Raw genomic sequence first — 56658 nt, forward strand, 5'->3', positions numbered from 1 at the left:
CACGGACGCCGTGATCAGGGCGCGCACGGACAGCCCCCGGCTCGGCGGGGGCGGTGTGGTCCCGGGAGGCTGAGGGTCAGTCGTCGTCATGGCGACTCGGCGCTTGCTGCGTCAGAAGGACGGGATCCAGTCGAAGGTGTCGGGGTTGGGGCCGGAGCGGCCGGACTCGCCCTTGTCGAGAGCCGCGAGGGCGGCGACCTGGTCGTCGGTCAGCTCGAAGTCGAAGATCGCCAGGTTCTCCTCGAGCCGCTCGCGGCGTACGGACTTGGGGAAGACGATGTCGCCGCGGTCGATCTGCCAGCGGAGCAGGACCTGGGCGGGCGACTTGCCGTGGGCGGAGGCGATCTCGGCGACCACCGGGTCGGTGAGCTCACCGCCGCCCTGTCCGAGCGGGGACCACGACTCGACCTTCGCGCCGTGGGCCAGGGTGGCGGCACGAGCGGCCTCGTTGGCGAAGTAGGGGTGGACCTCGATCTGGTTGACCGCGGGGGCCACGCCCGTCTCGGCGACGATCTTGTCGAGGTGGTCGGGCTGGAAGTTGGAGACGCCGACGGAGGTGGTCAGACCCGCCTCGCGGAGGCCGACGAGGGCCTCCCAGGTCTTCGCGTACGTCCCGTCGTACTGCGTCGGCAGCGGCCAGTGGATCAGGAACAGGTCGACGCGGTCCAGGCCGAGCAGCTCGAGCGACCTCTCCAGCGATGCCTTGGCCTTGGCCGGGTCGTGCTGGGAGTTGTTGAGCTTGGTGGTGACGTAGAGGTCCTCGCGGGCGAGGCCGGCGCTCTTCAGCGCGGCGCCGACTCCGGCCTCGTTCTGGTACATCTGCGCGGTGTCGATGTGGCGGTAGCCGACCTCGAGAGCCTGGCTCACCACCTGCTCGGTCTCGTCCTGGGGGACCTGCCAGACGCCGAGACCGAACTGCGGGATCGAAGTGCCGTCATTGAGCTTGATCGTGGGAACCGTCATACCCACATACAACCAAGCGTCCAATGGCCTATTCCATCCTCGGCTCCGCCTCAGCCGATCGTCACGGTCACCACGTTGGAGTAGGTGCCGGTGTCGATGTCCTTCATCCGGAACTTGTGCTTCCCGACCCGGCCGGACTGGATCGGGGTGGAGAACTGCTCGCCGGTGACCGGTACGTCCGGGATCCCGAAATCCTCCCAGCCCTGACCGTCGTTGCGCTCCAGGCGGAGGATCGCGCCCTCACCGCCGGGGTAGATCCCGGTGAGATCGATCCGCTCCATCGGCTCCGCCGCGACGGTGCCGGCCTGGAGGGTGATCTCCTTCGCCGGCTTCTCCACGACCGACTTGGAGGGCGACGGGCTCGTGGAGGCCGTGCCCGCCTGCTTCTCCGGAGCGCTCGTGGGCGACGCGTTGAGCGTGATCGCCGGACCGCTCGCGGTCTTGGTCGGCTTCGGCGACGGCGCGTAGAGCGAGGCGCCGGCGTCCGGGTCGGTGGCCTGGTCGTCGGCGGAACCGCCGCCACCGAGCCCCAGGATGTTGGCACCGACAAACATCGCGATCCCGACGATCAGCCCCACCCCCACCGCGACCGCCACGAGCGCCGTGACTCCGGCTGCGATCGGGTGCTGCCCGCCCTGCTTCACATCTGCTCCTCGACCCGCCTGTGGTGATGGTGACAATTCAGCCACACGTTGCTATCGGGCACCACAAGTTCAGCTGATCAGCTGCTGTCGGCGCGCAATAGCGGCCGCCTCCGTGCGGCTCCCGGCGCCCAGCTTGCCGAGGATGTTGGAGACGTGCACGGAAACCGTCTTCGTGGAGATGAACAGCTGCTTGCCGATCTCGCCGTTGCTGCGTCCCGCGGCCACCAGTGTCAGGATCTCGCTCTCCCGCGGCGTCAGCGACGTCGACGTCGCCTGCTGCTGCTTGACCGCCGTCGCGCCGAGCGATCTCAGCTCGTCGAGCAACGGCTGCAGCCCGAGCCGCTTCGCGGTCGTCCGGGCCTTGTCGGCGGTCACCCGCGATCCGGCCACGTCACCCGTGGCCCGCTGGATGGTGGCGTACGTCGTCCGGACCGCGGCCAGACCTGGAACATCGCCGTAGGCCTCCACCTGCTGCTCGGCGCGCTCCCATGCCGCCAGCAGCGACTCCTGGGGCGGGGCTTCGATGCCGGCCAGCCAGTGGACGCGGAGCACCTCCGCCTCCAGCCGGGCGGTCCAGGAGCGGCCCTCCGGGCCCCACTCTCCAGGCTCGTACTGCGCGACCACCTGCTCGCCGTCGCTGTGCAGCCCGTCGACAGCCTCCACCAACGCGGGCCAGCGCGCCGCCGGCAGAGAGGGCAGCATCTGCGCGATCCCTGAGGCGGCCACGACCGCCAACCGCACCCGGCCGCCGAACCACTCGGTCCAGAACTGGGAGAGGGTCTCGACCGCGTCCGCGTAGACCTTGAGCACTCCCTCGGGATCGCCGGCACGGGCCCGCGCGGTCATCTCCACGACCGAGCCGTAGAGGGCGATCAGGCCCTCCTGCGTCCAGAACGGTCGCAACGCGTTGGCGGCCTCACCGACCGATGCCCCCTGCGCCTGCTCCATCATCATCCGGAGCATGTCGAGGAGCGCGACCGGGATCGGCGGTGCGTCGGGCAGGTTGCCGCCGGTCAGCGTGAGCGCCTCGTCCCACTCCCCCAGGACCATCTGGATCCGGACGATGTCGGAGCGGGCCCCGGCAACGTAGGGCGACCACTGCAGCGACTCCCCGCCGGCCTCGTCGATCACCGCCCTGAACCACCTCAGCGCCTCAGGGTAGTCGCCGGCCTCGTCATAAGAGCGGCCGAGCGTGTAGAGCCCCCGGCTGACGGCGTACGTCGATCCGACCTGCCGCGCCTGGTCGATCGTCTCGCGCAGCACCTGCCGGAAGCCCTCGACCTTGTCGCCACCACCGCGGCCGGTGCGGACCTTGAGCATCGACAGGCTGGTGGCCATGTCGGAGGCGAGCTTGGAGAGGCTGTGCCGCTCGGCGATCTCGATGCCCTCCAGCCCGACGGCCTCGGCCTCCTCGCTGCGACGGTAGGTCACCAGGGTGCGGGTGCGCACGGCCAGGACGGAGCACCGCACCTTCGGCTCGGCGTCGGCCGGGAGCGCGACCATCGCGTCGTGGGAGTAGGTGAGCGGGTCGCCGTTCTCCATGAGGAGGGCCGCCTCGGCTCGGGTCGCGAGCAGCAGCGCCCGGCCCACCGACGGACCGGCCGAAATGGCGTCAAGCCGCTCGGCCAGGATCGCGTCGGCGCGCGATGGCAGCCCGGCGAGGATGAGGGTATCGGCGGCGCGCTCGTAGACCCGGTCCAGGTTGACCGCGGCCGCCTTGGTGACCTTCGGGTCGGCGGCCAGGCCCAATGCCTTCTCGTAGTGATGGGCCGCCTCGCCCACACCACTGACGCTGCGGGCCTCCTCGGCCGCGGCGATGCGTGCTCGCAGCGCGGTCGCCAGGTCGCCGGCGTGCTTGGCGTGCAGCGCGAGCTCCGCGGCGGCCCCCAGGCCGGGCGTCTCCTTCAGCACCTCGGCGAACCGGGCGTGCAGACGCACCCGCTCGCCGGGCAGCAGGTCGTCGTAGACCGCCTCGGCGAGCAGCGCGTGGCGGAACGTGTAGCGGGAGCCGGTCGGCTCGAGCACCTTCTGCTCGACCGCGGTGCGCAGCGCGTCGTCGAGCTCGTCGGTCTTCATCTCGGTCACCGCGGCGAGCAGCTCGTGGGTGACCCGTCGGCCCGCGATGCTCGCCGTGCGGACCACGTTCCGGGCCGAGCCGTCGAGCCGGTCCAGACGCACCAGCAGCAGGTCGGCGAGGTCAACCGGGAGGTCCTCGTCGCAGCCGGCCTGGACCAGCTCCTCGACGAAGAACGCGTTGCCCTCGGCGCGACGTACGACTCGCTCGGCGTCGACCTTGCCGGGGGCCAGCTCGTGGACCAGCAGTCGCACCGAGTCGTCGGAGAGCGGCTCGAGGACGATCCGCTCGACGTCGGGCAGGCGGCCCCACTCGCCGACCTGGCGGCGCAGCGGGTGGCGGCGGTGGATGTCGTCGGCGCGGTAGGACGCGACCATCGCGACGGGGCCGACGTAGGGCCGGGTGAAGAGGTAGGTCAGCAGGTCGCGGGTGGACTGGTCGGCCCAGTGGGTGTCCTCGACCACGACCAGCAGCGGCGCCTTCTCGGCGGCCGCCTCGAAGAGGGTGTGGACGGCGTCGAAGAGCTGCCCGCGGTCGGTGCCGGTCGGAGCGGCTCCCTGGTTGGCGCCCATCACGCGGCGTACGGGCCTCAGCCTGGCCAGTGCCGGGTAGTCGGCCGCCACCCGCTCGACGACGTCGGGCAGGTCCGCGACGATGCGGTCGAGGATCTCCGAGAACGGCATGTACGCCACGGCGCTCTCGCCGAAGTCGACGCAGTGTCCCGCGTGCACCTGCCAGCCGTCGGAGACGGCACTGTCGCGCAGCGCGGTGAGCAGGCGCGTCTTCCCGACGCCGGCGTCGCCGGCGAGGAGCACGTGCTGGCGCCGGGCCTCGGTGGTCGAGGCGACTCCGAGCAGCCCGGTGAGGGTCCGCAACTCAGGGTCGCGGCCTACGAATGACCGAGCACTTTGCGCCATGTCCCCTATCATCGCGCCTCCGGGCCCGGGATTCTCCCGCATTACCGACCTCCGAGGACTCAGTTGTGTATCGAGTCCATCCGGCGCGGACGGCGGCGCTTCACCTGGCGGGCGAGCCGGTCGGCCGCGGTCGCGCGGCGAATGGTCTGCTGGCGGTAGGCCAGCTCGGCGTCGTAGCTGATCTGGTTGGTGTAAGTCATGCATCAAGCCTCTGCCCCTGAGGTAGCACCACGCATGAGGCGGCTGCCTTAGGCGTACGTCAGGGGTGCCTCATTCGGCCGTGATGAGCGTCACTCCACCAGCCCCTGGCGGCGTCCGATGGCCGCGGCCTCGGTGCGCCCGGAGGCGCCGAGCTTGGCCAGGATGTTGGAGACGTGGACGGAGACGGTCTTGGTCGAGATGAACAGCTGCTTGCCGATCTCGCCGTTGCTGCGCCCGGCCGCGACCAGAGCGAGGATCTCGCTCTCCCGGGCGGTCAGCTGGCCGGAGGGACCGGCTGTCGACCGCTGCGGCGTGGTGCCGAGGGTGAGCAGGTGGTCGAGAAGCGGTCGAGCGCCGAGCCGCTTCGCCGCGTCCCTGGCCTGATCAGCCAGTACACGAGCGCCGGCGGTGTCGCCGCCGGCCCGCAGGATCTCGGCGAGCCGGACCCGCGACCAGGCGAGCTCGTGGACGTGCGGATAGGCCTCGAAGGCGGCCACGGTCTCGCGCCACGCCTCGACGAGCTCGGCCTGTTCGGGTACAGAGACGCCGGCCAGCCAGTGGGCGCGGAGCCCCTCGGCCCGCAGCCGCGCCGACCACGCCTGCCCCTCCAGCCCCCACGGTTGCTCCGTCTCGACGGGTCGCGTGCCCGCCTCGAGGATGCGGTCCACCTGCGCCATCACCTGCGGGCGCGCCCCGACGGGGAGGTCCGGGACGGCGGAGCCGATCGCACCTACGGCGATCGCCGAGAGCCGGGCGTGGGCGCCGAACCACTTTCCCCAGCCGGTGGTGAGAGCCGCGACACCGGCGTCGTAGCCCTCGATCGCCCCGTCGATGTCGCCACGAGCCGCGGCGGCCCTGATCTCCACCGGCGCCGACTCGCTGGCGGTCGCCACCTCCTGCTTCCACGACGGCCGCAGGCGCCGTGCCTCGGCGCCGACGTCGGCGCCGCGGGCCTGCTCGATCATCAGCCGCTTGGACTCCAGCCACGGCCACAGCGCCGGCGGGATGCCGTACGCGTCGGTCAGCGCGAGCGCCTCGTCCCATCGGCCGGTGATGTGGAGATGGTCGAGCCAGGCGATCCGGGCGTCGAAGGCGTACGGCGCCCAGGGGACGCCCCGCTCCACGCTGAGCTCGAAGGCGCTGCGGTAGCTCTCGCCGGCCTCGTCGAGACGGTCGGCCGCGTCGAGGGCGAAAGCCAGCTGGAGCCGGGCGCGAAACTCCGGGTGCAGCGCGCCGACCTTGGCGGCCCGCGCTACAGCCGTACGCAGCGGCTCGATCCAGAGCTGAGGCGGCCGCCCCCACGACCCGGCCAGCGTCGCCGCGACCTCCGCGGCGAGGCCCGTCCGGCCGAGCTCCTCGGCCAGCGCCAGCGCCTCCCGGCCGGCCTTCTCGGCGTCGTCGTAGCGGCGGTAGATCATCAGCGACCGGGCGTATGCGGCGAGTAGTCGCGCGCGCACCAACGGTGGGGCGTCCTCGGGCAGCTCGGCCACCGCCTTCTCCGCGAGCGCCCCCACCCGGACATCGTTGACGTAGGCGAAGCTGGTCTCGATCTCGACCGTCATCAGCTGCGCACGCCACAGACCGGGCGCGTCGGCCGGGAGCGATTCTCGCTGTTCACGGGCCAGTTTCCCGGCCCGGTCGGCGTGCCCGGCGGCCACCATCGCGTCGCTGGCCTTGACCACCAGGTCGACGAGGCGCTGGGTGTCACGCTCGGAGTCGGCACGACCGGCCAGCTGGGCGATCGCCTGCTGATAGTGCTGGGAGGCCTCGTCGGGACCACCGGCGGCAGCCGCCTCGTCCCCGGCGGCGATACCGGCGGTGAGCGCGGTCTCGTGGTCGCCGGCGAGACGGGCGTGGCGCGCGAGGCCGGCCGCGCTGCCAGTCGTGATGTCGCGGCTCAGCGCCTCGACGTACCGCTGATGGAGCCGGACCCGCTCGCCCGGCAGCAGGTCGTCATAGACCGCCTCGCCGAGCAGCGCGTGCCGAAAGACGTAGTAGCCGTCATCGCGCGGCACCAGGATCGCGCGCTCGATCGCCTGCCTCAGCCCGGCGTCGAGGGTGGCGCGGTTCAGACCGGCGACGGCCTCGAGGAGCTCGTCGCTGACGTCGCGCCCGGCGGCGCTGGCGGTGTCGACCACCTCACGCGCGGTCGCGTCGAGCTGGTCCAGCCGGATCAGGAGCAGGTCGGCGAGGTCCCAGGGCAGCTCGTCGGCGCCGGCGGCCTGCACCAGCTCCTCGACGAAGAAGGCGTTGCCGTCGGCGCGACGTACGACGCTCTCGACGTCGACCCCGTCGGCGAGCTCACCGGCGAGCTCGCCGACCAGGACGCGTACGTCATCGTCCGAGAGCCTGCCGAGGTGGAACCGCTCGACCGAGGGCAGCCGGGTCCACTCGGCGAGCTGGCGGCGCAGCGGGTGGCGGCGGTGGAGGTCGTCGGCGCGGTAGGAAGCGAGGATCGTGACCGGGCCGTCGAACGGCCGGGTGAAGAGGAAGGTCAGCAGGTCACGGGTGGACTGGTCGGCCCAGTGGGTGTCCTCGACCACGACCAGCAGCGGCGCCTTCTCGGCCGCGCGCTCCAGGAGTGCGTGGATCGCGGCGAAGAGGTTGCCCCGGTCGAGCGCCTCCTGGACGGCGGTGTCAGCCCCGCCGAGCGCACGGGCCACGGGCGCCATCCGCAGGAGCGCCGGATGTACGTCGGCGACCTGGGCGACCACGTCGGGCAGCGCGGTGGTGATGTTGTCGAGGATCTCGGTGAAGGGCAGGTAGGCCTCGGCGCTGTCACCGAAGTCGAGGCAGTGGCCGACCAGCACCTGCCGACCGTCGGCAGCGGCACGGCCGCGGAGCTCGCGCAGGATCCGGGTCTTCCCGACACCGGCGTCGCCCGCGAGGAGGACGTGCCTGCGCCCGCCCGGCTGCATGGCGCCGTCCAATCCAGCCAGCCCCGCCAGCATCTCCAGGTCGGCGTCACGCCCGACCAGCCTCTCGGCACTCTGCGCCATGGACGCAATCATCGCGCCTCCCGACAACACCGGGTCGGCCCAGGGGTCGAAGCTGCGTGCTCCGGACATGAAGCAACGCCGAGCGGGATCTCTCCTGCTCGGCGTTGATGGTCCCGCGCCCGCATCTCAGCGGGTGCGGTTGCGTCGCGCCTGACGAGCCTCGCTCGCCCGCTGGCGCTTGGCCAGGTCCTTCTGGATCTGCTGGCGGCGGTACTTGACCTCTGCTTCGTAACCTACGGTGCTGTACATCTCGATCTCCTGCTGAGTTGTCCTGCTGCGGTGTCCTGCTGACATCGAGAACACTCCTCCGCTGAGGTAGGCACCCGAATCGGTCGCGCGCCCTACTTACCGACCCGGGCGCCTTACTTTCGGACCTAGGGCAGGCGCTCCACGCCTTAGACGGGACACTGGGCCTATGGAGTTCTCCGAGGTCGTACGTCGCCGCAAGATGGTCCGCAGCTACACCAGCGATCCGGTGGACCCGGCGGTGATCGACAAGATCCTGCACAACGCCACCCGGGCGCCGTCGGCGGGCTTCTCCCAGGGCTGGGCGTTCCTCGTGCTCGACACCCCCGAGGACGTACGCGGCTACTGGGAGGCCACCGCCGACGTGAACGACCCCGACAAGTGGCTGACCGGGATGATGACGGCGCCGGTGATCGTGATCCCGTGCTCCTCCAAGGCGGCCTACCTCGACCGGTACGCGCAGCCCGACAAGGGCTGGACCGACCGCGACGAGGCCCACTGGCCGATGCCGTTCTGGCACATGGACACCGCGATGGCGACCATGCTGATCCTGCAGACCGTGGTCGACGAGGGCCTAGGCGCCCTCTACTTCGGAATCCCGCCGGAGGCCGACGCCGCGGTCCGCAAGGCGTTCGACATCCCCGACGCCTTCGACCCGATCGGTGCCGTCACCATCGGCCACCCCGCGTCCGGCGGCGCCAAGGGCTCCCCCACCCGCCGCAAGCGCACCCCTCTCGAGGACGTCGTCCACCGCGGCCGCTGGTGAGGGGCGCCGTCGCGGCCCCTCATCGGATTGACAGGCAATTCAGATCGAACTCACAGGTTCTCGCCGGACCGTCCTGCCACGATTGACTCCATTGGCGAGCACCGACCGATTCACGGGCGCATTCTCCGGCCGACGCCACCGAAACTCCGACTTTCGAGCGAGGAAATGCCCCGATGGAAATCGTCAAGAAAATGGCAGTGTGGGCGGGCATCGTGTTCACCGGGCTGTGCGGAATCGTGCTGCTCGGTGGTGGCAAGATCACGTCCGGAACCATGCTGGTCACGCTGACCTTCGTCATGCTCCTACCGTTCTGGCGACGTACGGTTCCCCTGTGGGCTCGAGCGGGATTGATCTGCGTCTTGTTCGGCGTGGTGATCTGGAACATATCCACCACCGATCTTCCGGCACCTTCGAACGACATGGAAGTCGCCTGCACCGCCGATCAGCGCGTCTCGACTCCGTCGACCGGGTTCAAGTTCTTGGATCAGGTGACGTACATCTTCAACAGCTTCACGTCACAGGCGGAGTCTTCCTAGGGCTTCAGGGCGCACCGGTGCGTAGCGCAGGTCGACCTCCAGGTGCGGGTCGTCGCCGATGAGGTTGTGCAGCCGGATCGGCTCGGCGCCGCGGTTGTCGTAGAGGCGGATGCCGTCGCCCAAGAGAACCGGCGCGATGTGCAGGTCGATCTGGTCGATCAGGCCGCGCTCGAGGAGCTGGCGGCCGATGTCGGCGGAGTGGACCTCGACGTTCTTCCCCTCGGCCGCCTCGATCGCGATCCGCAGCGCCTCGCCGACGTCGCAGCTGAGGAAGGTGACGTGCTCCTGCGGCCGGGCGTCCTCGGGGTGGTGGGTGAGGATGAAGACCGGACCCCGCCAGTCCCCGTACGGCATCGCGTCGGGGTAGGCATCGTGACCATTGCGGCCGCCCAGGACGGCGCCGAGCTGCGAGGAGTACGCCTCCTCGACCCCGGGCTGTCCGGTGACGTCGCTCAGCCAGGCCAGCCCTGGCTCACGGCCGTCGACGAAGCCGTCGAGCGACATCGAGAAGTGCCACAGCACCTTGCCGCTCATCACGAGACCTGCGTCCGGTCGAAGGTGATGTGGGTGACGCCGCTCGGGGTCGTGGTCGAGGCCACCTCGTAGCCGTCCTCCAGCGCCTCCAACCCGTCCCACAGCCGTACGCCACGGCCCAGGATGATCGGGACGACGGCGACGTGCAGGTGGTCGACGAGACCGGCCGCCAGGAAGTCGCGGAGCGAGGACGGGCCGCCGCCGATGCGTACGTCCTGGCCGGCGGCCGCGTCCTTCGCCTCCGCCAGCACCTCCTCGATGGGCGCGTTGCGGAAGTGGAACGTGGTGCCGCCCTTCATCTCGATCGACTCGCGGGGCTGATGGGTGAGCACGTAGGTGGGCGTGTGGAACGGCGGTTCCTCGCCCCACCAGCCGGTCCACTCGGCGTCGTCCTGCCATCCCGGAGGGCCGAACTTGCCGGCGCCCATGATCTCGGCGCCGATGCCCTCCCAGGATCGAGCGGCGAAGGCGTCGTCGGGATCGGCGGCCGGGTCGACCTCCATCCGCTCCCGGTGTCCGGTCGCGCTCTGGAAGGTCCTGGTCGGGAAGAACCACTCCATCAGCCGCATGCCGGCGTGGCCGAAGGGCGCCTCCAGGCTCTGGCCCTCGCCGGTGGCGAAGCCGTCCAGCGAGATGCCGATGGTGTGAGCACGTACGAGTGACATGTGGATCTCCCTCGATTCAGAGTGATTGCACTTTGCAATCACTGCGACCGAGAGTAGACTCAGCGATTGCAGATTGCAACCACTATTTCCGAGTGCAGGAGACGCCGAGTGAGCGAGCCCAGATCGGGGTGCCCGATCAACGCAGCCGTGGAGGTCTTCGGAGACCCCTGGTCGGTGATCGTGCTGCGCGACGTGATGTTCGGGAACCGTCGCTACTTCCGCGAGCTGCTCAGCAGCTCCGAGGAGGGCATCGCCTCCAACATCCTCAGCAGCCGGCTGAAGAAGCTCGTTGAGGGCGGCCTGCTCACCAAGGAGGAGGCCGGTCGCGGCCAGAAGGCCGCCTACGCGCTGACCGAGGCAGGCATCCAGACGCTGCCGATCATGGTCGCCCTCGGCAACTGGGGGCTCGCCCATCGCGACGGCACCCGGCAGCTCAGGGTCCGCGCGGAGCTGCTCCGCGATGCCGGCCCCGAGATGGTGGAGTCATTCATGGACGAGCTGCGCGAGCTCCACCTGGGCACACCGCGCCCCGACCCGGACGCTCAACGGGCGAGCGAGCAGCTCGCCGCGGCGTACGAAGCGGCTATGGCGGAGTGAGCCGGAGCCTCACTTCTCCTTGGCGTGGAGCTTCAGCTTCGAGATCTGGTTCTTCAGCTCGTCGAGGAAGAGCGACCTGATGCTCTCGGTGTCGAGTGCGCCGTTGACCCCACGCAGCTTGCCCTCCCCGAGCCTGACGCAGACGGCCGACCAGGCGGCGCCGATGGCGCCGGTGAAGCCCGCGGCGACGGTGGCGTTGATCGCGCCGCCGCCGACGGTGCCGAACCCGGGGATCATCTTGAGCAGGTTGCCGGCCACGGTGCGTCCGGCCTGGGTGGCGGCCGCGGTGGCCGCGATCGAGGCCATCGCGGCCCTGTCGACCTCGATGCCGTAGATCGCCGAGATGCGCGCCATCATCCCGAGCTGGATCGGCACCAGGATGACGGCGTCGGAGAACGGGATCGGGGTGGCTCCGGCCGCCCCGGCCGCGGTCGCGGCGCCCGCGATCACGGTGTTCGCCTGCTCCTGCTTCCGCTTGAGATCCACCCTCTGCGCCGCCGTGAGGGCCTCCTCGACCCCTGCAGGCGCGCATCGAAAGGTGGCATCGACGAGCTCCTGCAGCCCGTGGACCTGGTGGCCGGCGAAGTCGTCGGCCTTGGCGTTGGTCAGGTAGACCCGGGCGCCGTGCACAGGCAGCCCGCGCGCGTCGATCTGCTGGGCGAACTCGACCGCGTCCGGGTGGTAGGCACCGGTCGGCGAGGTCGGCACCTGGGTCATCACCAGCACCACCGGCAGCCCCAGGTCGGCGAGCTTCTGGATGAACGCGGCCTCGGTGTCCTCGAAGCGGCGGTCGGCGAAACGCACGGCGTACCAGGCGACGTGGACCTGCTCGGACTGCGGCTTGCGGCGCCGCTCCTGGATCAACCTGGCGAGGTCCTTGATCACTCGGTCGCCCTCGACGCCGATCTCCAGGCCCTGGGTGTCGAGCAGCCCGAAGAAGCCGCTGGTGTGCAGGTAGAGCGTGGACTCCTTCGTCACCGGCTCGCCGATCCCGGTCTTCGCCACCTCGGCGCCGAAGACGGCGTTGACCAGCGTCGACTTGCCGACCCCGGTCTTGCCGAAGACGGCGAGGTTGAACCGGCCGATCTCCTTGGCGGACTCGGAGTACCTCTTGTGGAACTCGTCCTTGAACCAGCCGTCGGATGCGAAGTTGTTCACGACGACCAGGATGCCAGCCGGCACCGAAGTTTCCGGGGTGTCGGACTGTTGAATTGTCATGGCCGGGCCCTCGGAGGAGGAATAGCGTGCCGGGCATGAGCCCTCGGTCCCGCCTCGCGTACGTTGCCGCCCTCGCCGCCGCAGTCGTCCTGGTCGCGCCCACGACTCCGGTCCACGCGGCCGAGCCTGAGACCCAGCCCACCGATATCACCCTCACCCGGTGGAACAGCCTCGAAGACTTCGCGAAGGGCAGGTCGAGCAACCTGCGCCCGGACCGGCACGGCACCCTCCGGATCGGCGGCGGCAGCGAGACGACGGCCTATACCGACCCCTTCGGCGACGGCACGGCCGAGACCTACGAGTACGGCACCTGGACCTCGCCCGTGGTCAGGACCGGATACGCGATCGATGAGTCGGTCACCTCGTGGGACGTCGACACCCCGACCGGCACCTGGGCCGAGATCCGGTTCCGCGGCCGGAAGGCGGACGGCACCTGGACGAAGTGGTTCGTGATGGGTCGCTGGACGGCCGGCGACGACTTCGCGGCCGGCGACATCCACCGCACCTCGGTCGAGGGACAGAGCGACACCGACGCGGCGCTCTACACCGACACGTACGTCGCCCGGACCGGCAAGGAGCCCGAGGCGTTCCAGACCAGCGTGACCCTGCTGCGCCCCGAGGGCGCGACCGTCTCCCCCAGCCTGCGAACGGTCTCGACGCTGACCAACGAATACCTGCCCGACTCCGCCTACCCCGGGACGAGCACGCCGACCCTCGACGACGCGGTCGACCTCAAGGTGCCGCCGTTCAGCCAGAACATCCACCGCGGTGAATACCCGGAGTTCGGTGGCGGCGGCCAGGTCTGGTGCTCGCCGACCTCGACCACGATGGTGCAGTACCACTGGGGTCACGAGGTCCCGGCGAGCGAGCTGGAGGACATCGACGCCCCCAACGGCGACCCGCAGGTCGACTACGCGGCGATCAACACCTGGGACTACGCCTACGAGGGCGCCGGCAACTGGCCGTTCAACACCGCCTACGCCGGCCGCTGGGGCCTGGACGGGTTCGTGACCCGACTGCGATCGCTGGCCGAGGCCGAGACCCTGGTCGCGGCTGGCTTCCCGCTGGTCATCTCCGCCAACTGGGAGCGCGAGGAGATGCCGGAGGCCGGCTACGGCACCGACGGCCACCTGCTGGTCATCGGCGGCTTCACCGCCGAGGGCGATCCGATCGTCTACGACCCCAACTACCCCTCCAACGACGAGGTGCGCAACGTCTACACCCGGGAGAACTTCGAGCGGGTCTGGCAGACCTCGACCGACGGGGTCACCTACGTCATCCACCCGCGCGACGTGAGGCTGCCCGGAAGCGCCACAAACTGGTGACGGAGTCGCCATCAGGGTGACCTGGGCCACCGTGGTCGGGCTAGGTTGCGGCCATGACACTCGATGCCGTTGCCGCTCTTCAGGCCGCACTTCGAGCCCCGACCGTCAACGACGGCTCCGGCGCGGAGGCGAAGGCGTTCGAGCAGCTCCACGAGGCGCTGCGCGAGCACTTCCCGCTGCTGCATTCGACCCTCGACCTCACCCCGGTCGGCGGGCACGGGCTCCTCTTCCGCTGGCCCGGCGCCTCGGCTGCGAAGCCGGTCGTCCTGATGGCCCACCAGGACGTCGTCCCGATCGCAGGCGTTTGGACCCATGACCCGTTCGGCGGCGAGATCGTCGACGGAGTGATCCACGGGCGCGGCACGCTCGACGACAAGGGCCAGCTCGTGGCGATCTGCGCCGCGGTCGAGGGGCTCCTCGCAGACGGGTTCGAGCCGGCGTACGACGTGTGGTTGTCGTTCGGCTCCGACGAGGAGACGACCGGCGCGGCCGCGAGGGCGGCCGTCCAGGAGCTCCGGAACCAGGCCGTCGAGCCGTGGTTCGTGCTCGACGAGGGCGGCGCGGTCGCGTTCGACGCCTTCCCGGGCGTCGCGGCGCCGATCGGGGTCGTCGGCGTCGCAGAGAAGGGCACCACCGACGTACGCCTCCGGGTGACCGGCGACGGCGGCCACTCCTCCACCCCACGCCAGAACGGCCCGACCGCGCGCCTGGCCCGCGCGATCACCCGGCTCGACCGCATGTCGATGCCGGTTCGGTTGCCGGCGCCGACGGTCGAGATGTTCGAGCAGATCGCGCCGTACGCAGCCAAGCCCCTGCGCCCCGTGCTGGCCAACGCCGGCCGGCTGGCGCCGGCACTGGCCCGGCTGCTGACCCGGCTGGGGCCCGAGCCCGCCGCGCTGGTGCGCACCACCGTCGCGATCACGACGCTCGAGGGCAGCCCAGCGGCCAACGTCATCGCCTCGGCCGCCTCGGCCGGGGTCAACCTGCGCATCATGGTCGGTGAGACGGTCGCTGAGGTCGTCGAGCGGCTGCGTGCCGCGATCGGCGACAAGCAGGTCGAGATCGAGGTCGTCCGGGCCGGCGAGCCGTCGCCAGTCTCGCCTCGCGACGAGGCGTTCTCGCTGGTCACCGACACCATCGCGGAGATCTTCCCGGAGGCCGTACCGGCTCCCTACACGGTCATGGCCGCGACCGACTCACGCTTCTTCTACGAGATCAGCGACCGGGTCTACCGGTTCGCGCCGTTCCGGATGACCGCCGCCCAGCGGGCCACCATCCACGCCGCCGACGAGAACATCAGGGTCGATGACTACCTCGATGGGATCCGCTTCTACCGAAGGTTGATCGAGTCATTGTGACCACTGAACATCAGCGCACCGGCCTCGAGAAGGCCGCTCGCGGAATCTGGGTGATCGTCGGCTTCCTGGTGGCCGTCGAGTTCGCCAGCGGCATCCTGCAGGGCTACTACACCCCGATCTTCTCCGATCTCGCCGACCATCTCGGCGTCTCCGACGCCGACCTCAACTGGCTCGAGGCCGGGCAGCTGATCGTCTCCGCGCTGTGCGTGCCACCGCTCGCCCGGCTCGGCGACCAGATCGGCCACAAGAAGGTGCTCCTGCTGGCGACCGGGATCACCGCGCTCGCCACCTGGTGGACCGTGGTCGCTCCCGACTTCGGCTCATTCCTCGTCGCCTGGTCGATCCAGGGCGCCTACGTCATCTGGCTGCCGCTCGAGGTCGCCATCGTCCACAAGCGCACCGGGGGCGACACCGCCCTGACCCGGCGGGCCGCCGGTGTCCTGGTCGGTGCGCTCCAGCTCTCGGTGATCATCGGCGCGGTCGCCGCCGGCGCCCTCGTCGGCATCCTCCCGATGTGGGCGATCCTCTCCTTCCCGGCCGTCGCCGTGACCGCTGTCTTCGTCGTCATCGCCGTCGGCATCGAGCCTGACTCCGGCACGAGTGGCGGCACCTTCGACTGGCTCGGGCTGACCGTGCTGACCCTCGTGCTCGGCCTGGTCATGGCCGGTCTCGTCGGCGTACGCGTCCTCGGGGCCGGGTCCGTGCTCGCCTGGGCACTCGTGGTGCTGGGGCTGCTCACGCTGGTCCCGTTCTGGCGCATCGAGACCGCGCTGGACGACGCCGGCCGGAGCGAGCCGCTGATCGACGTACGTCTGCTGGTCTCGCGCGGGCAGTGGCCGATCCAGCTCACCGCGTTCCTGTTCGGGATGTCGGTGCTGGGAGCGCAGATTCCGCTGTCGACCTTCGCGCGCACCGATCCCGCCGAGGCCGGCTTCGGGCTGGGCGCCGACGCGGCGTTCGTGTCGCTGCTGATCGCGGAGTACGTCATCGCGATGGCGATCTCCGCCTTCACCCTGCCGTTGTGGGCGCGGTTCCTCGGGCCGGTGCGGGCCCAGGCGGTCGCCTGCTTCCTGGTGGCCGCGGGCTACCTGATGTGGCTGCCGTTCCACGACTCCACCGCGCAGGGGCTGGTCAACATGGCCGTTGTCGGCCTCGGCTCGGGTGCCCTGGTGGCCTCGCTGCCCGCGGCGGCCGCCGCGGCCGCGCCGGCCTCCCGCACCGCGTTCGCGACCGGCATGACCAACGCCACCAAGACCGTCGGCGGCGCGATCGCCTCCGCGGTCTTCGCGATCGCGCTCGCCGCGGACGGATCGATCTCAGGCGAGGCGCACGCGCCGCTGTCGGGCTACCTCACGGTGTGGGCGGTGTGCGGCGTCACCGCCCTGATCGCCGGGCTGCTGCTCCTACTGCCCCGCCGCACAACCAGCGCTGGGTAAACTTTCCGCGCTGGAGGTGACCACATGCCCACGAGCGAAGACCGGCCCGAGGAGCGCCCGGAGACACAGGCGCCCCATCTCGACGATGCCGCGGGCAAGACCGCTGCCGCCGCCCGGATACAGAACCAGACCAAGTGGGTCGACCTCCAGGTGCAGCAGTCGATCCAGCGCGGTGAGTTCGACAACCTGCCCGGCGCCGGCAAGCCGATCAAGGACCTCGACCGCGACCACGATCCCGACTGGTGGGTCAAGCAGCTCGTCGAGCGCGAGCAGATCGTGGTGCTCCCCCGGTCCGTCCAGCTCCGCAAGGACGACGCCGAGCTCGACGGCCTCCTCGACACCCAGACCACCGAGGACGGCGCCCGCAGGATCGTCGAAGAGTTCAACGAGCGCGTCATCGCCGCCCGCTACGGCGCACCCGAGGGCCCGCCGCTGATCACCATGCCCCGCGACGTCGACGCCACCCTGGACGCCTGGCGCGAGCGCCGCGCCGCGCGGGTGGCAGCCGCCAAAGACGTACGCCGGCAGCAACCCCGAAAGCGGCCTTGGTGGCGCCGCCGCTGAGATCAGACCCCGAGAGGTCGATTTCTGACGGCGAATGGACCACTCGACGTCAGAAATCGACGCTTCGACGTCAGGTTTTGACCTCTCGGCGGTGCGAGAACCGCTGCCGGTAGCGCGCCGGGGTCACGCCGACCTCCGAGGTGAACCCCGCCCGGAAGGTCACCGGCGAGTAGTAGCCGGACTCGTGGCTGATCCGCTCGATCGGCAGGTCGGTGGTCTCGAGGAGCGTCTTGGCGACCGCGATGCGCTCGGCGGTGACCCAGCGCATCGGAGTGGTGGCGAGGTCGCGCTCGAAGCGCCGGGCGAGGGTGCGCGGGGAGACCGCGGCAGCGGCCGCCAGACGCTCGAGAGTGATGTCCTCGTGCAGGTTGGCCCGGAGCCAGCTGCGCAGTTCGTCGAGCCAGTGGGCCTGTTCGGTGAGCGGGTCGGCCGCGACGTACTGTGCCTGGTCGCCGTCGCGGTGCGAGGCGATGACCAGGTTGCGGGCGATGGTGTTGGCGGCATGCTGGCCGTGGTCGGTGCGGATCAGGTGGAGGCACAGGTCCAGCCCGGCGGCCGAGCCCGCGCTCGTCAGCACGCCGTCGTCGACGTAGATCGCCCGCGGGTCGAGGTCGACCCCTGGATACGTACGCCGGAACACCTCCGCCCATCGCCAGTGGGTCGTGGCGCGGCGCCCGTCAAGCAGCCCGGCTTCGGCCAGGGCGAAGGCACCGGTGCACAGCGAGACCATCCGGGCGCCGCCCGCGGCAGCCCGGCGGAGCTCCCGGACGAGGGTCGGACTGATCGGCTCGCCCGGCCGGATCGCCGGCACCAGCACCGTTCCGAACTCAGCCAGCGCGGCCATCGGCTGCTGTGGCGTCAGCCGAGGCCCGCCGTGGACGCGCACCCCACGCAGGTCGCCGCACAGCACCACGTCGTAGAGCGGGCTGGCGTCGTGGTCCCAGTCGTAGCCGAGCGCCTCGAGCGGCATCCCGATCTCGAAGAGGGTCATCCCGTCGACGATCGGGATGGCGATGGACGGCTTTTCAGGCATGGCAAGAATCTATCACTCTTAGTCAATCCTGCCACTCCCCCAGAGGGCTCCGCGAGAGCACTCTGGAGTCATGACCAACTACAAGAAGAACCCCAGCAAGGTCCGCAGCACCGTCCGCTCCGTCCTCGCCGGCTTCGACGCCGGCGCCCGGATCCGTCACGGCGCCCAGGTTCCGAAGGACCATCCCTCTCGCCGTCGGTCGTGATCGTTACAAGCCGAGACGCCTACCGGCCGGTAACTCCCGGCCGTTAGGGTGACCGGCATGAGTCACAAGAGCCCCAAGGACTTCTTCGCACCGTTGGCGGTGGGCGCTCCCGCACCCCTGCGGGAGATCCCGGCGCGGCCGAGTCGCGCGATCCACTTCTTCGACCCGTCGAACCCGAAGATGGCGGCCAAGGTGCCCGCCATGGTCGGCACCGTCGACGTACTCCTCGGCAACCTGGAGGACGCCGTCAAGGCCGACAACAAGGTCGCCGCGCGCGAGGGTCTGGTGAAGATCGCCTCCGAGACAGACTTCGGGCCCACGCAGCTGTGGACCCGGATCAACTCGCTCGACTCCCCGTGGGTGCTCGACGACCTGGTCACCCTGGTCACCGAGATCGGCGACAAGCTCGACGTCGTGATGGTGCCGAAGGTGCAGGGTCCCGAGGACATCCACTACGTGGACCGGCTGCTCGCGCAGCTCGAGGCCAAGGGCGGCGTACAGAAGCCGATCCTCATCCACGCCATCCTCGAGACCGCGCGCGGCGTGGCCAACGTCGAGGAGATCGCGCTCGCCTCCCCGCGCATGCAGGGCATCAGCCTCGGCCCGGCCGACCTCGCGGCCGACCGTAAGATGAAGACCACCCGCGTCGGCGGCGGCCACCCGGGCTACCTGGTCCGCCAGGACCCGGTAGACGGCGACATCCACGGCAACCGCACGGTCTTCCAGCAGGATCTGTGGCACTACACGATCGCGAAGATGGTCGACGCCTGCGCCGCGGCGGGGATCTACCCCTACTACGGCCCGTTCGGCGACATCACCGACGTGGTCGCGGCCGAGGACCAGTTCCGCAACGCCTTCCTGCTCGGCTGCGTCGGCACCTGGAGCCTGCACCCGAAGCAGATCGAGATCGCCAACCGCGTCTTCTCCCCCAGCGTCGAGGACATCAAGCACGCGCGCCGCGTGGTCGCCGCCATGGGCGACGGCACCGGCGCGGTCATGCTCGACGGCAAGATGGAGGACGACGCTTCGCTGAAGCAGTGCCTGGTGCTCGTCGACCTCGCCGAGGAACTGGCCGCCATCGACCCGAAGCTCAAGGAGCTCTACGACGCGATCGAGATCGAGGACTGAGATGACCGACACGACCTTCCGCCCCCTGCGCTCGGTTCTCTACATGCCGAGCTCCAACACGCGCGCCCTCGAGAAGGCGAAGACGATCACCGCCGACGCGCTGATCCTCGACCTCGAGGATGCCGTCGCCCCCGACGCCAAGCCGGAGGCGCGCGAGAACGCGGCCGCGGCCGTGACATCGGGCGAGTACGGCAACAAGTACCTCACCATCCGCATCAACGGCGCCGACACCGAGTGGCACGCCGACGACCTGGCCGCCGCCGCCAAGGCAGGACCCGACGCGATCGTGGTCCCCAAGGTCAACAGCGCCCAGCAGGTGCACGACCTCGTCGCGGCCTTCGAGAAGGCCGGCGTCCCGGAGCAGACCAAGCTCTGGGCGATGATCGAGAGCCCGTACGCCATCCTCCACGCCGAGGAGGTCGCCTCTGCCTCCGAGCGGCTGACGGTGCTGGTCATGGGCACGAACGACCTGGTCAAGGAGCTGTACGTCGACCACGTCCCCGCCCGCGCCAACCTGGTCACCAGCCTCCAGCTGGCCGTGCTCGCCGCGCGCGCGAGCGGCAAGGTCATCCTCGACGGTGTCTACAACAACGTGAAGGACGCCGAGGGCTACGCGGCCGAGGTCGAGCAGGGCCGGATCTTCGGGTTCGACGGCAAGACCCTGATCCACCCGGCCCAGGTCGAGGGCGCCAACGCAGGCTTCGCGCCGAGCGAGCAGGCGGTGTCCGACGCCAAGGGTCTCATCGAGACCTGGGAGGCGAGCGACGGTGGCGTCGTGACCTACAACGGCAAGATGGTGGAGAACCTCCACGTCGAGTCCGCGCGGCGCACGCTGAGCATCGCCGAGGCCATCGCAGCGTTGTAATCAACAGGAAGATATACCCCCGGGCGTATCTTTCTCGTTACCTCCCGCGTGCATTTCGCCTTGTCAGTAACTTTTTTCTGAGAAGAAGGTGACAAGTAGTCGAGATTCTGGTTCCGTTACGTGCTGCGCGACACTACCGACACTCGCTACGCGCTCAGGAGACAGCGTCAGATGACTGAAGCGAATCGTCGGCCCGCGACGGGGGACCACTCGAACGTCCCACCCACGCCGGCTCGACACAACGTTCCACAGATGCGCACCAAGAACGAGACCACGGCCGACCCCCTCGAGATCGCCAACCGCGCTCTCGAGGGGTTGTCACCGGCGACCGAGTCGTGGTTCGACAGCCCCCGGGCGACACCCGAGCCGGCGCGACCTCGCCACACGCCGTACACGCCCCAGGCTCAGGCCCAGCCGCAGCCCGGCACGGCGCTCGTCCCGCGACGCCCCGACAGCGGCTACTACCAGCCGTCCCGGCCGGTCTACCAGCGCCCGCTGCCTTCGCACGCGCAGCTGCCGCAGTACGCCTACCAGCCGAGCCCCTACACGGCCCACCAGATGCACCCGGCAGGGCCCGTGACCTTCGCCAACCCGGCGATGCCGTCGTACGCCGCCGCTCAGGTGCCGACCCGGAACGGTTCGATCGTGGACCACGGCCCGGCCCCGAAGAGCCGCGCCCGCAACAAGAAGGCCGTACTGCTGCCGCTCGCGGCGATGGCGATCGCCTCGGCCGGCATCGGCGCCTTCGCCCAGGCCAACGTCGGCCCCGGCGTCGAGACCCAGCAGGTCAAGGCCCACGCCGGCCAGTACGACGCCGTGCCCGTGGTCGACACAGCCGCCCAGAAGGTCATCGACGCCCCCGGCGTGATCGCGCCGGAGACGACATCTCCCTTCTCCCCCGCGGCCGCCGGCACCACCTCCGGCGGCAAGCACTCCAGCGGCGACTACGACGCGCCCTCCACCGCCGAGGGCTACGGGGGCGCTCACTCCTCCAGCGGGACGGTCTCCACCCCGCAGGAGGGGGACACCTTGTCGGACAAGGATCCGGCGCCCGCTCCCGAACCGGCTCCCGAGCCGGCCCCGGAGCCCGCTCCGCAACCCCAGCCCGAACCCGAGCCCGAGCCGACCCCCGCGCCGACCCAGCCGTCGCTGGGCGAGAACGTGGTGGCCCCGGTGCTCGACACGGTGACGGGCGTCATCGACGGTCTCACCGGAATTCAGCTCGACCTGACGCCGTAGTCATCGAATGACCCAGAACGGGGTCGTGACCTCATCCGAGGTCACGGCCCCGTTTGCGTATGCCCGGGTGGGTTACCCATGGCAAGAGCGGGCCATCTAGAAATAGGACCTCCGTCCCGATAACTTCCGTGGTTTTCCCTCGTTTGAGCGATGTGCCACCCCTTAACTCGGGAGTGCGCCAGGTTCCCCCGGATCTGGCAGGTGGCACGGCCCCGTTGCGGGGATCTTGGGGGATCCCCACCGCAGAATCGGAGTCCAACCAACAATGCGAAGCATCCGTACGTTCGCGCTGTCCGCAGCCGCTGCCGCCGTCGTCGGCGCAGTCCTGGTTGTGCCGGCGCCATCACAGGCCGCGCTGACGAACACCTCCTTCGGGATGTTCGCCGCCGGCTTCGGCACCCGCGTGACCGGTGGAAGCATCCCGGCCAACTCGGGAGACCTCGGATACCAGACGATCGGGTGCACCCGTAAGGCTGGCTACGACGTCAACAACAACACCGCCGGCGCCAAGGTCCCGGGCGTCGGCACGATCGGCGCCACCACGACCAAGCAGCGCACGGTCAAGTCCGGCTCGACGGTCAAGTCCATCTCGGAGCACAAGATCGCCGACGTCGTGCTCGACAAGAGCCCGCTGGGCAAGGTCACCGTCGAGGGCCTCAGCTCGGTGTCCCAGGCTTGGTGGGACGGCAAGGCCTACAAGGCCGACTCCAAGGCGAAGATCGCTCACGTGGTCCTCGACCCGGCCGGCCCCGGCCAGAAGATCGACCTGCCGATCCCCGGCCGTGACAAGCCGCTCGTCATCCCGGGCATTGCCACCATCGGTCTGGGCAACACCGTCGAGAAGACCAACGCCGACGGCGCCGAGGCTTACGCCAACGGCATCTGGATCAAGCTCCACGGCACCGACTCCGAGGTCATCGTCGGTCGCTCCCGCGCCGAGATCAACGGCCAGGCCTTCTCTGGGGTCTTCAGCGGCTTCTCCAACTCCATCGACGCCACCGCCCTCGGCGGCGTCGCCAAGGTCGGCAAGAACCCGCTGACCAACGCCGGGTGCGCCGGCACCAAGGGCAAGCTGAAGACCAAGTCCATCGGCCACGTGCCGCTGGGCGAGGCGGGCGACGTCGTTGACGTCAAGGGTCTGACCAGCGGTCAGCGCTCGAACCAGACCAAGACCACCGCCGGTGGCTACACCTTCGGTGAGGTCGCCAACGTCAACATCGGCGACGGCGCGATCCGCATCGAGGCGATCCGCGCCCAGGCGAACGCGAAGTTCGTCAAGGGCAAGGGCTCCACGACGTCCATCTCGGGCACCAAGTTCGGTGACATCTACATCCAGGACCGTAAGGTCTCCCTCGCCCAGCTCGAGTCGGCGCTCTCCCGCGTCAACATCCCGGGTCTGGCCAAGATCGAGACCAAGGTCGTCGTCGAGCGCAGCAAGAACCTGGTCGAGGTCGTCGCCCTGCGACTGACGCTCCTCGACGCCACCGAGGGCACCAAGACCGTTGTCAACATCGGTCACGCCAAGTTCAAGGTCAACGCAAACAAGTGAGGCCTTGATCCACTGAGGCTGTCCTAAGAAACGGCCCGCGTCCTGACCAGGTCGCGGGCCGTTTCTTCATTCTGAAGTTACTCGCGGGTAGTATCAACCCACCCATACGCAGTCGAACCGACCTGAAGCATTAGGCTCGGTTCATTCCGGCAGTCCTGCCCCCTGATGAGGAGCGCCTAGGCATGTTGCAGATCATCGCCATCGTCGTGTGTCTTGCGGCAACGGTGGCCACCGCCTACCTGGTGATCAAGGCGGTCCGGTCGATGCTCGCGGTCATCAAGATCGGTACGCCGATCAGCCGCGTCGACCAGCCACTCGCCCGCACCCTGACGATGTTGAAAGAGACGGTCCTCCACACGCGCATGCTGCAGTGGACCTGGGTCGGCGTGCTCCACTGGTTCGCCTTCGCCGCGTTCTTGCTGCTCTCGACGGCGGTCGGGGCTGCGTACTTCCAGCTCTTCGACCCCGAGTGGACACTGCCGGTCATCGGCGAGCTGTTCGCGTACGAGTGGCTCGCCGAGCTCCTCGGCCTGCTCGGCGCGCTGGGCATCATCCCGCTGATCATCTACCGGGTGACCCATCTGCCCTCGAAGATGGGCCGCGGCACGCGGTTCTACGGCTCCACGCAGTGGCAGGCCTTCTTCGTCGAGGCGATGGTGCTGCTCGAGAGCGCGGCGATCCTGTTCATCCGCGGCGCGGAGTACAACCTCGCCAAGGCCCACGGCGGCGAGGTCGCCGAGCACGCCACCGCGTTCCACTTCCCGATCTCGCAGTTCTTCGGGGCGCTCTACCCCACCGGCCCCGACGCGATCCACACGCTCGAGAACGTCATCTACGCGATCGCGACCTTCAAGATCATCACTGCGCTGATCTGGCTGGCCGTCGTCTCCACCCACCTGACGATGGGTGTCGCCTGGCACCGCTTCACCGCCTGGTTCAACATCTGGTTCAAGCGCGAGCCGGGGTCGCGTACGTCCACCACCGAAGGCGCGCGCCCGCTCGGCACCGCGCTCGGCGCGATCAAGCCGATGCTCATCGACGGCAAGGCCGTCACCCTCGAGGACGTCGAGGAGGACCGGATCCCCGAGGACGCCATCCTTGGTGTCGGCTCGATCCAGGACTTCTCCTGGAAGGGCATCCTCGACTTCACGACCTGCACCGAGTGTGGTCGCTGCCAGTCGCAGTGCCCCGCCTGGAACACCGAGAAGCCGCTCTCGCCCAAGCTGCTGATGATGGGCCTGCGTGAGCACGCGTACGCCGCCGCCGGCGACGCCGAGCTCAAGGAGAAGCCGCTGATCGGCAAGGCCGACGGCGCCCCGGAGGGTGCCGGCGGCAACACCGAGGTCCTCGACTGGTTCTACAACCCCGAGGACGGCGGCTTCGTCATCGACGAGGACGTCCTCTGGTCGTGCACGTCCTGTGGTGCCTGCGTCCAGCAGTGCCCCGTCGACATCGAGCACGTCGACCACATCATGGACATGCGCCGCTACCAGGTGCTCGTCGAGTCCAACTTCCCCTCTGAGCTCAACGGTCTCTTCAAGGGCCTCGAGGGCAAGGGCAACCCCTGGAACATGAACGCCAACGCGCGCATGGACTGGGCCAAGGACCTGCCCTTCGACGTCAAGGAGGTCGGCAAGGACATCGAGTCGCTGGAGGAGGTCGACTGGCTGTTCTGGGTCGGCTGCGCCGGCGCCTACGAGGACCGGGCCAAGAAGACCACCCGCGCGGTGGCCGAGCTGCTCGACATGGCCGGCGTCTCCTTCGGCGTACTCGGCAACGGCGAGACCTGCACCGGCGACTCCGCCCGCCGTGCCGGCAACGAGTTCGTCTTCCAGGGCCTGGCTCAGCAGAACGTCGAGACGTTCAAGGAGTTCAAGGTCAAGAAGGCCGTCACCACCTGTGCTCACTGCTTCAACACGTTGAAGAACGAGTACAAGGAGTTCGGCATCGAGCTCGAGGTCGTCCACCACACCCAGCTGCTCAACCGCCTCGTGCGCGAGGGCAAGCTGACCCCGGTCTCGGACGGCGCCGGCGCCCACAAGCGCTCGATCACCTACCACGACCCGTGTTACATCGGTCGCCACAACGGCGTCTACGAGCCGCCGCGCGAGCTGCTGCAGATCATGCCCGGTGCCGAGTACAAGGAGATGCCCCGCAACTCCGAGCGCTCCTTCTGCTGTGGTGCCGGTGGCGCCCGGATGTGGATGGAGGAGAAGATCGGGTCGCGGATCAACGAGAACCGCACCGACGAGGCCGTCGCCACCGGTGCCGACCAGATCGCCGTCGGCTGCCCGTTCTGCCGCGTCATGCTCTCCGACGGTCTGACCAAGGCTCAGGCCAACGGTGCCGCGCGCGAAGAGGTCGAGGTGCTCGACGTCGCGCAGATGCTGCTCGCGTCCGTGAAGGGCGAGCAGGCGACCAAGCTGGCCCCGGGTGAGGGTGCGAAGGTCGGTGCCGCCGCCAAGGCTGCTCCGGCCGTCGAGGAGGCCGCTCCGGCTGCCGGTGCTGCGACCGCTGCCGCGGGCTCGTCGCTCTTCGACTCCCCCGCCGAGACCACCGAGGCCCCGAAGGCTCCGGCCGACGCGTCCTCGCTCTTCGACACCCCTGCCCCGGCCGAGCCGGCCTCGGGCGGTACGTCGGGTGGCTCGTCTCTCTTTGACACCCCCGCTCCGGCCGCTGAGCCGGAGAAGCCGGCCTCCGGTGGCTCGCTGTTCGACGACAGCGGGTCGCTCTTCGACACGCCTGCGGAGGCGCCTGCCGAGGAGAAGCCTGCTGAGGAGCCGGCTGCCGATCTCGGGACGGGTGGGTCGCTCTTCGACGTACCTGCTCAGGAGGCGGAGCCCGCTCCCGCCCCCGAGGCGAAGGCCGCGCCGGCTGCTCCGGCGCCGGCCGAGGAGCCTGCTGTCGACCTCGGTGGAGGCGGCTCGCTCTTCGACATCCCGGCTGCACCGGCCGAGGAGGCCGCACCGGCCCCCGAGGCGAAGGCTGCCCCGGCAGCCGAGCCTGCGGCCCCGGCTGCTCCGCCGGCCGCCGAAGAGCCGAGCATCGACCTCAGCGCAGGTGGTTCGCTCTTCGACATCCCGGCGAGCGAGCCCGCTCCTGCGGCTCCGGTCGAGGCCCCGGCTCCGGTCGAGACCGCGACGGAGACCCCGGCCGCACCCGCTGCGCCTGCACCCGCCGCACCTGCGGCAGGTTCGGGTGTGACGTCGGAGCCGAAGACGGACGTCGACTTCGACAGCCTCGGCTCGCTCTTCGACATCGAGGCGCCGGAGGGCACGGTCGCAGCTGCGGCTCCGGCCGCTCCCGCCCCCGCTGAGGCCGCTCCCGTGGCCGAAGCGGCCCCGGAGCCCGTGGTCGACGAGGCACCTGTCGAAGAAGCTGCGGTCGAGGTGGAGACACCGGCCGAGCCCGAGCCGGAGCCCGAGAAGGCGCCCGAGAAGGCGCCGGAGCCGAAGCCGGCACCGGCCGTGAGCGGAGAGGCTCACGCGCCGCGTACGGACGTCGACATCCACGAGGCAGGGTCGCTCTTCGACCTCTGACCTCGCCGCAGTCCGCTGCACCAGACGATGACACCTTGTGAGTGATTCACAAGGTGTCATCGTCATTTAGCCGAGGCGGCCGACCGGGGTGTGACGCCTCGGCGAGGGGTTTGACGTCACGTGATGTCAGATTGGGGTTGCGATGACGTCATCGTGATGTCATAGTGGTGCGTATGGACATCACGCCGTACATCGACAGCCTGCGACGGGACCTGCTGGCCGCGGCCGAGGCCTCGGGGCCGGAGGCGCGGGAGACCGCGGAGCGGCTCACCTACGCACTCGACCCGGCCGCTCGGCTGGCGATGATGGAGGCGGTGAGCCAGGCGGCCGCGGAGATCACGGCGGAGCTGCCGACGGGCAACGTGGACGTACGTCTGCGAGGGCGCGACTTGGAGTTCGGGGTCACGCTTCCCGAGCTCACCGAGCCGGTTCCCCCGACGCCGCCGACGCCGCCGACACCTCCCGCTCCCCCGGCTCCTCCCGCCCCGCCGGAGCCGGAGGGCGACGACAACCTCGCCCGGGTGACCCTCCGGATCCCCGAGTCGCTCAAGGCGAAGGCCGAGGAGGCCGCGGCCGACGCCGGCCAGTCGCTCAACACCTGGCTCGTCGGCGCGGTGCGCGCGGCGACCCGCGACAACGCGGTCAACGTCGACGTCGACCTCTCCGCGATCCCACACATCATCAACGAGGCGATGAGCAGCCTCGATCCGTTCCGCGGGAGCAACCGCGGCAGGTCCGACCGCCGGATGACCGGCTGGCTCTGACCTGAGCTCACAGCACGACCACGGACGGCCGCCCGGCCGGTCCGGTAGATCAGCACACCCTGAGGAGCACCATCATGAGCACGTACACCTTCATGTCCACCGCCCCCGCCAAGCTCTTCGTCGAGTTCGGGAAGGGCAACCTCGAGGTCCAGGCGACCGACACCGACGAGACCGTCGTCGAGATCGACGGCGAGGACGCCGAGAGTCTGGTCGTCGAGCAGAGCGGCGACACGATCAACATCATCGACCCGCACAAGGGTCCGTTCAACCGCTCGCGACGCTACGACATCAGCGTGACGGTCCCGACCCGCAGCCAGCTGCGAGCCCGCACCGGAACCGCCGACATCGCCACCCAGGGCGTCCTCCGGGCCGCCTGGCTCCAGACCGGGTCGGGCGACGTACGGATCGACCGGGTCACCGAGGAGTTCCAGGTCGAGTCCGGCTCCGGCGACATCGAGGCGGACACCCTCGACGGGCGCGCCTCGATCAAGTCCGGATCCGGTGACATCCGGATCGGTACGGTCCACGACCTGCACACCAAGACCGGCTCCGGCACCGTGGAGATCGACGAGGTCGAGGGCGACGTGAGCCACTCCACCGGCGCGGGCGACTTCGCGATCCACTCGGTCAGCGCGGGACGGATCTCGGTGAAGGGGGCCTCCTCCGACGTACAAATCGGGATCCCGAACGGCACCCCGGTGTGGACCGACGTCAACACGGTGACCGGCCGGTGCACCAGCACTGTCCAGAGCGCTGGCGCACCGGCCGCGGGTGAGCCCTACGTCGAGCTCCGCACCACCACCGTGAGTGGTGACATCACCCTCATCGGGCTCTGAGCCCGAGAGGGGCTACTCCTCCTCGTTCGCCTTGTCGGCGCCAGGGGCGTCCGGCACCACCGGCTTGAGCAGACCCCAGGCGATGAAGGAGCCCCCGATGACGAGCAGGACGATGCCCGCCCAGAGGTTGGCGTTGGGCCCGCCGGTCTTCTCGACCTCGGGGTCGCCGAACAGGCCCATCAGCAGCAGGATGACGCCGTAGATCGTGAGCAGGGACCCGATCACGTTGCGGATGTCGAAGAGCGACAGCAGCGTTCCCAGAAGGCTCTTGTTGACTTTGGCTTTGCTGTTTTCAGTGGACATCCCAGCCTCCTCAGAAGATCGCGTTCAGGATGGTGACCATGACCAGCGCAACACCGGCCAGGGGCACCGGGCGCTGCCACCACGGGCGACCGGCATCCTCGGGATCCACCAGGTCCTCCGGCGGGGTCTCGGAGTACACCAGACCCTTCAGGGAGCCTTCCGGCTTCGGCGCGGTCACCAGCGAGACGAGCACGCTGACGATGATGTCGACGAAGAAGGCCGCACCGGCAGCCACGAACGACGCACCCTGGCCGGAGAGCGGCAGGACACCGACGGAGAGGCCACCGAGCGTGCCGTCGGCGAGGATGCCGACGAGAACCGCCGCCAAGGTGCCGGAGACGAGGCCCATCCAGCCGGCGGTCGCGGTCATCCGCTTCCAGAACATACCCAGGATGAACGTCGCGAACAGCGGCGCGTTGAAGAACCCGAACAGGGTCTGCAGATAGTCCATGATGTTGGAGAAGTTGGACGCCAGGACCGCAGTGAAGATCGCGATGGCGGTCGCCGCGACGGTCGCCCAACGGCCGAGCTTCACGTAGAAGTCGTCGGGGCGGTCCTTGATGATGTACTCCTGGATGATGTCGAAGGACACCACCGTGTTGAACGCGGAGACGTTGGCCGCCATACCGGCCATGAACGCCGCCAGCAGGCCGGTGATCGCCAGGCCGAGCAGACCGTTGGGCAGCACCTCCGCCATCAGGTAGAGCAGCGAGTCGTTGTACGTCACACCCTCCCCCGAGGCACCGCCCGCGACCGACTCCCCCGCCTTCGTACGCGCGATCTCGGTGACCAGCACCGCCGCGATCATGCCGGGGAAGATGGTGATGAACGGGATGAACATCTTCGGGAAGGCGCCGATGATCGGCGTCTTCCGCGCCGCCGAGATCGAGTCGGCGGCCATCGCTCGCTGGACCTCGACGAAGTTGGTCGTCCAGTAGCCGAAGGAGAGCACGAAGCCGAGACCGAACACGATGCCGACGACCGAGAGGAAGTCGGAGGAGAAGCCGGTCAGGGCGGCGCCGGGCCAGGAGTTGAGCTGGTCGGCGGCGGGCGCGATGGTGTCGGGGTTGGCGGCCGCGGCCTTCTCGATCTTCGAGGTCAGGCCGTCCCAGCCGCCCACCCGGTGGAGGCCCAGGAGCGTCAGCGGCAGCAGCGCGGCGACGATCACGAAGAACTGCAGCACCTCGTTGTAGATCGCGGCCTTCAGACCACCGAGGGTGATGTAGGACAGCACGATCACCGCGGCCACGATCAGCGCCACCCACAGCGGCCAGCCGAGCAGCGCGTGCACGATCGAGCCGAGCAGGTAGAGGTTGATGCCGGCGATGAGCAGCTGCGCCAACGCGAACGAGAGCGCGTTGACCAGGTGGGCACCGGTGCCGAAACGGCGCTTCATGAACTCGGGGACCGAGCGCACCTTCGAGCCGTAGTAGAAGGGCATCATCACGACGCCCAGGAACAGCATCGCCGGGATCGCACCGATCCAGAAGTAGTGGACGGTGGGGAGACCGACCTGAGCCCCCGTCGCCGACATACCCATGATCTCGACGGCGCCGAGGTTTGCTGAGATGAAGGCGAGACCGGTGACCCACGCGGGCAGGGACCTGCCCGAGAGGAAGAAGTCGACCGAGCTCGACATGCCGCGGCTGGCCAGGAAGCCGATGCCGAGAACGAACGCGAAGTAGATCGCGATCAGGAGATAGTCGACCGCGTTGGCCTGGATCAGGGTGTCCGCGGCCAGGATGCTTGCTTGCATTCCGAGACCCTTCTATTTGATTGGGCGCACCAAACTTAACCACGCGTACGCCTCAAAAATGCGCTGGGTCACCCCTTCATCGACACGCCTTCTCGCCAGTAGCCCATGAAGGCGACCTGCTTGCGCGGCATCTCGAGCTCGTTGACCAGATGACGCCGCAGCGCGGTGACCATCCGGGACTCCCCGGCGATCCAGGCGTAGCGCCCGTCCTCGCCGTTCTCGGCGCCGTTCGCGACACCGTTCTCGGGGCCGGCGACCTCCTCGCCGGAGGACGAGTAGTCCGGGGTCTCCCACAGGTCCGGGTCCTCGACCTCGACCGAGGTCACGTCCTCGGGCGTCGCCTCAAAGCCGAGCAGCCCACCGACGGCAGCCAGGGCCGGTCCGCCCACGGGCGCGCCCTCGCGCGGCAGCCAGCTGACCTGCAGCCCCTCAGGCGCAGACACCTCCTGTACGTCACCAGCGACCGGCACCTCCAGGAAGGCCGATCCGGTGGCGTCCGCCGGCAAAGACTCGAGGATCGAGACGATCGCCGGGACGGCCGTCTCGTCGCCGACCAGGAGCAGCCGGGTGGCGTCACCGGGAAGCCACTCGATCCCGCCGTAGGGCTCGCCGAGCTTGGGTCCGGCGACCAGGATCTCGTCGCCCGGCTTGGCCGCGCCGGCCCAGTCGGAGCCGGGACCGTGCGCGCCGGGGTGCAGCACGAAGTCGACGTACAGACGCTTCTCGATGCCTTCACCCTCGATCGAGCGGATCGTGTAGGTGCGCATCCGCGGGCGCTCGTCCTCGGGGAGGGCGAGCCATTCGGTGTACCAGTCCTCGGCCGTGAGCTCGGGCAGTACGCCCGGGGTGGCCGGGAAGAGGAGCTTGATGCGCTGGTCGAGGGTCGGGCCGTCATTGCCGAAGTCGGCAAGGTCGTCGCCGGCCAGCTCGATCCGGGCGAAGGACGGGGAGAGGCGCTCGACGGAGCGCACCGAGACGCGGGCGAGGATGGGCATGTCAGGCTCCTTGTGCGTGGGGGTGAGCGGCGGGTCGATGGTGACGTCCGATCGGGACGACCATCGGTGTGCCCGAGACGGGGTCGACGATGACCTGGGATTCCAGGCCGAAGACCTGCTCGACGCGGTCGGCGGTGACCACCTCGGCGGGCGTGCCGGTGGCGGCGACCTTTCCGCCGCTCATCGCGATCAGGTGGTCGGCGTAGCGGGCGGCCAGGTTGAGGTCGTGGAGCACCATCACGACGGTGGTGCCTCGCGACGAGCGGAGCCCGTGGAGCAGATCGAGCAGGTCGACCTGGTGGGCGACGTCGAGGAACGTGGTCGGCTCGTCGAGGAGCAGCAGGTCGGTCTGCTGGGCGAGCGCCATCGCCACCCAGACGCGCTGCCGTTGACCGCCGGAGAGCTCGTCGACGACGCGGTCGGCTAGGTCAAGCGTGTCTGTCAGCTCGAGCGCCTCCGCGACCGCCGCGTCGTCCTCGGGCGACCAGCGCTGCAGCGCGCCGCGGTGGGGCTGCCGGCCGCGGCCGACCAGGTCGACGACGGTGATGCCCTCGGGAGCGACCGGCGACTGCGGCATCAACCCGAGCGTCTTGGCGACCGCGCGGGTGGGCTGCTTGTGGACCGCCTTGCCGTCCAGGACCACCTGCCCGGAGATGGGCCGGAGCAGCCGCGCCATCCCGCGCAGCAGGGTCGACTTCCCGCAGCCGTTGGCGCCGACGATCACCGTGGTGAGGCCGTCGGGGATCTCGAGCGAGACCCCGTCCACGACCGGCTCCGCTCCGTAACCGAGGCTCACACTCTCCGCAGCGAGTCTCATCAAGCCTTCCTTCCAGCCCGCCCAGCGGCGAGCAACCACAACAGGAACGGCGCCCCGAACGCACCGGTGACGACGCCTACCGGGAAGGAGACGCCGGGTACCGCATAGTCAGCGATGTAGTCGCCTGCCACCATCACGATGGCGCCGACGAGCGCAGCGCCGACCAGGGTCGTACGCCCGCCGTTGAGCGCCCGCGAGATCGGTCCGGCCACGAACGCGACGAAGGCGACCGGGCCGGCCGCGGCGACGCCGAGAGCGGTGAGCAGGACGGCGATCAGGAGCAGCAGGTCCGTATGCCGCCGGCTGACGCCCAGGCCCGTGGCCACGTCCGGGCCGAGCTGGACGATCTGGGCCGAGCGGGCGGTCCAGATCAGCGCCGGGACGAGCACGACGAGGAAGCCGAGCAGGATCCAGATGGTGGGCCAGGTGACGCCGTTGAGCGCGCCGGTCAGCCAGCGCAGCACGAGCAGGGCGTCGAACTCGTTGGCGCGGGTGAAGAGATAGTGGACGACCGCGGTCATCGCGGCCGCGGCGGTGACTCCGACGAGGACGAGCCGATAGCTGCCGTCGGAGCCGGCGACGAGCCGGACCGCCACCGCGATAGCGATCGCACCCACGATCGCGGCGATGCTCAGGGCCAGCCCCTGCAGGTCGAGCACCACGATCGCGAAGACCGCCGACGCGCTCGCGCCGAGCGAGACCCCGACGATGTCGGGGCTGGCGAGCGGGTTGCGCAGGGTGCTCTGGAAGACGGCGCCGGCGCTGCCGAACGCGACGCCGACCAGCACCCCGAGGATCGCCCTGGGCAGCTTCTCCGACATCAGCAGGAAGGTGGCGCCGGGGATCTCGGCACCGCCGAGGATCCGGAAGAAGTCCGGCACGGTGATGATGAAGTTGCCGAGCAGCACCCGGGCGACGAAGGCTCCGAAGAGGACCACCGCCAGGGCAGCGACCACGAACACATGGTGCCGTCGTGGAGCCCGCCGGGCCTTGCGTACGACGTCGACGGACCGGGTGGGTTCGACAGAAGTTGTGCTCACAGGCCGGCCATCCGTCCGCGCCGAAGGAACCATACGAAAGCAGGTACGCCGACGACGGCCGTCATGATGCCGACCTGCACCTCGGTGGGCGGCAGCACCACTCGGCCCAGCGCGTCGGCGATGGCGGTGAGCGCGGCTCCGGCGGCGATGGAGAGCGGCAGCACCAGCGTGTAGCTGGGACCGACCAGGGCGCGTACGGCGTGCGGGACGACCAGACCGACGAAGGCGACCGGGCCGACCAGAGCGGTGGCGGTGCCGCTCAGCAGGACCACCGCGATCCCGACGAACACCCGGTCCAGACCGGTGCGGCGGCCGAGCCCCTTGGCGAGGTCGTCGCCGAGCGCGAGCGCGTCCAGGACCCGGGCGCCCAGCAGGGCCATCACGGCACCGATGGCGAGGAACGGAGCACAGATCGCGAGGTCACCCCAGTCGCTGCCGATGGTGCCGACCTGCCACTGCCGGAAGACCTCCAGGCCCTTGTGGTCCATCAGCAGGATGCCGCTGGTCCAGCTGGTCAGCGCCGCCGTCAGCGCCGCGCCGGCCAGCACCAGCTTGGCGGGGGTGGCGCCGTCACGGCCGATCGCGGCGACGCCGTGCACGAGGATCGCGGCGAGAGCGGAGCCGATGAAGGCGGCCCACAGCAGCGAGTCGAGGCCGGTGGCTCCGACGTACACGAGTGCTACGACGACCGCGAAGGCCGCACCGGCGTTGAGGCCGAGCAGCCCTGGGTCCGCCAGCGGGTTGCGGGTGAGTCCCTGCAGGCAGGCGCCGCCGAGCGCGAGCGCGCCGCCGACGGCGAAGGCGATCGCGGTGCGGGCGATCCGGTTCTCCAGGATCGCGTGCCCGAAGCTGCCGTCGTCGAAGAGTGCGGTGGGCGGAACCCACTCGGAACCGAGCAGGACCGAGGCGACGGCCGCGAGGAGCAGCGCCGCCAGGATCAGCCCGATCCCAGGCAGCCTCCTGCCCCGGACGACCGCGGCGGCAGCTGCTGCCGGGTCGGCCGGGGCCAGAGGCGTACGTGTGGTCAACGCGGGCTTCACTCAGCCGCGGTGACGTTGACCTTTCCGCCGTCGACCGCCTCGGCGATCGAGGGAACGAGCTCGTCGATGAAGTACGGGATCGACAGGGTGCTCGCGGCGGAGAAGGTCAGGGAGAGCGGCTGGTCGGTCACGTCGAGGTAGTGGCCGTCCTTGATCGCGGGGATCTGGCTGAGCAGCTTGTCCTTCTGCAGGGCCTCGAAGCTGCCCTCGGTGTAGCCGAGGTTGATCAGCACCTCCGACTCCAGCTCGGGAGCCTTCTCCGCGGAGACGTCGGTGTAGAACTGGCCCTTCGGAACGAGCTTGTCGGCGACCGGGGCCAGCTCCATGCCGAGCTGGGTGAGCATCTGCGGGCGGGCGTCGCCGGCGCCATAGAGGCCGATGGTGCCGAGCTTGGAGTTGTCCTGGACACCGGTGACCAGGTAGCTGGCACCGACGATCTGCGGGTGGTCCTTCTGGGCCTGCGCGATCGCGTCCTCGGTCTCCTTCTTGACCTCCTCGGACAGGGTGACCCGGCCGGTGGCCTTGCCGATCATCTCGAGCGAGTCCTGCCAGGAGGTCAGCCACGGGTCACCGGGGAAGGCGACGGTCGGGGCGATCTCGCTGAGCTTCTTGTAGTCGGCCTCGGTGATGCCCGAGTTGGTGGCCAGGATGAGGTCGGGCGCAGCCTTGCTGATCTCGGTGAAGGGGATGCTGGTGTCGGCGTTGTAGCGCACCGGCTGCTTGCCGCCGACCTCCTTCAGCTCGGCGTCGAACCAGTCGGTCGACTGCTGCTCGTTGCCGCCCCAGGTGATCGCCTGGGCAGCGACCGGGACGACACCTAGCGACAGCGCCACGTCGTGGTCGGACCAGCCGATGGTGGCGACGTTGGTCGGCTCCTCGGGGATCTCGGTGCTGCCGTAGGCGTGCTCGACGGTGACAGGGAACGCGCCCTTGTCTGCCTTCGAGGCAGAGTCCGCGGAGCCGTCCGCGGAGTCGGTCGCGCCCGTGCTGCACGCAGCCAGGCCGGTGGCAGCGAGCACGAGGCTCGCTGCGATGAGTACGGATCGACGGATCACGGGGGAACACCTCATGGGGTTAGGCAATGCTTAGTTAGGACAGCCTAAACACATCTCGGTTCCGACGAAGGATCGGCCCCTGCCTTTTGGACAGGCTCAGGCGCACAGGTCAGGGCCTGACGAACGCCGCCCGTTCGGCCTCGACCCGATCCCGGATCACACAGTCGAGCGAGTGGTCGTTGATGATCCCCATCGACTGCATGAACGCGTACATCGTCGTCGGCCCGACGAACTTCCAGCCTCGCTTCTTGAGGTCCTTGGAGAGGCTGATCGAGGCGGCGGAGGTGGCCACCACCTCCGGGACCTTGAGCGGCTCGGGCTCGAAGCCCCAGACGTACGCAGCCAGCGACCCACGCTCCTCGACGAGCTCGACCGCGCGGCGGGCGTTGTTGATCGCCGCCTCGATCTTGCCGCGGTGGCGGATGATCCTCGCGTCCTGCAGGAGCCGCTCGACGTCGCCCTCCTCGAACTCGGCCACCTTGTGGAAGTCGAAGTCGGCGAAGACCTCGCGGAACGCTGGCCGCTTGTTGAGGATCGTGCGCCACGACAGCCCGCTCTGGAAGCCCTCCAGGCAGATCTTCTCGAAGAGCCGTACGTCACCGCCGGCCGGAAATCCCCACTCGGTGTCGTGGTAGCCGAGGAACTCCGGCGCCCCGCCGGCCCACGCGCAACGCGTCTGGCCATCGGGGGCCAGGAATGGTGCTTCACTCATCCACCCGACCCTAGCCGCGACCACCGACAGCCCTGCTCAGATCTTGGTGCGGTGGAAGCTCTGGAAGCTGCGCGAGGCGGTCGGGCCGCGCTGGCCCTGGTAGCGGCTCCCGTACTTCTCGCTGCCGTAGGGGTTCTGGGCGGGCGAGGTGAGCCTGAAGAAGCAGTACTGACCGATCTTCATCCCCGGGTAGAGCTTGATCGGCAGCGTCGCGACGTTGGCCAACTCGAGCGTCACGTGGCCGGAGAAGCCCGGGTCGACGAAGCCGGCGGTGGCGTGGGTGAGCAGCCCGAGCCGCCCCAGTGAGCTCTTGCCTTCCACGCGCGCGGCGATGTCGTCGGGCAGGCTGACGGTCTCGTACGTCGACCCGAGCACGAACTCGCCCGGGTGCAGGATGAACGGCTCATCCCCCTCGGTCTCGATCTGCCGCGTGAGCTCGGACTGGTCCACGGCCGGGTCGATCGTGGCGTACTTGTGGTTGTCGAAGACCCGGAAGAACCGATCCAGACGTACGTCGACGGACGACGGCTGCAGCATCGACTCGTCCCAGGGGTCGATGACGATCCTTCCGTCGTGGATCTCGGTCAGGATGTCCTTGTCGCTGAGCAGCACGGGGCAAATCTAGTCCAAATCCGGTTGAATCAAGGCCATGGCACTGGATGCGCTGATTCCCGGCGGCTACCGCCGGTACGTCGCGCTCGGCGACTCCTTCACCGAGGGCGTCGGTGACGCCGACGCACGTCGTCCGAACGGCGTACGCGGCTGGGCCGATCGGGTTGCCGAGGTGATGGCCGAGCGGACCCCTGAGTTCACCTACGCCAACCTCGCCGTCCGCGGCCGCGGGATCGACCGGATCGTCAAGGAGCAGGTCGCAGCGGCGATCGCGCTCGAGCCGGACGTGGTGACGATCTACGGCGGATCGGTCGACCTGATGTGGCCGCACGTCGACATCGACGCCCTGCTCGTGACCTACGAGTCGGCGATCGAGCAGCTCGTCGACAGCGGCGCGAAGGTGCTGGTCTTCACCGCGTACGGCGCGCGGGCGTCGACCGTCGGGCGGCTGCTCCGCGGGCGCTTCGCGGTCTACAACGAGGCCGTCCGCGAGATCGCTCAGCGGCGCGGTGCGACGCTGGTCGACTTCTGGCGGATGACCGAGTACGACGCCGCCGGCTACTGGGACGGACACGGCTTCCTGGGATCCCCCGGCCACCAGCTGATGGCGATCAAGGTCCTGGACACCCTCGGCGTACGCCACCACCTCCCCACCCCGAAACCGCTGGTCGTCATCGAGGAACCGAGCGTGGGCGGCCCCATCCGCGAGGTCCGGCGGCTCGCTGCCCGAGCACTCCCCTGGGCTGTACGCCGCATGCTCCGCGGTCCCACGGGAGACGGGCTGTCGGCCCGCTATCCCCAGATGACGCGACTTTCCTGAACCGGTTTCGCACCTGGCCCTGAGTGTGGGGTAACATCCTGGTCGCACCTGCGGACGTAGCTCAGTTGGTAGAGCGCAACCTTCCCAAGGTTGATGTCGCGAGTTCGAATCTCGTCGTCCGCTCCAATGATGGCGGGCCGTGCCGTTGGGCACGGCCTGTTTCAGTTCACTTGCACGATCCAAGTGACGCAGCACACGATCGCGGGTGTTTGCGGCTTGCGTCCATTAAGATTGGGTTTCTGTTTTCCAATCATTGTGTGAACGACACGTAAAGGATCACTCGACATGCCCGCGGGCTCGAGCAGCCGATTCACCGACGGACGAGTCCCCGACCACGGCATCGGAGATCTCTTCACCTACGAGGCACGCCTCCAGGCGCGACTCGACGTCGAGGCGGCCCTGGCCGGCGCCGAAGCGGCCGTGAAGGTGATCCCCGCGGAGGCCGGCGAGGCGATCGCCGAGGCCGCCGACCTGGACAAGCTCGACCTGGACCGCATCGAGAAGGCGACCGCCGAGCACAGCCACCCGCTGACGCCGCTGGTCGAGGAGCTCTGCCGGGTCGTCGGCGCGAAGCACGGCGGCTGGGTCCACTGGGGCGCGACCACGCAGAACATCACCCAGACCGCCGACCTGATCCTGATGCGCCAGGCGCACGACAAGATCCTCGATCTGCTCGGTGACCTGCTGCGCTCGCTGTCGAAGGTCGCCGAGGCCGGCGCCGAGGTGCCGATGCCGGGACGTACGCACTCCCAGCACGCGGTCCCGATCACCTTCGGCTTCAAGGTCGCCATCTGGATCGACGAGATCGCCGCGCACGTCGACCGGCTCCGCTCGGTCGAGGACCGCGTCTTCCGGCTGCTCATGGGCGGCGCGGCCGGCACCATGGCCTCCTTCGGCTCCCACGCCCGCGCCATCGAGACCGAGACGGCCTCCCGGCTCGACATGGGCTCGATGCCGGTCCCCTCGCGCGCGATCAACGACGGCATGGTCGAGTGGGTCTCGATCCTGGGGATGCTCGGTGGCACCGCCGGCAAGATCGGCAAGGACGTCTACTCGATGATGCAGCCCGAGTTCGGGGAGGCCTTCGAGCCGATCCCCGAGGGCACCATCGGCTCCTCGACGATGCCCCACAAGCGCAACCCGCAGCTCACCCTCGACGTCATCACCGCCGCCACCCAGCTGCGCGGGCTCGTCGCCCCGGCGATGGAGTCGATGCTCCACGACCACGAGGCCAACGGCGCCATGACCGGCATCCTCGAGGACGCAGTCGCGCAGGCGTCGCGCCTGGCCGGCGACGTACTCGCGAGGCTCGTGGTCATCTTCACCGGCCTGACCTTCGACGAGGACCGGATGCGCGCCAACCTGGCTCTCTCAGGCGGCCTCATCGGCTCCGAGTCTCTGATGCTCGAGCTCGGCGAGCGCATCGGCCGCCAGGTCGCCCACGACGTCGTCTTCGAGCTGGCTCAGCGCTCGGCCGTCGACGACATCGACTTCGCCTCGCTCCTCGCGGATTCGCCCGAGGTCTCCGAGCACTTCACCCGCAGCGAGATCGCCGACCTGCTCGACCCGTGCCGCCACCTCGGTGAGTCCGCCAACATCGCCCGCGCCATGGCCGAGCACGCCCGCCGGGTGGCCGACGGCATCCAGATCCCCGCCGTCTGAGGCTGGGTTCCACGGACGTCGATAGGCTGCGTACGTGGCTTTCGAAGGTTTCCCCGTTGCAGCGCTCGACTTCTACGACGACCTCGAGGTCGACAACACCAAGTCGTTCTGGGAAGCCCACAAGCACGTCTACAAGGAGTCGGTCCACGCGCCGATGAAGGCGCTCACCGACGAGCTCGCCGAGGAGTTCGGCAGCGCCAAGATCTTCCGGCCCTACCGCGACGTACGTTTCTCGAAGGACAAGCTCCCCTACAAGACCCACCAGGGAGCCTTCGTGGCCGTGGCTCCGCAGACCGGCTACTACGTCGAGGTCTCGCCCCGCGGCATCCGCACCGGTGGCGGCTGCTACTGGTTCGAGCCGCCCCGGCTGGCCGCCTTCCGCGACGCCATCGTCCACGACCACTACGGCGCTGACCTGGAGAAACGTCTCGCGGTCGCGGAGAAGAAGGGCTACGAGGTCACCGGCGACCGCCTCAAGACCGCCCCGCGCGGCATCGACAAGGACCACCCCAAGATCGAGCTCCTCCGCCACAAGTCGATCCACCTCGGCCACACCATCGGCTTCGAGCCGATCATCCACACCCCCGACTTGGTCGGCGAGGTGAAGAAGGACTGGCGAGCCGTACGTCCTCTGGTCGAGTGGATCGCCGAGCACGCCGTGGCGTGAGCTTGATACGAGATAGTCCGGGACGTTTCAGCCCACTACCAGTCGGTAGATGGGCTCGAACGTCCCGGACTATCTAGCGTCAGGCGGAGGTGAAGCTCGCCATCGTGCGCTCGGGCTCCCAGAAGGCCTTCATGGAGGCGATGCGGCCCTCGTCGTTGACGGTGTAGACCATGATCAGCTCGGTGGTGGTGTAGCTGCCGTCAGGGAACGACGTCTTGATCTTGCCGACGTTGGCGCAGGTGTTGCCGGCGGGGTTGGCGAAGGAGTCGTTGATCTCGAACTCGAACGTGTGGACCGAGGCGATGGCCTTCTCCCAGAAGGCCTTGAGGCCCTCGTGACCGTGGTGGCCCTTGCCCTCGGGGTCGAACATCGACGGCCCGACCGGGTCCTCGAGCACGCAGTCCTCGGCATAGATCGTCAGCCACTCGTCGAGGTCGCCCTTGGCGACGGCAGCATAGGAGCGTTGCCCGGCCGTACGTGCGGGATGGTCGTCGTCGGGGGCGTTCCAGGTGATGGCGTCGGAGGAGATCATGCGGCAGATCGTACGCCGAAACTGGAACGTGTTCTACCGACCAGGTGCTAGCAAATGTGAGCAAGACCCCTACTCATGAGTAGACCCGGGCTTGCCACCCCTCGAGAGCGAGCCTATTCTTAATGTTACCCGCCAGTAGTGCGTGCCGACCGGCGCTCCCGCAACTGGTAAATCCGACAAAGGTTATGAAGGTGGATCAGTGAGCCACTACAAGAGCAATCTCCGCGACATCGAGTTCAACCTGTTCGAGGTCTTCGGCACCGACAAGGTCCTCGGCACCGGTCCCTTCGCGGACCTGGACGTCGACACCGCGAGGGAGATCCTCGCCGAGGTCGAGCGTCTCTCGCGCGAGGATCTCGCGGAGTCGTTCGTCGAGGCCGACCGCAACCCGCCGGTCTTCGACCCCAAGACGAACACCGCTCCGGTCCCGGCCGCGTTCAAGAAGTCGTACGACGCGTGGATGGAGTCGGGCTTCTGGAGCCTGCACACTCCCGAGGAGATCGGCGGCCAGGTGGCCCCGAACTCGCTCGTGTGGGCGACCGCCGAGATGCTGCTCGGTGCCAACCCGGCGATCTGGATGTACGCCGCCGGCCCGTTCTTCTCGAAGGTCGTCTTCGAGAACGGCAACGAGCGCGACAAGCGCATCGCCAAGTTCATGGTCGAGAAGCTGTGGGGCTCCACCATGGTGCTGACCGAGCCCGACGCGGGCTCCGACGTCGGTGCCGGCAAGACCTTCGCCACGCCCAACGAGGACGGCTCCTGGAACATCACCGGCGTCAAGCGCTTCATCACCAGCGCTGAGTCGGACCTGCAGGAGAACATCATGCACCTCGTCCTCGCCCGCCCGAAGGGCGTCGAGGGCGTCGGCGGCCCGGGCACCAAGGGCCTCTCGCTCTTCCTCGTGCCGAAGTACCACTTCGACCACGAGACCGGTGAGCTCACCGGCGAGCGCAACGGTGCGTACGTCACCAACGTCGAGCACAAGATGGGCATCAAGGTGTCCAACACCTGCGAGCTCACCTTCGGCGACCCGCAGGTCGGCGGCGGCGAGCCCGCCAAGGGCTGGCTGCTCGGCGAGGTGCACGACGGCATCCGCCAGATGTTCGACGTCATCGAGAACGCTCGGATGATGGTCGGCACCAAGGCGATCGCGACCCTCTCGACCGGCTACCTGAACGCTCTCGAGTACGCCAAGACCCGCGTCCAGGGCGCCGACCTCGTCGCCGCCGGCAAGACGGACCCGCGCGTCACGATCACCCACCACCCCGACGTACGCCGCTCGCTGCTGGTGCAGAAGTCGTTCGCCGAGGGCATGCGCGCGCTGGTCTACTACACGACCTCGTGGCAGGAGAAGGTCGTCCTCACCGAGGACGGCTCCGACGAGAACAAGCTGGCTGCCGCGGTCAACGACCTGCTGCTGCCGATCGTCAAGGGCTACGGCTCCGAGCGCGCCTGGGTGCTGCTCGGCACCGAGTCGCTGCAGACCTTCGGTGGGTCGGGCTTCCTGCAGGAGTACCCGATCGAGCAGTACGTCCGCGACGCCAAGATCGACTCGATCTACGAGGGCACCACCGCGATCCAGGGCCAGGACTTCTTCTTCCGCAAGATCGTGAAGAACCAGGGCGCCGCGCTCGGCCAGATCGCCGGCGAGATCCAGGCCTTCCTCGACGCCGAGGGCTCCGCCGAGCTCAAGGAGTCGCGTGCGCTGCTCGCGACCGCGCTCGAGGACGTCAACGCGATCGTCGGGCACATGTTCAACGACCTGATGGCCTCCCAGGAGGAGATCACCAACATCTACAAGGTCGCCCAGAACACCTCGCGCCTGCTGCTCGCCGTCGGCGACGTCGTGGTCTCGTGGCTGCTGCTGCGCCAGGCCGAGATCGCTCTCGCCGCCCTGGCCGGCGACGCCGGCAAGGACACGGACTTCTACACCGGCAAGGTCGCCGCCGCGAAGTTCTTCGCCTCCTACAACCTGCCCAAGCTGACCGCTGAGCGGGCCATCGCCGAGGCGATCGACAACTCGATCATGGATCTGCCCGAGTCCGCTTTCTGACTCTGATCCGCTCGTACGCTGCGGCCCGCCCGGTTCTCCGGGCGGGCCGCGGTGCGTCTGGCGGAATTCCTCGGGCACGCTCGGTGGTTGAGGAGTCACGTGACCTCTGTGACCGAGCCCCGGCCGCGTACGAACCCCGCGCATCATACTCGCGGGTTCTGGTCGGTGGCGTTCCTGTTCGCGGCGACGATGGGCTTCGCGGCCGCGCCGGCACCGCTCTACGTCTTCTACGTCGACGAGCAGGGCTGGGGCTCGTTCGTGATCACGGTGGTGTTCGCGACGTACGGGGCGGGGGTGGCAATCTCGCTCTTCCTCGCCGGCCACCTCTCGGACCGGTTCGGGCGGCGGCGGGTGGTGGCGCCGGCGGTGCTGCTCAACGTGCTCTCCGCGCTGATCTTCCTCTCCACCCATGAGCTGGGCTGGCTGCTGCTGGCTCGGCTGCTGTCCGGGCTCGGCGTCGGCATGCTGACCGCGACCGCGACGGCCCACCTCGCCGAGCTGCACCGGCGCAGCCGGCCGGCGGCTCCGGCGACCCGCGCCGAGGTCGTCGCGACCGCGGCCAACATCGGTGGCCTCGGCCTCGGCCCGCTGGTCGCGGGAGCGCTGGCCGAGTGGGCGCCGCGACCGCTCTACACGCCGTACGCGGTCTTCGCGTTCCTCATGGTGCTCGGGCTGCTCGCGGTCGTGGCGGCGCCGGAGACGGTCGACACCGACCAGCCGGGGTGGACCTACCGGCCGCAGCGGGTGCGGGTGCCGGCCGATGCGCGCGGCGCCTACTTCGCCGCGGGGATGGCGAGCTTCGTGGCGTTCGCGATGTTCGGCTTCTTCACCTCGCTGGTGCCGTCGTTCCTCGCCGAGGATCTGGACATGCACTCCCACGCCGTCGCGGGCGTGGTCGGCTTCTCCATCTTCGGGGCCGCGGCGCTCTTCCAGGTGCTGGCCGGGAGCTGGCCGCGTCAGAGGTTGTACGTCGTCGGACTGATCGCATTGACCGCCGGACTGATCCTGGTCGTCGGTGCCCTGCTGTCCGGCACGTTCTGGGTTCTGGTCGTCGGGGCCGTCGTCACCGGGGCCGGGGCGGGGATGTCGTTCAAGGCTGCGATCGCCACCGTGATCTCGGTGGCGCCGGCGAACAGCCGTGGCGAGGCGCTGGCCGGGCTCTTCCTGATGGCCTATCTCGGGATCACGGTGCCGGTGGTTCTGCTGGGGATCCTGCTGCAGTACGTCGCGACCGAGCCGGCGATGCTCGCCTTCGGCGGGCTCCTGCTGGTGCTGCTCGGGGTCGCGGCTCGTGGGGTGTCGGGGGCGCGGCGTACGGCCTGAGTGTCGTCGACCGCGATGCAGGGGACGGTATGCCTGACCGAAACAGGCGGGTAGCGTTGAACGCCAGCCTTCTCACGTCTGGAGTTCTGTCATGACCATCGGCCTTGGGATCATACTGTTGGTCCTCGGACTCATCCTGCTCACCGGAGCGGTCGATCTGCCCGACGACATCGCCAACGCCATCGCCACCGAACCGCTCGGCTGGATCCTGACCATCGCCGGCGCACTCGCGATCGCGATCGGCGTGCTGCTGTCGGTGAACCGCTCGCAGCACACCGCGGCCGTCGAGCACCGCCGTTACGACGTCGGCCCGTACCCCGCGGAGCCGCAGGGCCCTTATCCCGGCCAGCCGCAGGGCAACTACCCGCCGCAGCAGGGCAACTATCCTCCCAGCCAGGGCCCGGGCCCGTCGCAGGGTGGCTATCCGGGCGGCCGGGGCTGACGCACCCGGCGCAGCTGCGACCTGGCGGCGCGGCGTACGGCCTCGCTCAGGTCGTCGAGAGCGATCGAGTCGAGGCGCCAGCGCTGCCAGAAGAGCTGGATGTCGATCGGCTTCGCGCCGGGGAGCGGGACCGTGGCGCCTGACTCGAGGTCGGCCTCGGCCTGGGCGTCGAGGAGCATCCCCCAGCCGAGGCCGCGCCTGATCGCCTCGTGGAAGTCGTGGCTGCTCGGGACCCGGTGGACGACCGGTGGCCGGGTCGCGCCGTGCGCCGCCAGCACCTCGTCCTGGAGGTGGTCCTTCTCGTTGAAGACGATCATCGGGATCGCGCCCCAATCGATGCCTCTGCCCTTGCGGTGGCGCTCGATGAGCGCCGGGGCCGCGCCGGGCGTGTAGCGGAGCCGGCCGAGCGGCTCGGCCGTGCAGCCCTGGACCGGCTTCGGCTCGCTGGTGACCGCGGCGAGGACCTCGCCTCGGCGCAGCGCGTCGGCCGAGTAGCCCTGGTCCTCCACGGTGATCCGCAGCGCCGTCCGGTCCCAGTTCGCCACCTCGTCGAGCACCGGACGGAACCAGGTCGCGAGAGTGTCCGCGTTGACCACGACCGAGAGGTCGACGACGGTGTCGTCGCTGCTGTTGCCTGAGCTCAGGGTCGCGGCGGCCTCGTCGAGCAGCAGTCGGAGCTGTCGGCCGTGCCTGATCAGGGGCTCGCCTGCCTCGGTGGGGGTGCAGGGAGTCGTACGCCGCACCAGCACCTGCCCGGCCGCCCGCTCGAGCGCCCGGATCCGCTGGCTGACGGCGCTCGGGGTGATGTGGAGGCGTCTCGCCGCGGCGTCGAAGGTGCCTTCCTCGGCGATCACGACGAGGGTCTCGAGCTGGGTCGGGTCGAGGGCGGGCACGCCTTAAGTGTGGCTTATCTTCGGTTAGATTCTTTCGCTGGTCTGTAGGCGTGTGGCGGCTTAGCGTCGCTGGTGTGGTCAACGCCAGCCTCGCCGGACTCTTCACCGGACTCAGCCTCATCATCGCCATCGGGTCCCAGAACGCGTACGTCCTGCGGCAGGGCATCCTCCGCTCGCACGTGCTCGCGGTGGTGGCCGTGTGCGCGGTCTCCGACCTCCTCCTCATCTGTGCCGGGGTCGCGGGCATGGGGGCTGTCGTCGAGAGCGCCGGGTGGGCGGTGGAGGTGCTGCGCTGGTTCGGGGTCGTGTTCCTCGGTTGGTACGGCATCGGGTCGTTCCGGCGGGCGCTGCGGCCCTCGGGGATGGATGCTGCGGATGCGCCCCGCGAGACGCTCCCCCGCGTGATCGCCAAGGCCGCTGCCTTCACCTGGCTCAACCCGCATGTTTACATCGACACACTTGTGCTCCACGGGTCGATCGCGGCGACGTACGGCTCGGCGCGATGGGGGTTCGCCGTCGGCGGGTGCGTGGCCAGCATCGTCTGGTTCGCCGGTCTCGGCTACGGCGCCCGGCTCCTCGCGCCGCTGCTCGCCAGCCGGCGTGCCTGGCAGGTGCTCGACAGTCTCATCGGGTGCATGATGCTCGCGATCGCGGGCGGGCTCGCGCTGGGCGGACTGGGCTGATCGGGCGGGCAGACTTTCAAATCCAGCCAATGTGTTGACCGGCGGCCTAGTGTGGCCGCATGCCGTGGACGACCTCCGACATTCCTGACCTGACCGGCAAGAACGCCGTGGTGACCGGACCGACGCTGGGCGGGATCGGCTACTTCATCGCGCGCGGCCTCGCTGCCGCGGGGGCACGGGTGATCCTGGCGGGGCGGTCCTGGGAGAAGCTCGACGCGGCCGCGGAGGCACTGACCGAGGAGGTTCCCGGCGCCAGCCTCGACCGGGTCGCACTCGATCTCTCCTCGCTCCAGGCGGTGCGAGCGGGGGCCGAGGCGATCGCGGCGGCGACCTTCGACGGCGGCGGACCCCTGCACCTGCTGGTCAACAACGCCGGTGTGATGGCGACGCCGCAGTCGCGGACCGTGGACGACCTCGACCTGCAGATGGCGACCAACCACTTCGGGCCGTTCCTGCTGACCGGGCTGCTGCTCGAGCCGCTGGCCGAGAGCGGCGAGGGACGGATCGTCACCATGGCGAGCATGGCGCACAAAGTGGCCCGCAAGGCGCCGCTCGGGTTCCCGACGGTGCAGGTTGGCCGCTATTCGCCGTGGGGCGTCTACTCCCAGTCGAAGCTCGCCAACCTGCTCTTCACCTTCGAGCTCCAGCGGCGCCTGGAGAAGGCGGGGCTGCCGGTCGGCGCGTACGCCGCCCACCCGGGGCTTGCCGCCACCCACCTCATGGCGAACGGCGCCTCCCGGCGCATGATCGCGCCGATCGCGAGCATCGGCGAGGCCGCAGTCCGGGCGATGGCGCAGACCCCGGAGGCCGGCGCCTGGCCGGCGCTGATGGCGGCGACCTATCCGGGGCTCGAGCCCGGGACGTACATCGGGCCGAGCGACGCCTTCGAGGGTCGTGGTGTGCCCAAGCCGGTCACCGCGACGCGCCTCGCGCGCGATCCCGAGGCGGCGCGGGCCCTGTGGGAGCTCTCCGAGCAGACCACCGGGCTGTGCTACCCCTGATTGGCCTACCCCTGACCAAAGTCTGAGCCCGGTCGCTACCTCCGGCCGATGCCTCGACGGTGCCCCGGATCCTAGATTCACCAGGGTGAGCAAGAAGGTCCAGATCTGGTCGCGGACGATCTCCGAACACACCCACCATCTCGAGGTGACCGGGGAGATCATCCGTACGTTCGTGTGGACCGTCGACGGCGAAGAGGTCCTCACCAAGAAGACCGCCGACGACCGGGCACGCCTGGAGAGCAAGGAGCACGGGAGCCTGCTCGTCATCCACTCGGGGCTCGGCACGCCGCGCCGCGCGACCTTCTTCGAGCCCGGCGAGGACTTGGCCGGGATGACCGGCATCGGTGGCGTCGACCTCACCCCGGAGCCGGGATCACGGGCAGCTGCGTACGAACGCCGGGTGATCGACCACCCCAAGCGCTATGCGATCATCGAGACCCTCGGCGGCGCCGCGGGCGTGGTCGGCGGCATCGTCGCCGCGATGGTCGTCGCGTGGATCGTTTCGCGAATCTCGCTCCCGGACATCGACCTCCCGCTCCCGAACCTGCCGGACCTCCCCGACCTGCCGTTCCCCGACCTCCCCAGCATCCCGTGGCCGTCGATCCCGTGGCCGGACCTGCCGAACGTACAGGTCCCCGAATGGGTCAAGTGGGTCGCCAACAACCTGAAGTACGTCTGGCCCATCGTCCTCGCCTTCGTCCTCGCCCAGGGCGAGATCAAGCGCCGCCGCAAGCACGCCGAGGCGTCGGCCGCGCAGGCCGAAGCGTCAGGTACGTCGGCCGAGAAGTCACGCCCGCTGGCCGAGAAGGCAGCGGATGACGTTTCGACCGACGCGAGTGACGCTTCGGGCGACGGGGGTGACGCCTCGGCCGACGCGGGTGACGCCTCGGCTGATTCGGGTCAGCGGCGAGGCTTGTAGGTCGGCTTCTCGCGCTTGAAGGCGGCCTCGCGGGCGATCTTGGTGTTCTCGCCGAAGAGGAGGCGGAGCTGCTCGATGCGCTCGCGGGAGAAGGTGCGCTTGATGGGCGAGTACCAGGTGTCGTTGAAGAGGCGCTTGGCGGCGGCGAGCTGGTCGGGGGAACGCTCGGAGAGCTTGCGGGCGAAGGCGGTCGCGGTGGCCACGGGGTCGGCGGAGAGCTCGGTGACCAGGCCCAGCTCGTAGGCGCGCTCGCCGGAGAACTGCTCGGCGGTCATGGTGAGCTTCTTGGCGGTGTCGATGCCGACCACCTCGGAGAGCGACCGGATGCCGGTCATGTCGGGGATGATGCCCCACTTGCCCTCGAGGACCGACCACTGCGAGTCGGGCTCGGCGATGCGGAAGTCGGCGCCGAGCGCGATCTGTACGCCGCCGCCGAGGCAGTGACCGTGGACGGCCGCGATCACCGGGACCGGCAGCCGGCGCCAGGCCCACACCGACTCCTGGAACAGGTTGGTCCCGCGGAAGGGCACGGGCAGAAACGCGCCCACGATCTTCTTCGGGTCGCGCAGGACCGAGGCGAAGTCGAGGCCGGCGGTGAACGCGTCCCCCTCACCGGCGATGACCACCGCGCGCAGGTCGTGGTTCTTGCCGAGTTCCTTGGCGGTGTCGACCAGCTCCCGGAGCAGCTCGAGGGTCAGCGCGTTGAGCTTGTCCGGGCGGTTGAGACGCACCTGGGCGATGCCGTCGTTGATTTCGGTGGTGACGAGGGGCATGGGGAGAACATTACGGGGCAGTAGGCATGATGGGGCACATGGCTGACCCACGCGCTGGAACGCTCGCTACGCCCGCCGACCTGGTCGACGTACCTCACCTGGTCGCCTCCTACTACAACCTGCAGCCGGACCCGGACGATCCGGCCCAGCAGGTCGTCTTCGGCACCTCGGGGCATCGTGGGTCCTCGCTCAAGTCAGCCTTCAACGAGACGCACATCCTGGCCACGACCCAGGCGATCGTCGACTACCGCACCTCGCAAGGAATCGATGGGCCGCTGTTCATCGGGCGCGACACCCACGGCCTCTCCGAGCCCGCCTGGGCGAGTGCGCTGGAGGTGCTGGTCGCCAATGACGTACGCGTCCTGGTGGACGACCGCGACGGCTACACGCCCACACCGGCGATCTCGCACGCGATCCTTCGTGCCAACGCCGGACGCGTGTCGGGTGCTGGCCTAGCCGACGGGATCGTGGTGACCCCGTCCCACAACCCGCCCTCCGACGGCGGCTTCAAGTACAACCCGCCTCACGGCGGCCCCGCCGACTCCGACGCCACCAAGGTCATCGCCGCCCGCGCCAACGAGCTGATCCGCGCCGGGCTCTCCGGCGTCAAGCGAGTGCCGTTCGCCGCCGCGAAGCGACGAGCCGAGGCGTACGACTTCCTGGGCACCTACGTCGATGACCTGCCCAACGTGGTCGACCTGGCCGCCATCCGCGATGCCGGGGTGAAGATCGCCGCCGATCCGCTGGGCGGGGCCTCGGTCGCGTACTGGGGCGAGATCGCCGAGCGGCACAAGATCGACCTCAACGTCGTCAACGAGCTGGTCGACCCGACCTGGCGCTTCATGCCTCTGGACTGGGACGGCAAGATCCGGATGGACTGCTCCTCCCCCAGCGCGATGGCCGAGCTGGTGCGCTTCCTGGAGAACACCCCGGAGTTCGACATCGCCACCGGCAACGACGCCGACTCCGACCGGCACGGGATCGTCACCCGCGACGCCGGGCTGATGAACCCCAACCACTTCCTCGCGGTCGCGATCGACCACCTCTTCGGCGGCGCGCGTCTCGACTGGCCGGCGACCGCGCGCATCGGCAAGACCCTGGTCTCGTCCTCGATGATCGACCGGGTCGCCGGTGCGCTCGACAAGCCGCTGGTCGAGGTGCCGGTCGGCTTCAAGTGGTTCGTGCCGGGGCTGATCGACGGCTCGTTCGGCTTCGGCGGCGAGGAGTCGGCGGGCGCCTCGTTCCTGCGCTTCGACGGCACCGTGTGGACCACCGACAAGGACGGCATCATCCTCTCCCTGCTCGCCTCCGAGATCCTGGCGCGCACCGGCAAGGCGCCGTCACAGCGCTACGCGGAGCTGGTCGCTGAGCACGGTTCACCGGCGTACGCCCGGATCGACGCCCCCGCTTCGCGCGAGGAGAAGGCGAAGCTCGCCGGCCTCTCCCCCGAGGCCGTGACCGCGACCAGCCTGGCCGGTGAGGAGATCACCGCCAAGCTCACCGAGGCGCCGGGCAACGGTGCGGCCATCGGCGGCCTGAAGGTGACCACCGAGTCGGCCTGGTTCGCGGCCCGGCCGTCGGGGACGGAGGACGTCTACAAGATCTACGCCGAGTCCTTCCGTGGGCCCGAGCACCTGGCGAAGGTCCAGGAGGAGGCCAAGGCAGTCGTCTCCGCCGCCTTGGCCTGACCGCCCCGGAGGTCAACGCGTCCAGAACGGGCGCTCGGCGTCCTCCCGTACCGTCACGTTGACCCGATTGAAGAGGTTGTGGGTGGCGATGCAGAGGACCAGGGCAGCAGTCTGCTTCTCGTCGTAGTGCTTCGTGACCTCACGCCAGAGCTCGTCCGGCACCGCGTCCTCGGAGTCGGCGAGGCGGGTGAGGGCATCGGCGAGGGAGAGGGCTGCCTTCTCGGCCTCGTCGAAGAAGGGCGACTCGCGGAAGGCGGCCAGGCCGACGACCTTCTCGATCGGCAGGCCGACCTCGGCAAGACGTACGGCATGACCCTGGAGACAGGCGGCGCAGCCGTTGAGCTGGCTCACCCGGATGGCGACGAGCTCGGTCGTGGTCTCGGGAAGGCCACCCTCGGCCACGGCGGCCAAGAGGTTGCCGATGCCCTTGAATGCCTGCGGGATGACTTCTGCGGGGTTCTTCATTCGGTTGCTCATGCCATCCCTGACCCGCCCCGCCGCATCGATGTGACAGGTCGGTGAAAGAAAAGTTTCTTTCACGGAAGCGGTCACATCTGGTCTGCTTCGCGGGTCGGGTCTATAGGGGCCCGGACTGTACGGGCCGACGATCGAGAGGACCGACGATGCAGCAGGAGTGGCTGGCCGAGCGCTTCGAGGAGGAGCGGCGGCACCTGTTCGGGGTGGCCTACCGGATGCTCGGATCAACCTCCGAGGCCGAGGACGCCGTCCAGGACGCCTGGCTCCGGCTGAGCCGCAGCGACGCCGACGAGATCGACAACATCGGCGGCTGGCTGACGACCGTGGTGGCCCGCGTCTCGCTCAACATGCTGCGCTCCCGCAAGACCCGCGGCGAACTGTCCCTTGATTCCGAGCTACCCGGGGACCGGCTGCCGGACCCCACGGTCGTCCTCGACGACGGCGCGACCCAGGACCCGGCCGAGCGCGCGATGCTCGCCGACTCGGTCAGCATCGCTCTCCTCGTCGTGCTCGACCAACTCTCCCCTGACGAGCGGCTGGCCTTCGTACTCCATGATCTCTTCGCCGTGCCCTTCGACGAGATCGCGGCGATGCTCGACCGTTCCTCGGACTCGACCCGTCAGCTCGCGAGCCGTGCCAGGCGCAGGGTCCGAGGACGTACGCCCGAGAACGACGTCACCGCGCAGCGCGAGGTCGTCGACGCCTTCTTCGCCGCCGCCCAAAACGGCGACCTGGACCGGCTGATCGGTGCACTCCACCCCGATGTCGTGCTGCACTCCGATGTCGGCTCCGGGATCACCACCTACCGCGGAGCGGCGAAGGTGGCGGGCAACGCCGTCATGTACGCCCACGCCGACCGCGTCACCCACTCGGCCCTCGTCAACGGCTCCGCCGGCGTCGCGATCACCTTCCACGGGAGGCTCTACAGCGTCATGGCCTTCACCGTGGTCGACGGCCGGATCACCGAGATCGAGGCGTACGCCGCCCCTGCCCAGGTCGCGAAGCTCGCCGAGAGCCTGGGCATGGAGTCAGCGCACAGCCAGGGTTAGGCGGCCTGGCGGCGGGGTCGGCCGCGGCCACGCTTGTGGGTGACCACCTGGCCGCGTTCGACGATCTCGCCACCCCAGACGCCCCAGGGTTCGGAGCGGGCCAGAGCACCGGAGAGACACTCACGCATCACCGGGCAGTCGAGGCAGCGATCTTTGGCCACCTCGAGGGCGGCGGGGGACTCTGAGAACCACAACGCAGAGTCGTCTCCGTGGCACGGCAGGCCGGCGGCGTACAAAGGCGGGATGATCTCCAAGGGCACCCCTTGAGAATCTGCGCCTGAGGTAGGCCCGCACATCGGGAAACTACCTTAGATCGCCCCTGAGGATCCCCCACTGAGAATCTCTTGAGGGGGAATCGTTTCGGACTCGTGATTCGCGTTTACACCCCTGTTCGTCGCAAATCTCTCTACGATTCGAAATCGCCGCGACCTGACGCGGCGCGTCCCCGAGAGGAGCAACCCGTGAAGCTCGGAAAGCAAGGAATCAGCCTTGCGCTCGTCGCGGCAGGCCTGGTGGTCACACCGATCGCCGCCATCGCCGCGGAACCGGATCCCAGCGGCATCGACCAACTCAAGGCTGCGGCCGACCAGACCGTGACCCTCAAGAAGGAGGGCGCCACCGGCCTGATCGGCTATGCGTCCACCAAGGGCGACCTGCTGCCCAGCGTCACCGCTGACAGCAAGTCGGAGGCGGCCGAGAAGGCACGCAAATACCTCGACAAGTACGCCTCGGTGTTCGGTGCCGAGGCCGGCCAGCTCGACCAGTCCAAGGTCAGCACCACCCCGGCCGGCTGGACCGTCGAGTTCGAGCAGGCCTACAAGGACGTGCCGGTCTTCGGCGGCGTCCTGAAGGCCCACGTCGACAAGGCAGGCGACCTGACCTCGGTCAACGGTTTCGCCGCCCCGAACCTCGACCTCAGCACGACCCCGAAGTGGTCGAAGGAGAAGGCCGGCGCCAAGGCGCTCGAGCTGGTGAAGGCGAAGCCGGCCGAGGCCCACGCCGACAGCAAGATCGACACCACCGGCGTCGAGGTCGTCAAGGCCGACCTCAACATCTACCGCATGGGCGCGGCCCAGGGCGTGAGCGGCAAGAGCCTGCTCGCCTGGGTCGTCGAGGTGTCCAACCGGTCCACCGTGCGCGAGGTCGTCGTACTCGACGCCGCCAGCGGCAAGCCGGTCAACCGCTACTCGATGCTCCACGCGGCCACCGACCGGGAGCTCGTCGAGAAGCACAACACCCCCGACACCGGCGACGACGCGACCGTCTGGACCGAGAACGACGCCTTCCCGGGCACGCTCGACCAGGACCAGCAGAACGAGGTCGCTAGCACCGGTGAGTCCTACTGGCTCTTCAAGAACACCTTCGGCCGCGACTCCTACGACGGCAACGGCTCGAAGATGGTCACGGTCAACAACGACCCGGCGATCTCGTGCCCGAACGCCAACTGGAACGGCGAGACCACCAACTACTGCTCCGGGGTCACCTCCGACGACGTGGTGGCGCACGAGTGGGGCCACGCCTACACCGAGCACACCTCCGGCCTGATCTACCAGTGGCAGCCGGGTGCGCTCAACGAGGCGTACTCCGACATGTGGGGCAACACGGTCGACTTCCTCAACACCCGTGAGAACACCACCGACGACGTGGCCCGTACGGCCGGGCACTGCTCCGCCTCCACCCGCGGCGCCATCACCCTGACCATCAACTCGCCGGCCGACGTGGCCGGCGACTGTCCGGCCGCCGCTGCCAACTTCGGCCCGGTGTACCCGACCGCCGGAGTGACCAGTGACATCGTGGTCGGCCTCGACGCCGCCAACAGCGGTGGTCCGACGACCACCGACGGTTGCTCGCCGCTCGAGAACGCCGCTGCGATCAACGGCAAGTTCGTGCTCGTCGACCGCGGCACCTGCCCGTTCACCCAGAAGGTCGCGAACGCGAAGAACGCCGGCGCCAAGGGCGTCGTGATCGCGTTCCTGCAGGGTCAGCCGATCGGCGGCATCTCCGGCAACTCCGACATCTACGGTGCGACCACCGACTACGCCACCGGCCAGAAGATCAAGAACGCCACCGGCACGGTCAACATCACGCTCAAGGACGTCTCCGGTTCCAAGGACGAGTCCGTACGCTGGCTGATGGGTGAGGACTCCACCGCCTTCGGCGGCGCGATCCGCGACATGTGGAACCCGAACTGCTACGGCGACCCGGGCAAGGTCTCCGACGAGGAGTACCACTGCGACGGTGCCACCGACTCCGGCGGCGTCCACGTCAACTCCGGTGTCATCAACCACCACTACGCCCTGCTCGTGGACGGCGGCTCCTACAACGACGTCGACGTCGCGAGCATCGGCCTGGACAAGGCGGCCAACCTGATCTGGCACGCCCAGACGAACTACCTGACGCCGACCTCGGGCTTCCCCGAGTACGCCCAGGCGATCGTCTCCTCGTGTGCCGACCTGACCGGTGTGACCACGCTCAAGAAGCTCACCCTGGGCACCTCGACGCCGCAGACCGGCGGCGGCGAGACTCCGGGTAGCGAGGCCGAGGCTCCGGCTCTGGAGCCGATCACGGCCGCTGACTGTGCAGCGGTCTCGGCGGCCAACACGGCCACCGAGCTGACCGAGGAGCCCGTCCAGTGCAACTTCGGGCCGATGCTCGACCCGAACACCCCCGCCCTGTGTGGCGAGGGCACCAACGAGGTCACCACCTACACCGAGGACTTCGAGGACGGCCTGACCGGTTGGACCCAGGACGCCGAGGCGCTGGTCCCCGGTAACGACCTCCCCTGGGAGGCCGGTTCGGACGTCGAGGGCAACGAGAGTGGTCTTGCGTTCGCACCGGACCCGAACGAAGGCGCCTGCGGTTCCGCGACGGGTGACATCACCAGCCGAAACGGCCTCGTCAGCCCGACTCTCACCGTCCCGGGCGGCCTGTCGCCGCGGTTCAGCTTCGACCACTCGGTGCTCACCGAATGGGGCTATGACGGCGGCAACGTCAAGGCCTCGGTCAACGGCGGCGAGTTCGAGGTCGTCGACCAGGCCGCGTACGCCTTCAACGCACCGGGCGGCACGATGAGCACCGGTAGTGGATACATGGAGGGCGAGGCGGCCTGGACCGGCTCGGACGGCAACAGCTTCACCGGTGAGTGGGGAACCACGATCGTGAAGCTCGACTCCATCGCAGCCGCCGGCGACACCGTGCAGTTCCGTTTCGACTTCGGTCGCGACGGCTGTGGCGGGGCCAGGGGCTGGGCGATCGACAACGTCTCGGTGAGCTACTGCACCGAGAAGGCGGTCCCGGAGATCTCCGCAACCTCGCCGAAGTGGGGCAAGGTCGAGATCACCGTCGACGGCAAGCGCGCCTCCGGCGAGATCGTCGTCAGTGAGAACGGCATCCGCGTCGGCCGCTTCACCCTCAAGCAGGAGGAGGCGACCTTCCGGGCGATCCGAGGCACCCACACCTACAAGGTGGTCTACTCGGGTGACCGGAACAACGAGGCGATCACCGAGACGGTGACCGTCAGGGTCAAGTAACCGTCACACCCTCACAGGGCCCCGCCGAACAAATCCAGTTCGGCGGGGCCCTCTGTGTCCCTACACTCACGCCATGCGCGGAACGATCCTGACCATGGGCGGTGGCGGCTTCTCGATGCCGGAGGTGCACGGGCGGGAGGTCTCTCCTCTCGATGAGGAGCTGAACCGGCTGAGCGGCAGGGAGCGGCCCAAGGTCTGCTTCATCGGCACCGCGAGCGGGGACGCGGACAGCTATCACGACAAGTTCCTCGCCGCGTACGCCGACCGTTCCGAGGCGAAGGTCCTGTCGCTGTTCAACAAGGCGCCCGAAGGGCACGGGCTCCCGATCAACGAGCTCGAGCAGCTGCTCGACCAGGACATCGTCTACGTCGGCGGCGGGTCCACGGCCAACCTGCTGGCGGTGTGGCGGCTGCACGGCCTGCCCGCGCTGCTGGAGAAGGCGGCCGCCGGCGGGACGATCCTGGCCGGGATCTCGGCCGGGGCCAACTGCTGGTACCAGGCCTCCTCGACCGACTCCTTCGGCCCCACCGCGCCACTCCCCGACGGGCTGGGCTTCCTCCCCGGTTCGTTCTGCCCGCACTACCTCGGCGAGGCGGACCGGCGCGAGACGTACGTCCGGTTCGTCGGCTCCGGGGCGCTGCCCGTCGGCTACGCGGCCGACGACGGCGTCGCCCTGCTGTGGCGCGACGGCGAGCTGGTCGAGGCGATCAGCGAGCGGCCCGACGCCATCGCCTACGCCGTCGGGCCGGACGGGGAGACCCCGCTCGAGGTCAGGGTGCTCGACTAGGGCAGGTAGAGCAGGGCGTACGTCGCGACGTGGCAGAAGCCGAAGAGCGCGGGCGCCCACACCTCGATGTTGCTCATCGGCAGGTAGCGCGAGCTGTCGCGACCGAGGCCGACGGCCGACCACTCCGCGACACCGGGCGCCGCCGGGAGCTGCTTCTCCAGGTGGGAGATGACGGAGTATTTCCCGCTCGCCATCTGCCGGTAGGAGCGGATGATCCAGAACCAGCCGAGGCACGAGCCGAGGGCGGCGATCAGCGCGACCGTGAAGAGCCAGGGCCGTTCGGGAGAGCTGGCCACGAGCGCCGTGCCGGCGACCAGGATCCCGACGTTGAGGACCAGCAGGAACGCGCTGGTGAGCGTACGCCGCACGCTGAGCCTCTCGGCCTCGGCGACGTAGAGCTTGTACTGGTCGAAGAGGATCGCGCGGTCACCGCTGGAGAGTACGTCGGGAGGAAGCACCCACAGACCCTCGGCGAGCGCCGACGGGTTCGGCTTGTTGGCGGTCACATAGCTGCGCACCGCGGTCGGCGACCCGGTTCCGGGAATCAACTCGTTCTCCATAGTGGCTAGTTGTCTACCGGTCCTGGCGGACGATGTCCATACGAGATTCGTCACCGTGACTCACTGGAGATCTCGCAGACTGGCCGCGGCCTCGTCGACACACTCCGGAAGGCTGAGATCGGTGTCGCCGGATACCCACCGGGTGAAAGCCGTCTGGAACACCGCGGCCGCGCTGTACGCAGCCAGCCCGGCAGTCGGCTCACCCACCCCCCGGTCAGCGAGTGCCGCCTGCGCAGCAGTCGTCATCGTCGCCATCTTGAGCAGCTCG

At 69.2% G+C, this 56658-nt stretch carries 54 protein-coding genes and 1 tRNA gene (1 of these 55 only partly in view); 29 read left to right on the forward strand and 26 right to left on the reverse strand.

All coding sequences use genetic code 11. The annotated features are described in order from the left end of the window. Positions 1 to 111: 111 nt before the first annotated feature. The 6 genes from AB0F44_RS20935 to AB0F44_RS20960 all read right to left on the reverse strand — a co-directional run bounded on the left by AB0F44_RS20935 (position 112) and on the right by AB0F44_RS20960 (position 8047). Complete coding sequence (locus tag AB0F44_RS20935) at positions 112 to 963, reverse strand: aldo/keto reductase (protein WP_357358626.1); 852 nt, start codon at positions 961 to 963, stop codon at positions 112 to 114. Positions 964 to 1013: 50 nt separating this feature from the next. Further along, positions 1014 to 1607 carry a hypothetical protein gene (locus tag AB0F44_RS20940; RefSeq protein WP_357358627.1) on the reverse strand — a complete coding sequence of 198 codons (594 nt, stop codon included), beginning with the start codon at positions 1605 to 1607 and terminating at the stop codon, positions 1014 to 1016. 69 nt (positions 1608 to 1676) lie between these two features. After that, a complete protein-coding gene (locus AB0F44_RS20945) occupies positions 1677 to 4640 on the reverse strand; it encodes an AAA family ATPase (protein WP_357358628.1) in 2964 nt (987 codons plus the stop codon). A 17-nt stretch (positions 4641 to 4657) separates the two neighbouring features. Then, positions 4658 to 4798 carry a hypothetical protein gene (locus tag AB0F44_RS20950; RefSeq protein WP_160026607.1) on the reverse strand — a complete coding sequence of 47 codons (141 nt, stop codon included), beginning with the start codon at positions 4796 to 4798 and terminating at the stop codon, positions 4658 to 4660. 90 nt (positions 4799 to 4888) lie between these two features. Next, complete coding sequence (locus AB0F44_RS20955) at positions 4889 to 7867, reverse strand: AAA family ATPase (RefSeq protein ID WP_357358629.1); 2979 nt, start codon at positions 7865 to 7867, stop codon at positions 4889 to 4891. Between the two features lie 57 nt (positions 7868 to 7924). Continuing rightward, on the reverse strand, positions 7925 to 8047 hold the full coding sequence (locus AB0F44_RS20960) for a hypothetical protein (RefSeq protein ID WP_350659950.1): 123 nt from the start codon (positions 8045 to 8047) through the stop codon (positions 7925 to 7927). A gap of 166 nt (positions 8048 to 8213) precedes the next feature. On the opposite strand from AB0F44_RS20960, the gene AB0F44_RS20965 reads away from it, so the two are divergent. Both AB0F44_RS20965 and AB0F44_RS20970 read left to right on the forward strand, forming a co-directional pair. Beyond that, positions 8214 to 8810 carry a nitroreductase family protein gene (locus AB0F44_RS20965; protein ID WP_357358630.1) on the forward strand — a complete coding sequence of 199 codons (597 nt, stop codon included), beginning with the start codon at positions 8214 to 8216 and terminating at the stop codon, positions 8808 to 8810. Between the two features lie 173 nt (positions 8811 to 8983). Next, on the forward strand, positions 8984 to 9346 hold the full coding sequence (locus tag AB0F44_RS20970; protein WP_357358631.1) for a hypothetical protein: 363 nt from the start codon (positions 8984 to 8986) through the stop codon (positions 9344 to 9346). Here the strand turns inward: AB0F44_RS20970 and AB0F44_RS20975 are convergent. Next, entirely contained in the window at positions 9326 to 9880 is a 555-nt protein-coding gene (locus tag AB0F44_RS20975) for a dihydrofolate reductase family protein (RefSeq protein WP_357358632.1), read from the reverse strand. The genes AB0F44_RS20970 and AB0F44_RS20975 overlap by 21 nt on opposite strands. Next, entirely contained in the window at positions 9880 to 10545 is a 666-nt protein-coding gene (locus AB0F44_RS20980; protein ID WP_357358633.1) for a dihydrofolate reductase family protein, read from the reverse strand. Before AB0F44_RS20980 ends, AB0F44_RS20975 begins: the two co-directional genes overlap by 1 nt. Positions 10546 to 10653: 108 nt before the next feature. Between AB0F44_RS20980 and AB0F44_RS20985 the strand changes: the two genes are divergently transcribed. Next, a complete protein-coding gene (locus AB0F44_RS20985) occupies positions 10654 to 11142 on the forward strand; it encodes a helix-turn-helix domain-containing protein (protein WP_357358634.1) in 489 nt (162 codons plus the stop codon). A 9-nt stretch (positions 11143 to 11151) separates the two neighbouring features. Here the strand turns inward: AB0F44_RS20985 and AB0F44_RS20990 are convergent, their stop codons facing one another. Further along, positions 11152 to 12360 (reverse strand): GTPase, encoded by a 1209-nt coding sequence (locus AB0F44_RS20990; protein WP_357358635.1) that lies wholly within the window; start codon positions 12358 to 12360, stop codon positions 11152 to 11154. Between the two features lie 35 nt (positions 12361 to 12395). Here AB0F44_RS20990 and AB0F44_RS20995 point away from each other — a divergent pair, with 35 nt between their 5' ends. From AB0F44_RS20995 to AB0F44_RS21010, 4 genes are read left to right on the forward strand one after another with little or no spacing between them, the layout of a single operon-like run. Further along, a complete protein-coding gene (locus tag AB0F44_RS20995; protein WP_357358636.1) occupies positions 12396 to 13685 on the forward strand; it encodes a C39 family peptidase in 1290 nt (429 codons plus the stop codon). Positions 13686 to 13738: 53 nt separating this feature from the next. Beyond that, positions 13739 to 15043, forward strand: a complete 1305-nt coding sequence (locus tag AB0F44_RS21000) for a M20/M25/M40 family metallo-hydrolase (RefSeq protein ID WP_357358637.1) — start codon at positions 13739 to 13741, stop codon at positions 15041 to 15043. Further along, positions 15040 to 16479 (forward strand): MFS transporter, encoded by a 1440-nt coding sequence (locus tag AB0F44_RS21005; protein WP_357358638.1) that lies wholly within the window; start codon positions 15040 to 15042, stop codon positions 16477 to 16479. Before AB0F44_RS21000 ends, AB0F44_RS21005 begins: the two co-directional genes overlap by 4 nt. 24 nt (positions 16480 to 16503) lie before the next feature. Next, positions 16504 to 17043: a DUF1992 domain-containing protein gene (locus tag AB0F44_RS21010; RefSeq protein ID WP_357358639.1), complete on the forward strand. Its 540-nt coding sequence runs from the start codon at positions 16504 to 16506 to the stop codon at positions 17041 to 17043. 70 nt (positions 17044 to 17113) lie between these two features. On the opposite strand, the gene AB0F44_RS21015 is transcribed toward AB0F44_RS21010, so the two are convergent. Then, positions 17114 to 18076 carry a helix-turn-helix domain-containing protein gene (locus AB0F44_RS21015; RefSeq protein ID WP_357358640.1) on the reverse strand — a complete coding sequence of 321 codons (963 nt, stop codon included), beginning with the start codon at positions 18074 to 18076 and terminating at the stop codon, positions 17114 to 17116. Positions 18077 to 18146: 70 nt separating this feature from the next. On the opposite strand from AB0F44_RS21015, the gene AB0F44_RS21020 reads away from it, so the two are divergent. The 8 genes from AB0F44_RS21020 to AB0F44_RS21055 all read left to right on the forward strand — a co-directional run bounded on the left by AB0F44_RS21020 (position 18147) and on the right by AB0F44_RS21055 (position 28201). Next, a complete protein-coding gene (locus AB0F44_RS21020; RefSeq protein WP_350718664.1) occupies positions 18147 to 18281 on the forward strand; it encodes a hypothetical protein in 135 nt (44 codons plus the stop codon). A gap of 57 nt (positions 18282 to 18338) precedes the next feature. Further along, entirely contained in the window at positions 18339 to 19409 is a 1071-nt protein-coding gene (locus AB0F44_RS21025) for a CoA ester lyase (RefSeq protein WP_350659965.1), read from the forward strand. Between the two features lies 1 nt (position 19410). Then, entirely contained in the window at positions 19411 to 20274 is an 864-nt protein-coding gene (locus AB0F44_RS21030) for a CoA ester lyase (RefSeq protein ID WP_357358641.1), read from the forward strand. Positions 20275 to 20526: 252 nt separating this feature from the next. After that, entirely contained in the window at positions 20527 to 21513 is a 987-nt protein-coding gene (locus AB0F44_RS21035; protein ID WP_357358642.1) for a hypothetical protein, read from the forward strand. 265 nt (positions 21514 to 21778) lie between these two features. Beyond that, positions 21779 to 23062, forward strand: a complete 1284-nt coding sequence (locus AB0F44_RS21040) for a choice-of-anchor P family protein (protein ID WP_357358643.1) — start codon at positions 21779 to 21781, stop codon at positions 23060 to 23062. A 182-nt stretch (positions 23063 to 23244) separates the two neighbouring features. Beyond that, the gene (locus AB0F44_RS21045) at positions 23245 to 26601 is read left to right on the forward strand and encodes a heterodisulfide reductase-related iron-sulfur binding cluster (protein WP_357358644.1); all 3357 of its coding nucleotides are present in this window, start codon (positions 23245 to 23247) and stop codon (positions 26599 to 26601) included. A 173-nt stretch (positions 26602 to 26774) separates the two neighbouring features. Next, entirely contained in the window at positions 26775 to 27365 is a 591-nt protein-coding gene (locus AB0F44_RS21050; protein WP_357358645.1) for a toxin-antitoxin system HicB family antitoxin, read from the forward strand. 74 nt (positions 27366 to 27439) lie between these two features. Further along, positions 27440 to 28201, forward strand: a complete 762-nt coding sequence (locus AB0F44_RS21055) for a DUF4097 family beta strand repeat-containing protein (RefSeq protein ID WP_357358646.1) — start codon at positions 27440 to 27442, stop codon at positions 28199 to 28201. Between the two features lie 12 nt (positions 28202 to 28213). Here AB0F44_RS21055 and AB0F44_RS21060 read toward each other — a convergent pair whose 3' ends face one another. The 9 genes from AB0F44_RS21060 to dcd all read right to left on the reverse strand — a co-directional run bounded on the left by AB0F44_RS21060 (position 28214) and on the right by dcd (position 36531). Next, entirely contained in the window at positions 28214 to 28504 is a 291-nt protein-coding gene (locus AB0F44_RS21060) for a hypothetical protein (RefSeq protein WP_357358647.1), read from the reverse strand. Positions 28505 to 28514: 10 nt separating this feature from the next. After that, positions 28515 to 30245 carry a sodium:solute symporter family protein gene (locus AB0F44_RS21065; protein ID WP_357358697.1) on the reverse strand — a complete coding sequence of 577 codons (1731 nt, stop codon included), beginning with the start codon at positions 30243 to 30245 and terminating at the stop codon, positions 28515 to 28517. An 83-nt stretch (positions 30246 to 30328) separates the two neighbouring features. Beyond that, a complete protein-coding gene (locus AB0F44_RS21070; protein ID WP_357358648.1) occupies positions 30329 to 31255 on the reverse strand; it encodes a siderophore-interacting protein in 927 nt (308 codons plus the stop codon). 1 nt (position 31256) lies between these two features. After that, the gene (locus AB0F44_RS21075) at positions 31257 to 32072 is read right to left on the reverse strand and encodes an ABC transporter ATP-binding protein (RefSeq protein ID WP_357358649.1); all 816 of its coding nucleotides are present in this window, start codon (positions 32070 to 32072) and stop codon (positions 31257 to 31259) included. Then, complete coding sequence (locus AB0F44_RS21080) at positions 32072 to 33112, reverse strand: iron chelate uptake ABC transporter family permease subunit (RefSeq protein WP_357358650.1); 1041 nt, start codon at positions 33110 to 33112, stop codon at positions 32072 to 32074. Before AB0F44_RS21080 ends, AB0F44_RS21075 begins: the two co-directional genes overlap by 1 nt. After that, positions 33109 to 34140 carry an iron ABC transporter permease gene (locus AB0F44_RS21085; protein ID WP_357358651.1) on the reverse strand — a complete coding sequence of 344 codons (1032 nt, stop codon included), beginning with the start codon at positions 34138 to 34140 and terminating at the stop codon, positions 33109 to 33111. The genes AB0F44_RS21080 and AB0F44_RS21085 overlap by 4 nt, the downstream gene beginning before the upstream one ends. 8 nt (positions 34141 to 34148) lie before the next feature. Continuing rightward, positions 34149 to 35207: an ABC transporter substrate-binding protein gene (locus AB0F44_RS21090; protein ID WP_357358652.1), complete on the reverse strand. Its 1059-nt coding sequence runs from the start codon at positions 35205 to 35207 to the stop codon at positions 34149 to 34151. Between the two features lie 109 nt (positions 35208 to 35316). Next, a complete protein-coding gene (locus AB0F44_RS21095) occupies positions 35317 to 35919 on the reverse strand; it encodes a DNA-3-methyladenine glycosylase I (protein WP_357358653.1) in 603 nt (200 codons plus the stop codon). A gap of 36 nt (positions 35920 to 35955) precedes the next feature. Further along, on the reverse strand, positions 35956 to 36531 hold the full coding sequence (dcd, locus tag AB0F44_RS21100; protein ID WP_141794788.1) for a dCTP deaminase: 576 nt from the start codon (positions 36529 to 36531) through the stop codon (positions 35956 to 35958). A gap of 37 nt (positions 36532 to 36568) precedes the next feature. Here dcd and AB0F44_RS21105 point away from each other — a divergent pair, with 37 nt between their 5' ends. The 4 genes from AB0F44_RS21105 to AB0F44_RS21120 all read left to right on the forward strand — a co-directional run bounded on the left by AB0F44_RS21105 (position 36569) and on the right by AB0F44_RS21120 (position 39680). After that, positions 36569 to 37351, forward strand: coding sequence for an SGNH/GDSL hydrolase family protein (locus AB0F44_RS21105; RefSeq protein WP_357358654.1), 783 nt, complete (start codon positions 36569 to 36571; stop codon positions 37349 to 37351). Between the two features lie 50 nt (positions 37352 to 37401). Further along, positions 37402 to 37477: transfer RNA gene (locus AB0F44_RS21110), tRNA-Gly, on the forward strand. Positions 37478 to 37636: 159 nt separating this feature from the next. Further along, complete coding sequence (locus AB0F44_RS21115) at positions 37637 to 39013, forward strand: adenylosuccinate lyase family protein (protein WP_357358655.1); 1377 nt, start codon at positions 37637 to 37639, stop codon at positions 39011 to 39013. Positions 39014 to 39047: 34 nt separating this feature from the next. After that, positions 39048 to 39680, forward strand: a complete 633-nt coding sequence (locus AB0F44_RS21120) for a DUF2461 domain-containing protein (RefSeq protein ID WP_357358656.1) — start codon at positions 39048 to 39050, stop codon at positions 39678 to 39680. 79 nt (positions 39681 to 39759) lie between these two features. Here AB0F44_RS21120 and AB0F44_RS21125 read toward each other — a convergent pair whose 3' ends face one another. Then, entirely contained in the window at positions 39760 to 40212 is a 453-nt protein-coding gene (locus tag AB0F44_RS21125; protein ID WP_357358657.1) for a nuclear transport factor 2 family protein, read from the reverse strand. A 199-nt stretch (positions 40213 to 40411) separates the two neighbouring features. Between AB0F44_RS21125 and AB0F44_RS21130 the strand changes: the two genes are divergently transcribed. The 3 genes from AB0F44_RS21130 (at position 40412) to AB0F44_RS21140 (ending at position 44030) form a co-directional block, all read left to right on the forward strand. Then, positions 40412 to 42265: an acyl-CoA dehydrogenase gene (locus AB0F44_RS21130; protein WP_357358658.1), complete on the forward strand. Its 1854-nt coding sequence runs from the start codon at positions 40412 to 40414 to the stop codon at positions 42263 to 42265. A 99-nt stretch (positions 42266 to 42364) separates the two neighbouring features. Next, positions 42365 to 43588, forward strand: coding sequence for an MFS transporter (locus tag AB0F44_RS21135; protein ID WP_357358659.1), 1224 nt, complete (start codon positions 42365 to 42367; stop codon positions 43586 to 43588). A gap of 91 nt (positions 43589 to 43679) precedes the next feature. Continuing rightward, on the forward strand, positions 43680 to 44030 hold the full coding sequence (locus AB0F44_RS21140; protein ID WP_357358660.1) for a DUF6458 family protein: 351 nt from the start codon (positions 43680 to 43682) through the stop codon (positions 44028 to 44030). Here AB0F44_RS21140 and AB0F44_RS21145 read toward each other — a convergent pair. After that, a complete protein-coding gene (locus tag AB0F44_RS21145) occupies positions 44009 to 44923 on the reverse strand; it encodes a LysR family transcriptional regulator ArgP (protein WP_357358661.1) in 915 nt (304 codons plus the stop codon). The two genes, AB0F44_RS21140 and AB0F44_RS21145, sit on opposite strands and share 22 nt — an antisense overlap. A 74-nt stretch (positions 44924 to 44997) precedes the next feature. On the opposite strand from AB0F44_RS21145, the gene AB0F44_RS21150 reads away from it, so the two are divergent. The 3 genes from AB0F44_RS21150 (at position 44998) to AB0F44_RS21160 (ending at position 47526) form a co-directional block, all read left to right on the forward strand. Then, positions 44998 to 45606, forward strand: coding sequence for a LysE/ArgO family amino acid transporter (locus AB0F44_RS21150; RefSeq protein ID WP_357358662.1), 609 nt, complete (start codon positions 44998 to 45000; stop codon positions 45604 to 45606). Between the two features lie 59 nt (positions 45607 to 45665). Beyond that, positions 45666 to 46607 (forward strand): oxidoreductase, encoded by a 942-nt coding sequence (locus AB0F44_RS21155; protein WP_357358663.1) that lies wholly within the window; start codon positions 45666 to 45668, stop codon positions 46605 to 46607. 85 nt (positions 46608 to 46692) lie between these two features. Beyond that, positions 46693 to 47526 (forward strand): hypothetical protein, encoded by an 834-nt coding sequence (locus AB0F44_RS21160; protein WP_357358664.1) that lies wholly within the window; start codon positions 46693 to 46695, stop codon positions 47524 to 47526. Here AB0F44_RS21160 and AB0F44_RS21165 read toward each other — a convergent pair. After that, a complete protein-coding gene (locus AB0F44_RS21165; RefSeq protein WP_357358665.1) occupies positions 47508 to 48299 on the reverse strand; it encodes a crotonase/enoyl-CoA hydratase family protein in 792 nt (263 codons plus the stop codon). The genes AB0F44_RS21160 and AB0F44_RS21165 overlap by 19 nt on opposite strands. Positions 48300 to 48337: 38 nt before the next feature. On the opposite strand from AB0F44_RS21165, the gene pgm reads away from it, so the two are divergent. Beyond that, the gene (gene pgm / locus AB0F44_RS21170) at positions 48338 to 49987 is read left to right on the forward strand and encodes a phosphoglucomutase (alpha-D-glucose-1,6-bisphosphate-dependent) (protein ID WP_357358666.1); all 1650 of its coding nucleotides are present in this window, start codon (positions 48338 to 48340) and stop codon (positions 49985 to 49987) included. A gap of 12 nt (positions 49988 to 49999) precedes the next feature. On the opposite strand, the gene AB0F44_RS21175 is transcribed toward pgm, so the two are convergent. After that, on the reverse strand, positions 50000 to 50464 hold the full coding sequence (locus AB0F44_RS21175; RefSeq protein ID WP_357358667.1) for a carboxymuconolactone decarboxylase family protein: 465 nt from the start codon (positions 50462 to 50464) through the stop codon (positions 50000 to 50002). Between the two features lie 146 nt (positions 50465 to 50610). Between AB0F44_RS21175 and AB0F44_RS21180 the strand changes: the two genes are divergently transcribed. Continuing rightward, positions 50611 to 51513, forward strand: coding sequence for a sigma-70 family RNA polymerase sigma factor (locus AB0F44_RS21180; protein WP_357358668.1), 903 nt, complete (start codon positions 50611 to 50613; stop codon positions 51511 to 51513). On the opposite strand, the gene AB0F44_RS21185 is transcribed toward AB0F44_RS21180, so the two are convergent. Further along, positions 51510 to 51773, reverse strand: coding sequence for a WhiB family transcriptional regulator (locus AB0F44_RS21185; RefSeq protein ID WP_292649912.1), 264 nt, complete (start codon positions 51771 to 51773; stop codon positions 51510 to 51512). The two genes, AB0F44_RS21180 and AB0F44_RS21185, sit on opposite strands and share 4 nt — an antisense overlap. Before the next feature lie 201 nt (positions 51774 to 51974). Here AB0F44_RS21185 and AB0F44_RS21190 point away from each other — a divergent pair, with 201 nt between their 5' ends. Together AB0F44_RS21190 and AB0F44_RS21195 are read left to right on the forward strand one after the other, a co-directional pair. Next, entirely contained in the window at positions 51975 to 55043 is a 3069-nt protein-coding gene (locus AB0F44_RS21190; protein WP_357358669.1) for a M4 family metallopeptidase, read from the forward strand. A 73-nt stretch (positions 55044 to 55116) separates the two neighbouring features. Then, positions 55117 to 55830: a peptidase E gene (locus AB0F44_RS21195; RefSeq protein ID WP_357358670.1), complete on the forward strand. Its 714-nt coding sequence runs from the start codon at positions 55117 to 55119 to the stop codon at positions 55828 to 55830. Here AB0F44_RS21195 and AB0F44_RS21200 read toward each other — a convergent pair. Together AB0F44_RS21200 and AB0F44_RS21205 are read right to left on the reverse strand one after the other, a co-directional pair. Next, positions 55827 to 56378 (reverse strand): hypothetical protein, encoded by a 552-nt coding sequence (locus AB0F44_RS21200; protein ID WP_357358671.1) that lies wholly within the window; start codon positions 56376 to 56378, stop codon positions 55827 to 55829. The two genes, AB0F44_RS21195 and AB0F44_RS21200, sit on opposite strands and share 4 nt — an antisense overlap. 72 nt (positions 56379 to 56450) lie before the next feature. Then, on the reverse strand, positions 56451 to 56658 hold the 3' portion of the coding sequence (locus AB0F44_RS21205; RefSeq protein ID WP_357358672.1) for a helix-turn-helix domain-containing protein. 356 nt of this gene lie beyond the right edge of the window; 208 of the gene's 564 nt are visible here — the last part of the coding sequence; its start codon lies off the right edge, out of view; the stop codon is at positions 56451 to 56453.

Source organism: Nocardioides sp. NPDC023903, assembly GCF_040639295.1.
Taxonomy (GTDB): domain Bacteria; phylum Actinomycetota; class Actinomycetes; order Propionibacteriales; family Nocardioidaceae; genus Nocardioides.

Excerpts from the sequence above, each read along its gene's own strand:
- AB0F44_RS20935 (WP_357358626.1), bottom strand. The coding sequence starts at position 963 with ATGACGGTTCCCACGATCAAGCTCAATGACGGCACTTCGATCCCGCAG.
- AB0F44_RS20945 (WP_357358628.1), bottom strand. The coding sequence starts at position 4,640 with ATGCGGGAGAATCCCGGGCCCGGAGGCGCGATGATAGGGGACATGGCG.
- AB0F44_RS20950 (WP_160026607.1), bottom strand. The coding sequence starts at position 4,798 with ATGACTTACACCAACCAGATCAGCTACGACGCCGAGCTGGCCTACCGC.
- AB0F44_RS20955 (WP_357358629.1), bottom strand. The coding sequence starts at position 7,867 with ATGTCCGGAGCACGCAGCTTCGACCCCTGGGCCGACCCGGTGTTGTCG.
- AB0F44_RS20960 (WP_350659950.1), bottom strand. The coding sequence starts at position 8,047 with ATGTACAGCACCGTAGGTTACGAAGCAGAGGTCAAGTACCGCCGCCAG.
- AB0F44_RS20965 (WP_357358630.1), top strand. The coding sequence starts at position 8,214 with ATGGAGTTCTCCGAGGTCGTACGTCGCCGCAAGATGGTCCGCAGCTAC.
- AB0F44_RS20970 (WP_357358631.1), top strand. The coding sequence starts at position 8,984 with ATGGAAATCGTCAAGAAAATGGCAGTGTGGGCGGGCATCGTGTTCACC.
- AB0F44_RS20975 (WP_357358632.1), bottom strand. The coding sequence starts at position 9,880 with ATGAGCGGCAAGGTGCTGTGGCACTTCTCGATGTCGCTCGACGGCTTC.
- AB0F44_RS20980 (WP_357358633.1), bottom strand. The coding sequence starts at position 10,545 with ATGTCACTCGTACGTGCTCACACCATCGGCATCTCGCTGGACGGCTTC.
- AB0F44_RS20990 (WP_357358635.1), bottom strand. The coding sequence starts at position 12,360 with ATGACAATTCAACAGTCCGACACCCCGGAAACTTCGGTGCCGGCTGGC.
- AB0F44_RS20995 (WP_357358636.1), top strand. The coding sequence starts at position 12,396 with ATGAGCCCTCGGTCCCGCCTCGCGTACGTTGCCGCCCTCGCCGCCGCA.
- AB0F44_RS21000 (WP_357358637.1), top strand. The coding sequence starts at position 13,739 with ATGACACTCGATGCCGTTGCCGCTCTTCAGGCCGCACTTCGAGCCCCG.
- AB0F44_RS21010 (WP_357358639.1), top strand. The coding sequence starts at position 16,504 with ATGCCCACGAGCGAAGACCGGCCCGAGGAGCGCCCGGAGACACAGGCG.
- AB0F44_RS21015 (WP_357358640.1), bottom strand. The coding sequence starts at position 18,076 with ATGCCTGAAAAGCCGTCCATCGCCATCCCGATCGTCGACGGGATGACC.
- AB0F44_RS21020 (WP_350718664.1), top strand. The coding sequence starts at position 18,147 with ATGACCAACTACAAGAAGAACCCCAGCAAGGTCCGCAGCACCGTCCGC.
- AB0F44_RS21025 (WP_350659965.1), top strand. The coding sequence starts at position 18,339 with ATGAGTCACAAGAGCCCCAAGGACTTCTTCGCACCGTTGGCGGTGGGC.
- AB0F44_RS21030 (WP_357358641.1), top strand. The coding sequence starts at position 19,411 with ATGACCGACACGACCTTCCGCCCCCTGCGCTCGGTTCTCTACATGCCG.
- AB0F44_RS21035 (WP_357358642.1), top strand. The coding sequence starts at position 20,527 with ATGCGCACCAAGAACGAGACCACGGCCGACCCCCTCGAGATCGCCAAC.
- AB0F44_RS21040 (WP_357358643.1), top strand. The coding sequence starts at position 21,779 with ATGCGAAGCATCCGTACGTTCGCGCTGTCCGCAGCCGCTGCCGCCGTC.
- AB0F44_RS21045 (WP_357358644.1), top strand. The coding sequence starts at position 23,245 with ATGTTGCAGATCATCGCCATCGTCGTGTGTCTTGCGGCAACGGTGGCC.
- AB0F44_RS21050 (WP_357358645.1), top strand. The coding sequence starts at position 26,775 with ATGGACATCACGCCGTACATCGACAGCCTGCGACGGGACCTGCTGGCC.
- AB0F44_RS21055 (WP_357358646.1), top strand. The coding sequence starts at position 27,440 with ATGAGCACGTACACCTTCATGTCCACCGCCCCCGCCAAGCTCTTCGTC.
- AB0F44_RS21060 (WP_357358647.1), bottom strand. The coding sequence starts at position 28,504 with ATGTCCACTGAAAACAGCAAAGCCAAAGTCAACAAGAGCCTTCTGGGA.
- AB0F44_RS21070 (WP_357358648.1), bottom strand. The coding sequence starts at position 31,255 with ATGCCCATCCTCGCCCGCGTCTCGGTGCGCTCCGTCGAGCGCCTCTCC.
- AB0F44_RS21075 (WP_357358649.1), bottom strand. The coding sequence starts at position 32,072 with ATGAGACTCGCTGCGGAGAGTGTGAGCCTCGGTTACGGAGCGGAGCCG.
- AB0F44_RS21095 (WP_357358653.1), bottom strand. The coding sequence starts at position 35,919 with ATGAGTGAAGCACCATTCCTGGCCCCCGATGGCCAGACGCGTTGCGCG.
- AB0F44_RS21105 (WP_357358654.1), top strand. The coding sequence starts at position 36,569 with ATGGCACTGGATGCGCTGATTCCCGGCGGCTACCGCCGGTACGTCGCG.
- AB0F44_RS21115 (WP_357358655.1), top strand. The coding sequence starts at position 37,637 with ATGCCCGCGGGCTCGAGCAGCCGATTCACCGACGGACGAGTCCCCGAC.
- AB0F44_RS21125 (WP_357358657.1), bottom strand. The coding sequence starts at position 40,212 with ATGATCTCCTCCGACGCCATCACCTGGAACGCCCCCGACGACGACCAT.
- AB0F44_RS21140 (WP_357358660.1), top strand. The coding sequence starts at position 43,680 with ATGACCATCGGCCTTGGGATCATACTGTTGGTCCTCGGACTCATCCTG.
- AB0F44_RS21155 (WP_357358663.1), top strand. The coding sequence starts at position 45,666 with ATGCCGTGGACGACCTCCGACATTCCTGACCTGACCGGCAAGAACGCC.
- AB0F44_RS21165 (WP_357358665.1), bottom strand. The coding sequence starts at position 48,299 with ATGCCCCTCGTCACCACCGAAATCAACGACGGCATCGCCCAGGTGCGT.
- pgm (WP_357358666.1), top strand. The coding sequence starts at position 48,338 with ATGGCTGACCCACGCGCTGGAACGCTCGCTACGCCCGCCGACCTGGTC.
- AB0F44_RS21175 (WP_357358667.1), bottom strand. The coding sequence starts at position 50,464 with ATGAGCAACCGAATGAAGAACCCCGCAGAAGTCATCCCGCAGGCATTC.
- AB0F44_RS21180 (WP_357358668.1), top strand. The coding sequence starts at position 50,611 with ATGCAGCAGGAGTGGCTGGCCGAGCGCTTCGAGGAGGAGCGGCGGCAC.
- AB0F44_RS21195 (WP_357358670.1), top strand. The coding sequence starts at position 55,117 with ATGCGCGGAACGATCCTGACCATGGGCGGTGGCGGCTTCTCGATGCCG.